This window comes from Microseira sp. BLCC-F43 (genome assembly GCF_041929235.1).
Taxonomy (GTDB): Bacteria; Cyanobacteriota; Cyanobacteriia; order Cyanobacteriales; family Aerosakkonemataceae; genus Microseira.
The window spans coordinates 54468-112138 of sequence record NZ_JBHFNP010000234.1 but is presented as its reverse complement, the minus strand read 5'-3'; the positions used below and the strand labels follow the sequence as shown (position 1 = coordinate 112138).

Genomic DNA, 57671 nt, shown 5'->3' with positions numbered 1-57671 from the left:
GTCTCGGCTTTCCGACTGTAGCAAATGCTGCCAGTCTTGCGCCTGCTTTTGGGAATCAACTTCAGATTCAGAAGATTAGCGGTTCTTTTTTTGATAACAATCCCAGTAGAATTACGCAGATGGCGTTTGGGCCCGACAACCGTCTTTATGCCATCACGCAAGATCGAGGAGTGGAGAGCTTCGCCTACGATCTCAACAGTGGCATTTTGAGCGATCGCAAGACTGCAACAAATATCAGCGGTCTTGGCATCGGCTTCCTTGGCAATACAATGTATCTCAGTGCTTATGACAAAATTGTTCGCCTCAGCGATGACAACATCAACGGGATATGGGGTGAGTCAGGCGAAACCAATGTCAATCTAGTTGAAGGTATCCCCACAGGCGACCATGGGGCAGACCAAATTCAAATTCAGGGTAATACACTCTACGTCGGCATCGGAAACCGCACGATTGATGGCACCAATGTAATTTTTGCAGGCAGCGATTCCCTCGGTGAAACATCCTACGGTGGTACGATTTCTTGGATTCAAGATCTGACTCTAGTTCCCAGCATCCCGAATGCAGCTCAATTAAGAGATAACAACGGTAACCTGTTGAGTGGTTTGGATTTTCTTACCAATAGCACTCCCTATACTTCAACCGCAAAAGATAAACTAATTGTACATTCTTCAGGAGCGAGAAATCCCTATGGGATTGCCTTTGACCGCGACGGCAATTTATGGATGAGCAACAACTATAATCGAGCTAACTCTAATGGTGATGGAACCAGTACTCCCCGTCCCTATGATTCCCTTGATAACGACTTGAGCAATGACGTTTACGACCAGTTTTTTAAGGTGTCGCCACTAGCAGATTACGGCTATACCAATCCTAACTGGCGAAACAACCCGCAAGCTCTAGCCGCAGGTTTCTTTGCTCCGGAAAACCGGGTAACATCGACAACATTTGATAATCTTTTTACCGACTCATTTATTTTGCATGACCCGAAAAACCCCAAGGGTTTAGGACCATCCGCATCGGCTAATGGGTTTGATTTTTATAAGGGTAATAAACTACCGATACAGTTCCAGAACAAAGCCTTTATTACCCGCTTTAATAAAGGCCCGATAGTAGAAACAGATGGAGAAAATTCCCTCAGTTACGGGGATGTTGTCTTAGTCGATCCCAGTACAGGGGATGTTAGTTTAGTTGCGGATGGATTCCAGAATCCCCTAGATATTCTTGCAGACTCAGAAGGATTGCTCGTCGCGGATTATAGTGGGGGAATTTATCGCATCAAAAGCGCCTCCAGTTCTACCCAACCCGTCCCCGAAGCTTCTACTGTATTAGGCTTATTAACAGCTGCTGCTTGTGGTGCGATCGCCAAACCTGTCCGCCGGACAATCGCCAAGGGTCAAGCCAAGTCAGCATAAAACTGAGAAAGTAGGTAACGCACAAGCGTCCCTACTTTAAATCATCAATGCGGATGGCGAGACTCGAACTCGCAAGCCAAAGGCACACGCCCCTCAAACGTGCGCGTATACCAATTCCGCCACATCCGCGTTTGTCAGGAGTCAGATATTCATCTTAACTCACACTCGCCCAGCTTAACAAGACCCAAGGATCAGAAAAGTTGCTAACTTCTTCCGAAAGCCCCATTCAGCCATGATACGATTAACAGCCGAACACAAAAAGCTGCTTCGCCTAAAGCGGCTTGCGTTCGGCGTAGCCGTCGCGTAGCGAATCGCCGTTCGCAACCTGCCTCGCGTTGCTCGTCGTGGTTCCTCTATCTAACTTCGTGCTGCTGCTGTTGTCAAAAGCTGGAAAATGCGCTTCTCTAAAATTCTAATTGCCAACCGGGGAGAAATTGCCCTCCGCATCCTCCGCACCTGTGAAGAAATGGGAATCGCGACGGTTGCGGTTCACTCTACCATTGACCGCCACGCCCTCCACGTCCAGCTAGCCGACGAAGCCGTGTGCATCGGCGAACCCGTAAGCAGTAAAAGTTATCTCAATATCCCCAATATCATCGCCGCAGCTTTGACGCGCAATGTCGGGGCAATTCACCCAGGCTACGGTTTTTTGGCAGAAAATGCCAAATTTGCCGAAATTTGCGCCGATCACCAGATTGTTTTTATCGGACCTTCCCCAGAAGCCATCCGGTCAATGGGTGATAAATCAACTGCTAAAGAAACTATGCAGCGAGTTGGCGTCCCTACCGTACCTGGAAGCCTCGGGTTGCTAACCGACGAGAAAGAAGCACTTTCCCTGGCGCGTCAAATTGGTTATCCGGTAATGATTAAAGCCACTGCTGGCGGCGGCGGACGGGGGATGCGCTTGGTGCGCGAAGCGAGTGAATTCCTCAAACTCTTCCAAGCAGCGCAGGGAGAAGCAGAAGCAGCTTTTGGCAATCCAGGGGTTTATCTGGAAAAATTTATCGAGCGTCCGCGCCATATTGAATTTCAAATTTTAGCCGATTCCTATGGCAATGTTATCCATTTGGGCGAACGGGACTGTTCGATTCAAAGACGCCACCAAAAGCTATTAGAAGAAGCCCCCAGTCCCGCACTTTCGCCCCAATTGCGCGAAAAAATGGGAACAGCAGCGGTGATGGCGGCTAAATCAATTAACTATGTCGGCGCGGGTACGGTTGAGTTTCTCCTTGACCAATCGGGTAACTTTTATTTCATGGAAATGAACACCCGAATACAAGTCGAGCATCCCGTTACAGAAATGATTACAGGTCTTGATTTGGTTGCGGAACAAATTCGGGTAGCGCAAGGTGAAAGACTCAGCTTAACTCAAGACCAGGTAATGCTACGGGGTCATGCGATTGAATGCCGAATTAATGCCGAAGATCCAGATCATAATTTTCGACCTTCCCCAGGGCGGATCAGCGGTTACTTGCCTCCCGGCGGTAATGGGGTACGGATGGATTCCCACGTTTATACAGACTATGAAATTCCACCCTATTATGATTCTTTAATTGGTAAGTTAATCGTTTGGGGGCCAGATCGTCAAACGGCGATTAGGAGAATGAAACGCGCCCTGCGGGAGTTTGCCATCACTGGTGTGCCAACTACGATTGGATTTCATCAAAAAATCCTGGAAAATCCGGCATTCTTGCAGGGCGATGTTTACACCAATTTTGTCGAGGGGATGATGAATAAGGGGTAATGGGTAATCGGTAATGGGTGAGGAATTGCCCATTACCGATTACCCATTACCCCTTACCAATTACCCAACCGATGCCATCATCGTTATCAGTCCTTGCTGTCCTAAGAGAATTTCCCGCAGCAGGCTGAAGATGCCAACCCAGATAATGGGGGTAATGTCTACGCCGCCTAATGGCGGTACGATCTTTCTGGTTATTGCTAAAAAGGGTTCGGTAGGCCAACCAATCAGGTTAAAGGGGAAGCGATTGAGATTGACTTGGGGATACCAGGTAAGTACAATCCGGAAAATGAACAGCAGGGTCATTAGCCCTAACACGATACCCAAAGTCCAGCTGGTGATGGTTGCTGTTGTCATGGCGGTTTAATCTAAGGTCTGGCATTCACTAGCAGCGATTGTCTTGTCAAGATGCCAACACCAGGAATTTCTCCCAGGTTTGGGCAAAACTACCGCTTTCACTACAATTTTAAGATTTGTATCCCCCCAAAGCGTTTTTTCGACTCAACTTTCACGAGTTTTCCGTAGCTGCAATGGCTTCTCAAGGTGCGATCGCAAGGGTAAAATGAGAGGACAGTATCGTTTTGTTACAAAGAGGTCCAGAATTTATGACTCCTTCCTTAGCTAACTTTTTTTACAGTCTGCTCGCCGGTTTGGTGGTCGTCGTCATCCCAGTAGTAGTCGGGCTGGTCTTTATCAGCCAGAAAGATAAAATTCAGCGATCCTAAGACGCACCCGTCTCTCAAGTGTGATAGACGAGCAAAAAAGCTTCTGGCTTTAAAGCAACAGAAAAACAATGACGAGGACGCCTACACGCCGTTGGAACGGCAGACAAGCGTCCATTTTTGAATATAGACAAAAGCGGCTCTTGATTTAAAACTAAGCGTGTCAAGCTAAAGTGGAAATGTGGAACACCGACTCGCTGCCATAACACTCATGCACGGAGAAACAAAATGCTCAATCTGGGCTTGTCTTTTGTCAGCTTTCTAGGAATCGCACTAGCGATCGCTGGTGTAGGTCTATATTTTCTCAGATCGATACGCCCGGAACTAGCGAGAGATCAGGATATCTTCTTTGCCGCAATTAGTTTAGTGTGCGGCTTGATACTTCTATTTCAGGGATGGCGCTTAGATCCAATTCTGGCGTTTAGTCAGTACTTGTTGGCAGGATCGGCGGTATATTTTGCGGTGGAAAACCTTCGCCTGCGGGGCGTCACCACCGAGCAAGCAAAGCGGAATACACCGATTGTAGATAGGGGACGCACCGTCAGCCGAGAATACAACGTTTATCAGGAAGCCGAACTCGACGAAATCGGGGCGGTAGAGGATGAGGAGTACGAAGCTCGTCCTAGAATTCGAGGCAGCAGGGAGGCGCGCGCCTCCCGCAATGGAACGTATGAGGAGGAACCCCGTCGTCGTCCATCGGGGCGATTATCAAGTGCCGATAGAGAAAAACAAGCGTCAGCAGAGCGCCCCAGACGTCGTTCCCGGACAGAAACACGGACGCTAGAACCAACAGATGAGTGGGGAACACCAGAAGAGAATATATCTTATGAGGACAGACCCCCTCGCCGTAGCAGAACTCGTCCCCCCCGCGAGGAAGAAAACAGCGAACCCGAAACTACCTCGTCGCGCCCCAGGCGGCGTCGTTCTGAAGAGTCTGCATCCAGACGCAATCGAGAAGATGTAGAAGCAACGCCAACAGACTACGTTGATTACCAGCCAATTAAATCCAGCAATGAAGAAGATAATTCCGGGAATTTTGACTACTAGACTTTAAACAGCTGGGTATTGTTTGACTAGAGGCTGTTTTTTTGCCTGATACTAACGCAAGCTCATACCGACGAGCAACCGGCTTTGATTGGCAACGGTTGCTTTTTAGCATTTTTAGGGAACTGCAACGATGGCGCAAAACCGGCAAGCATACTTAGCGCTCGCGGCTAAAATTAATATTTTTATCAATTACAAGGCTCAAAACCTTGTTTTCAACATTCATAAAAGGATTAGACAGCCACATGGGAAAAAGTAAAAATAAAGGTGAAGCTAAATCATATTTGCTCTATTCAAACCCGTCAACACTTATATCCAAATCTCAGGATGAATACTAAACTTTTACCAATCGCGGCTTCAGGAGTCCTAGCTACCAGTAGTCTTATAGGTTCTGCTGGAATGGGAGCGATCGCTCTAACCAGCCAACTGTTACTCGATGCGGCTCCAGTCTCTGCCCAAGCTGTTGACGAACAAACGAATATTCGCGTCTATCGACAAGCGAGTGCAGCGGTTGTGTCGATTAATACAGGTAGGGGGACGGGCAGCGGTAGTATTATCAGCCCGGATGGCCTGGTTTTAACCAATGCCCACGTCGTCGGCAACGCCCGCCGTCCCATTACTCTAACCTTGGCAGATGGCAGGCAAGTGCCAGCCGATATTGTGGCCTTTGGTAACAACAATCTAGACCTAGCCGTTCTGAGAATTCGCGGGGCTAGCAATCTGCCCACCATGCGACTGGCGCGTCCGGGTTCGGTACAAGTGGGTCAGCGAGCGTTTGCAATTGGCAATCCCTTTGGTCAGTTTGCCGGTACGTTCACCGTCGGGATCGTCAGCCGCATTGACCGACAACGGGGCTTGATTCAAACCGATGCTGCAATCAATCCCGGCAATTCTGGTGGCCCATTGCTCAACAGCCAAGGAGAATTAATTGGGGTCAATACTGCCATTTTTACCAACGGTTCGACTCCCGGTAACATCGGCATCGGGTTTGCGATTAACATCGACCGGGTGCAGCCTTTCCTCACAGCGGTGCGTCAGGGAAGGGCACCCCGCGTCGCCCAAACACAACCGCAACGATCAAATGTGGTGCCTCAGCAATCTCAAAGGCTGGTACTCAACGGTTCCCCAATCTCTGGCTCTCTGGGTAGGGGAGACAATGTGTTACCGGCAGATAACAGCTTCTTCGACTTTTACACGTTTGAGGGGAGAGCGGGTCAGCGCGTCTCGATTGAGATGAGCAGCCAGGAAATTGAGCCTTATTTAATTTTGCTGGGTCCCGATGGCAGGGAACTCGCACAAGTGGGTGATGGCGGTGGCGGCGGCAACGCCAGGATTGCTGCGATTTTGCCCCAAAACGGCACTTATATGTTACTGGCAAACTCGCGGGAACCTGGAGAAACTGGAGCTTACCTGTTACGCGCCGTGGCTAGTAGCGTCGGTCGCCGACTGCAACTGAGGTAAGATGCCTGCATTTTGGAGCTATTGCCGAGCTGGGGTTTGTAGTGGTTGAAGCGATCGTATGAGCGATCGCACCACATCAGTCCCAGCTGCTGGTTCCCACATGCTATTAACGTAAGTTGCTAGTTATATCGAGCGGTACTGGTAATCGGTAATGCGTCATGGGTAATTGTACTGACGGCAAAAGCCTGTTACTCCAATTACCAATTACCAATTACCCATTACCGCTGTCACAACTATTAACTAGCAACTTGAGTTATTAACAAAGATTTCAAACAGCAAATTTTTGATTCAGCATTAATTCCTAAACGTTAAGGAGGGGAAAGCTATATATAGCAGATTAGGCGAAATAAGTCAATATGTTAGAGGAAAAGTCGCACCGCACCCGAAGAACGAAAAGGAAACTACTGAGTCTAGCAGTATCGGGAATTTTGACGACGGTCGCTACAATTGGCGTGACAGGGATTAACGAGATTGCTTTCTCAAACCCTAGCTGGGTTTATTCCAACCGTGCCGTAGCTCAAGAAGACATCGGCGAAGAATTATATCGCAAGACAAGTTTGGCGGTAGTCCGCATAGAGACTGCTGACGCCACTGGTAGCGGCTTCATTATCACCCCAGACGGTAAAGTAGTAACGAATGCTCACGTTGTAGGGAATGCCGCTACAGTGATTGTTACCCTGCTAGATAAGAGTAAGTTAATAGCAGATGTCATTTCCGTTGGAGAAGCTGATGGTACAGACTTAGCCCTCCTACAAATTCGGGGACAAAAGAATTTGCCAACGATTCGCTTTGGTAGTATAGACTCAGTCAGGGTGGGACAGCCAGTGTTTGCGATTGGCTATCCCTTTGATCTTGGCAAGTCCCTGACTAGAGGTATTATTAGCCGCATCGACAGAAAAAATGGAGAAATCCAAACCGATGCAGCACTCAATCCCGGCAATTCTGGGGGACCGCTGTTGAACAGTCAGGGGGAAGCGATCGCAGTCAACACCAGTATTCGGCGTGATAGTGTGGGGGTTAATTTTGCCATTGCCGTAGATACGGTGCAATCTTTCTTAAAAGAACCACCTCCGAAGCAATGGGCTTGTATTGGTCAGCAGGAACCTCAACAACTTGTGCTGAACGGCGCAATTGTCAGTGGGAGGCTGAGTAGCGGTGACAACATTTTGCGTAAGGATCAAAGCCTTTGCGATGCATACAGCTTTGTAGGAAAGGCTTCTCAGTGGGTCAGAATTGACATGGTAAGCCTGGAATTTGACCCCTATTTGATTCTGCTCGACCCGAATGGCGTACAGCTATCCTCGGATCAAGGTGGCAGTGACCCTTATGCCGAAATAGGGATCCAACTGCAATCGGATGGCACTTACAGGGTAATTGCTAACTCTCACAGTGCAGGGGAATCAGGAGTTTATAACCTACGGGGCGAGAGCCTGATTTTATGGAAAACCGGCGAACTTCGCTCAGGTGAATATAAGGATTTTTGGTTTTCAGGTCAAGCTGGACAGTCAGTGACGATTAGTTTGGAAAGTCGCGATCTTGATACGAGTTTGTCCCTGTTGGCTCCTGATGCTCAGTCCCTTGGCAGCAGCGACGAAAAGCTCAAAGTTAAATTACCTGCCACTGGCATATATATTATCAGAGTCAGCGCCTCTGATAACGAAGGCGAAGGTCAGTTCACCCTAGTAGTTCGCGAAAATGGGCTGACTCTGGCAGGTAGCTGAAATCTAGGGTTGAGGCTGAGACTGCTGCTCTAGATTTTGCACCGATTCGATCAGATCGCGTACCGCATCAACCCCTTGTGAAGGCTCAAATCCCAGCGGGAATTTGCCCCGAACTAGCATTCGTAACCCTAAAGGCCCCAGACTAATTAATCCCTTGAGATCGCGGAACGAATTAGCCACCACCTGCAAGCCAAACCGACGTTCGTCAATCCAACCCCCATCTTTAACCAAATCGATTAATACCTTACGGTGGCGAATTGAGCGACTCGCCTGGGAATCCTGGCGATGGAGAATTTCGCTTTTAATTTTACCGATTTGATCCATTGGGGCGACCTCCATCGGACAAACCGCATTGCAGTAATAACAGCGAGTGCAACCCCAAACTCCCGCAGTCCCTTGGTTATATTTTTCTAAACGAGGTGAGGTTTGGGCATCGCGAGAGTCTGCTACCATCCGATATGCCTTAGCCAGCGCATGGGGGCCAACAAAATCGGGATTCACCTCGCGAGCATTGCACTCGGAATAACAAGCACCGCATAAAATACAATTACCCGTTTGATCCAACTTGGCTCTTTCTTGGGGAGTTTGGAGAAACTCGCGCTCTGGAACTTGCCTAGCACCCGTAGATACATAAGGATCGACCGCCTCCAAGTTATCCCAAAAGCTACTCATATCGACCACCAGATCCTTAATCACTGGCATGTTGCCCATCGGTGCGACAGTAATTTCGGGTAGGGTTTCACCTGGAGTTGAATTTGACGCGGCTAGCAACTGTTGCAATCTTTGCATTTCGCTGCCAACATTTTCCTTACATGCCAAAGCCGAACGACCGTTAATCCGCATCGCGCAACTACCGCAGATGGTATTGCGGCAATTTTTGCGAAATGCTAAACTTCCATCTTGCTCCCACTTAATCCGATTGAGGCAATCCAGGATTGTATTGCCTGGATCGACATCCAGGGTATAAGTTTGAATCCAAGGCTCGCTGTTTTGACTCTGCCGTAAAATCTTAAAAAAAACTTGCATTTTCTGGAACCTTTGTCTCGAAATCTAAACCTGCCCTGCTCTTAAGTGTCGCTCAAAGCCAGCGGGTCGTTTCAACATGGGTGGCGGGATCTGGTGACGACAAAACTATCACCACTTCCAGTTTAAGGCCGAACATCGCTACAAAAGCTAAGGACAGCGCCGTTTTCCCGGTTGACGCTCCCTGTTGCGAGGGACTCGTTTTAAGCTATCTGTACTTAATTTGCTGAGTTTTAAGTAGGGAGATAGGCTGATTAGGCTGGTGGGGATATCTTAACTTTTCCGGGCATCTTTAAAGCTGGGGAAGATCCCGCAGCGGGGGAAGATGGGAAAAAATTCTGCTTCATCTCCCTAACATCCCTCATCTGTTGCACCGAAAAGTCAGATTCCCCATCACCTTTACGCCCCATCATCTTACCTGGGAGGGGGAATCACCCCTTATTCCCCTGTAGCGAGATGAAAAAGATCAATCGATCAAATGCCAGCAAATATCCTGTAAGATAGATTTCTCCATCAGCCAAGTCGCTCACATCTGGCAACCCTAAGGTCAGTACCGATCAAAAAATGGCTGGAGCCATACAACGGTGCGATCGCTTGTACAACCCCTGGTAGACATTTCTTTAAAAATTCTGTAGCAGAGCGATCTTTTTTGTGGTAAGTACCCCGGCGACCCTTGTGTGTTGATTGCCAGATTGGCCTTGGATGTACTTCCGGAAATTGCCCTGGGTAATCCAGCTTTTTAGTCACGGTGAAAATTCTCAAAAACACTTGTCAAAAATAGCAGATTTAACGATATATTCTTTATAAGGCCCATCTGGGCATGTGCGACTTTATTAAGTTACCTAAAACTGGATATTTCCAAAAACGATGAGTGAATCAACACCGACTGCATTAACAGGAAAGGCTCTGCTTCAAAAAGTAAAAGAACTCTCCCACTTGCCCCGCCGCGAAACAGCAAAGCGCTGCGGGTACTACACCGTAACCAAAAACAGCCAGACACGAGTCAATCTGACCGATTTTTATGATGCCGTTCTGGCAGCAAGAGGCATTCCTCTCAGTCCAGAAGGACCAAAAGATGGTCGCGGTCGCGAACCGACCTACCGCGTAAGCGTCCATAAAAATGGTCAGATTGTTATCGGTTCAACCTACACCGAGGCAATGGGATTAAAGCCTGGTGATGAATTTGAAATCAAGCTGGGCTACAAGCACATCCACCTGATTCAGGTTGACAGCGATAAAAGCTCTACCAACGGTAAAGTAGTAGACGACTCTGACGAAGACTCTGACGAAGAAGAAGAATAAAATTCGCCAGCCTTGGTTTATATAGCGTGGGAATTCGAGTAATTCTGTCACGGCAAGCTGGTTTGAGCGACCAAGAATCCCCCTGAGTTGTCTGGGGGAGTGTCAACTCAATTGACTGACACCAAGCTAGAGAGGGCAATCGGATGCCTTTTTCGCCCATGCTTGCTGTCAACGAAATCAAAGCTGTTGCGGCTGTTGCGATGACCTTGTTTGACCGGGCAGCTAGTTCGCTTTTGTTGTTTTTTACCCAGGCGCACCCAATGTTGCGGGTAGTATGTTTTTTCATAGCCTGGGTAGGGTGCTGGTTACCGATAGCGATCGCAATTGCGCTGGCGATTAATTGGCACCCGCCAAAGCCATTGGCAGCAGAGCAAAAGCTGCCTTTATTGGCTTCGCTTTACCTGATAGCGCCCATATTATTGTGGGGAATTGCTGGGGTAGAGGGGGGATCTTTTTCAACTTACGGCTTGCCGCCAAACCCTGTTGTTTTAGTTTCTTTAGGGTTGGGGTTCGGCTTAGCCGTAATCAGCTTGGTCGTTATATTTGGCATAGAATGGGCGCTGGGCTGGATTAGTTGGCAGCAGTCAAACTGGCGGCAACTGAAATCGGTTTGGTTGCCGACTTTATTGCTGGGATTGTGGATTGGTGGCACCGAGGAATTAATTTTTCGGGGCTTCCTTTTGAACTCACTAATGGGGGGCGGGTTTAAAGAAGCCTCTGCTGTTTCCGCAGAGATGCTGGTTAAACCCACAGCTACACTTTGGGTGGCAGCAGCAATTTCCAGTCTGATTTTTGCTGTTCTGCATCTGGTTTGGGAAATTCGAGAAACCTTGCCCCAAATACCAGGATTGTGGCTCATGGGAATGGTACTGGTATTAGCGAGGTTGTGTGAGGTCGGGGATCTAGGTTTAGCTTGGGGACTCCACGCAGGTTGGATATGGGGACTCGCTAGTATTGAGGCGGCTGGGTTGATAAAATACACTGGTAACGCATCTGTTTGGATAACAGGTTTGGCAGGGAAACCTTTAGCGGGTGCAGTGGGTATTTTGTGTTTGTTGGGAACCGCAGCGGTTGTGTGGATAATGGAATTGAATCTACTCGCTTCGGTGTCCGAAAAATTTTATTGAACCGCCAAGAAGCCAAGAACGCCAAGGAAGAAGAGAGAAGAAGTAGTAATATTTTACTGGGAAGGGAGTAAAATCTAAAACCGCTTGGCGGTTAAAATTGTGACTGGATTGAGGGGGGAAAAGCGCGTTAGCTGCCCTACAGAAACGGATCTCGATAGTTGGACTTGCAGGAGGTGGTAATTCCAATTGCGATCGTTCGCCCATTTTACCGCCTCACTCAGATGTTCCACGGTTGCCAAGGCTAGTACAATCGATCCATCAGGAGCTAAGTTACCCCCACAAAAACTGAGAATTTTACTCAAATTGCCGCCGCTACCGCCAATAAAAATGCGGTCGGGGGCGGGTAAGCGGTATAAAATTTCTGGGGCGCTTCCGTGGATAGAAATAATATTTTTCACTTGAAAGCGCTGACAGTTTTTCTCGATCAGGGCGGTACCGGCGGCGGTTTTTTCTATGGCATAAACTCGGGAAGTTGGAAATAAGCGGGCAATTTCAATCGAAACCGATCCCGTACCTGCCCCAATATCCCAGATAGTTTGTTTGTCTGCGAGGGATAATTCTCCCAAAACTAACGTGCGGACTTCCCGTTTGGTGATCAATCCTGGGCGATCGCTAAAACTCAAAAAGCTGCCATCGGGTAACCCCAGCATCGGTAGAGATGCTAAATTGGGTAAGGGCAAAATGTCCTCTTCTTGATCGCTCAGAGACTCTCGACGCAGTAAAACTACCACATTCAGCGGGGCAAAGGTTTGATTTAATACCTCTGATATCGATAAACACCTGACGCGCTCCTCGTTACCGCCCAAATTTTCGCACACCCAGAAATCGTAGTAAATCGATAGATCTAAAACTTCCAGCAGGCGAGCGATCGCATTGGGAGTGCGGGTATCGTCGGTTAATACGGCAATCTTGCCCGCACCCTGCTGTAGCGCTTGCGTCAACTCGTCAAAAGAACGTCCGTGGGCGCTAACAAATCGGGCATCTTGCCAAGGTACCTTAATGCGGTTAAACGCCAATTGAACCGAACTGAGATGGGGATGAAACACCAACTCTTCTGGGGGTAATTGCAACAGCAGCAGACGCCCCAAACCAAAAAACAGCGGATCGCCAGAGACTAATACTACAATGCTGCAGGTGTTGCCGGTTTCTATGCGGCGGCGAATTTCCCGAATCGCCGGGGTAAAATCGTTCAGAACGATGCGTCTAGCGGGGTGATGGGGGAAATAGTCCAGGTGGCGATCGCTCCCCACCAATAGCGTCGCCTGTAATACCAGGTGCTGCACCTCTGCAGTCAGTCCAGCAGCGCCATCCAAGCCAATTCCAACTACATGTACCGTCATAATTTGATCGTGGCTAATGGCTAATGCCTAATGGCTAATAGTAAAAAGCTTTGATTTCCAACTCGTAGTTAACGAGCTGCACAATTAGCAATTAGCGATTAGCAATTAGCAATTAGCCATTAACCATTAGCGTTTTCCCAAGCCAGAACTATTAAACCATTAAGGATGGCAGATGCAACGGGAGAACCGCCTTTGCGCCCTGCAACGCGAATTTGGGGTACTGGAGTTTGCGCCAGGACTGCTTTGGACTCGACCACGGAAACAAAGCCAACGGGTGCGCCAATTACCAAAGCCGGTGATACGGGTGCCAACTTCAACTCAGTACACAGCGCCAGCAGAGCCGTAGGCGCATTGCCGAAGACAAAAATTGCTTGGGGGAATTTCTGCCAGCATTCGAGTAATCCGGTTTCGGTGCGAGTTTTGCCGGTAAGTGCAACGCCTGCTGCATCAACGGCACAGATGACGGGGTTGTTAAAGGTTTTGGCGACCATACCGGCAACCCCTTTTTCAACCATTGCCACATCTGTAACAATAGGCACGCCTTGCTGGAGGGCAGTTATTGCTGCTGGGATCGCTCCTGGACTGAACCGAATCAGGTGCTTAAACTCGAAGTCAGCCGTACTGTGAATCACTCGCCGGACAATCGCGTACTCGGCTGGACTAAAGTTATGTTCGCCGATTTCTTGGTCGATGATGGCAAAACTTTGTTCCAGAATTGGGTGATTGAGAGAACTCATGAAAATTTTGGATTTTAGAGTTTCGATTTTAGATTATGTGGACTTACGCTCATATTCCCGGTTTGTACGAAAAATCGTTTGTTTGGAAGAGATCGACGGTCTAAACCGGGTTTCTGGCCTGCAATTCCCCCAATCTAAAATCTAAAATTCTAATACAGGCCAGTCAGGTTCGCGATAGTAGCGAGTCATATCGTCAAACTTGCGAAGTTCGGCGCGGTGTACCAAGATTTCTTGGGGATTATCGAGCCATTGGAGGTTCAAATCGGAAAAAAGATTGCTGAGGCGATCGCTATCGAGATTGGAAGGGATATCGCCAAAATAGCCAAGGGTGACGTGGGCGGTGAAGCCGTACTGCTGTTCGATCCCCAAAGCGATTAAATCGGGAGTTTGATAGAGCGCCCGACGTAATTTTACAATGCGATCGTAAGATTGCTCGTCCGCTGGCACAAGACTTACCCCCAAGGCTCTGGGCATGACGATTAGTCCCAACAGCTGCCATCGAATCGGGTTTCCACCGCTGACCAAAGGCTGGGACTGTTTTAAGATTTGGTCGATAGTATGGCGCAGATGCGGTTCAAAATCAGGTTTTTCCCCTGTAGCGTGACGGTAAGCATCGTCCCAAATCAAATCGGCTAAAGTGAGATGAAAGCTAGATGGAGGCAGGGGAACGATTAACCCAGGGTCAATCTGCTGCGCGATTTGCTCTTGACAAGCCTTCAAATTTGTATAAAAATCCTCGTTTTTTGACTCATCTTCCCAAGGCGGGGTAATCAATGTATACCCAGGAAAAGGTACAGCTTGCCTGCCACCCTCTGGACGCGGTTCAAACTTTGAAGATTCCTGAACGTGCTGTACTTGGAACCTATAAGTTTCCGGCTGCGTCATCCTGGCGACTCGGTTTAAGTAAGTTGGATAGTTATCGTCCACCCTAGATTGCCTCGCGTGCTAACTTGATTTTAAAGTTGGGCGCTATGGAAATGCCGTTTATTTTTAGAAGCTGTTTTTCTGCAAAACTGGGAAGCCGATGCAAAAAAATGCCCAAATCTTATACGAATCACAGTTTAGCAAAGAAGAACGAGGTTTTGAATCCTTACGGACTATGGCAATTTACTTTTACTGGGGGGAAGATGATTTTGCGCTGCACAAAGCGGTTGACAAATTGCGCGAATCGGTTATCGATCCCCAATGGGCTAGCTTTAACTATGACAAAATTGCGGCGGAGCGACCAGAGGGGGTAATTGAGGGTTTAAATCAAGCCATGACGCCCCCGTTTGGAGCTCAAAGGCGTTTGGTTTGGTTGTGCGATACGACGGTATGTCAGCAGTGTTCCGAAGCGCTGTTGGCCCAATTAGATAGCACATTCTCTGCCCTACCCGACACATCCGTCGTTTTGCTGACGACGCGCAATAAACCGGATGGTCGGCTTAAATCTACCAAACTGCTGCAAAAACATGCGGAAATTAAAGAGTTTTCCTTAATTCCGCCCTGGAAAGAAGACCTACTTGCCCAGCAGGTAAAGCAAGCGGCGTTCGATCTGGGGGTGAAGCTGACGCCAGAAGGGATCGATCTGTTGGTGGACGCAGTGGGGAACGATACGCGACTGCAAGATAGCGAACTGAGAAAGTTGCAGCTTTACGCCGATAGTACCCAAAAAACTTTAAGTGCGGAGGTTGTTGCCGCCTTGGTAACGGCGAATACTCAAAATAGCTTCAAACTAGCAGACGCGATTCGCGAGGGGGATACAGGACGCGCATTAGCCTTAGTCGAGGATTTAATCGCGCGTAACGAACCACCCTTGGTAATTGCGGCTACAATTATCGGACGATTTCGCACTTGGTTGTGGGTGAAGCTGATGACAGCAGAGGGAATTCGGGATGAAATGGCGATCGCAAAAGCCGCCGAAGTGCCGAACCCCAAGCGCGTCTACATCCTGTTAAAGGAAGTCCAGTCTATCAGCTTGCACCAACTCCAGAAAACCTTGCCCATCCTGCTAGACTTAGAAGTCAGCCTCAAGCAGGGATCGGCAGCAAAAACCACCCTAATTGCCAAAGTTATCGAACTTTGCCAAATTTTGAGGACTGTCCGTCGTCCGTAGTCAATAGTTACGAAAAAAACCACCAACTACTGTCTGGCGAGTTGAGATCAACTTAGGAGTTACGCGCAAGTTCCCGGTTTCTCTAAAAAATCGTTGGTTTGGCAACCAGAGATCGAGGTCTCACCAAAGTTTCTTTTCTCGTCGTGGGTAAGTCCTGCAACTGTCGATTTGGGCATTGATGGTTGTTGACATCCTCTGGGAGCTGAAGGTACGGAGATTCCTACCATTCAAGAGAGTAAGGGCGGGTTGACGGTTGAGCGCAAACTGCTACTACTGTAGTCTGACACTTGCTTCCACGTGGGTTTAGAGTCTCGGATAGCCCACCCGCGACTTATGTATGGTTGAAAAATGCCACAAATTTTTGACTTATGCCTCGAAGTGTAGATTATAAACTATTGACTGTTTGGCTTCCCTATTTTGTTTCAGGCTCGGTTTCACACCGCCGTCGGTAGTATATCGACTGCAAAACTAGGTGGGTCGTTGACCACTACCCATAATACAATAAAGCCGTCGTAGAACGACGGGGCTTGTATGCCAAATTTTTGGTCAAAGTGCGCCCCTACACCACTGACTACTGATAACTCAGGAACTTTACTCCCCTAAAATAGTTCAAAAAATACAGCCAGTTGATATGGTTGTTATCCCTCTCGAACCATTATGTCCAATAATTGCCGTCCTATTGCTCGACCCATGTTGAATCGGATACTATCCCAATCTCTGATTGTGGGAGTTCTCTCCACCTGGGGTTTGCTTTCCGGGGTGACTGTTGAGTGGTCTTTGAGTTCCCCTAGTTTTGCCTTTCGTTCCAGCGCCTTGGCGCAAAGCGAGGATGAGATCGATCGCTACGTTCAAGCAGCTAGAGAGATTGAGTCCAGTCGTCAACGCGCCTATAACGAAATTAAGGGAATCATTGGCGGAGAAGTTCCCTCGTTTGTTTGTAACCAAAGACCTGGAAGCCTCGACGCCCTGCCCGCCGGACGCGCCCGCGATATTGCCGCTCGCTACTGCGACGAGGCTGAGAACATTGTTAAAAAGAATGGTTTAACCAATGAAAGCTTCAATGCGATTACGCGCAGGCGGCAATCCGACCCGGCGCTGGAACGACGAATCCAAGATGCCCTAAATCGCCGTTAACCAAGCGAGGAAATCTCCGGCAAAGTGTTCAGTCTTGCGCAAAATTGCAGATAGCTTTTCGCTTGGCATGAATGTTTTTCATGTGTTTCTTTACCGTGTTGAGGGTGATGAACAGTTCATCCGCAATTTCTTTATATGAGTAATTGGCTCGATAAAGTAACCACACCTCGGCTTCGCGGGGAGTTAAGCCGTATTTGTGGACATCGGTAGTCACCATCCTTTGGAGCGACTGATATCGATCTTCTAACGTCACCAACAGGCAAGGACGCTTGATTTGTTCTAATTTAAGCCACCGCACGCGAACGCGAAATGCGACGGAATCGCCTTTGGTAATTTCCGACTCAATTATCATTTTTTGAGTCGGAAATAAGTCGCGACTTTCGATTAATGACTGGCAAACATGCCAAATTTCTTCTGGAATCGAGTTAGCTTGTGAATTTCCTGGATGCAGTTGCTCGCAAATCCTTGTGGCACACTGATTGGCATGAAGGCATTCCCCATGTTCTGTCAGAATCAAAATGCCGTCAATAAAGCCTTCCAAAACGGCTTGCAACAGGGAAATAGGCTTCAAATTAGTACTAGCAGCGTCTTCTAACTGTTGGGTTTGAATACTGGGTTGTTTTGGCACAAGCCTAAGGGCTTCGTTACTGTAGGTGGAATACATGAATTACCTGCTTGATTTATAAACCGTTATCGTTCATGGGTCTTGGGTATTGGCTCTTTGCACCCCTATTACCTACTACCAATTACCCATTGGCTATTACCGATTGATTTTGAGAATGCACCCCAGTAGTATTACTGATATTTCAGTCATAATGTATCTAAATCCATTGCAAATCACCCGGATGCGTGAATATGCGGATGTTATGACACTAAGTCATCTGACTGGAAAATAGCCCTTACTCGCTTGAATTCTGGACTTTTGAACCAGGCGATCGCAACCAATCGGGAAACTGTCACTCTCAATACTACAAGGGATACCTATGCCCCTCATACCGTTTTCCCTTCAATCTCTAACAGATCCGCCTAAATCCCCCTTAAAAAGGGGGACTTTAACTTCTTCGGTTCCCCCCTCACATCCCCCTGTTCCCTTAAAAAGGGGGATGTGAGGGGGATCGCTTTTTTTCTCCGGGGTTAGGGGAGATCGGATCTGTAGCATCAAGACGGGAAAATGATATAACCCTCGACGGCGTGGAGAGGGCGGTAATCCTGCCCCCTTCCCTTGCAGGATACTCGTGGCGATTGAAGAGGACGCAAAGACGCTAAGGACACGGTGACGCGGGGACACCCCATGATAGGAGTCAGGGGATTCCAGTAAGGAAGAATTTTCTGATTCTCCACGCATAAATTCGGGGGTTTGCGACCAGGTGCAAAATCGAAAAGGCTAATTGCTAATTGCTAATTGCTTAGATTCTTTCCTAGCAAATCAATTCCCCAAGGGGGGGCAGGGGGGGATCGCAGCCTATAATCTAGTTTGATCAAGGAGTCGATATTATGTCTCAAATATCGCGTCGTCGCTTTTGCCAATTTGCCGGAACGACTCTCGCCACTCTCGGTTTGAGCCAGTTAAACCCGATCCCCAAAGCGGAGCGTTACGGTAAAGTTTTAGCCCAAAGTACTCGCCGTAAACTTGCTTTATTAGTGGGGATTAATCAATATCCATTTTTACCTTTAAGGGGTTGTATCACTGATGTAGAGATGCAACGTCATCTGCTCATCTATCGATTTGGATTTAATCCCAAAGATATTTATATTATCAGGGATAGGCAGGCAACTCGTCAAGATATTTTAGCAGCGTTTGAAGAACATTTAATTAAGCAAGCTAAACCAGGAGATGTGGCAGTATTTCACTATTCTGGTCATCGTTCTCAGGTTCGCGATCCTTATCCAATTATGACTGATTCATGGGTGGATGGGAATAATTTAAACGGGACAGTGCCAGTTGATAGTACTTTACCGCCAGGATATCCCAAAGTTGGTGGTGCAGTGAGAGATATTATGGGGCATACTTTATTTTTGTTGATGTCGGCGATAAAGACAGAAAATTTTACGGCAGTTATTGATAGTTGTTTTTCTGGGAGTGCGACCAGACCAGAGTTTAAAGAAAGAGTGCGGGATGGTGGGCCTAAGCTAGAAATTTCGCCTTGAGAAAAGTCTTACCAGGAACAGTGGCTGGCTCGCTTAAATATGACTCCTGAAGAATTTGTCAAGGGCTATAAAACTAGGGTTGCTAAGCGAGTCGTACTAGCAGCGACAAACCGGAATCAAACTGCCAAAGATATGCCGATTAATGGCTTTGATGCAGGCATTTTTAGTTACCTTTTAATTCAGTATCTTTGGGAACAGACTTGTACGCCAGATCGGGCGATCGCATATACCAATCAACAAATTCCTGAGATGTGGGAGCAAAATCCTACCTATGAAGTCAAAGTCGGCAGCGGCTACGGTCAGCAACCGATTTATTTGCTCAATCCTACCAGTCCCCCTGCCAATGCTGTGATTACTGAAATTAAGGGAAATCAAGCTACTTTGTGGTTAGGAGGATTAAACCGCAGAGGTTTAGCAAATTCATCTCCGGGTAGGTTGTTTACTGTTGTTAGTCCGCCGGAAAATTTAGGGAGTAAAGTGACTCTACAGTCGCGTCGGGGTAGAGTTGGCATTGCAACTATCACAGGGAATATTAAACCTGGAACGCTTTGGCGTTTGGGTGATTAATTTTGGGTTGTTAGACCTCGCGTATTAGTTCATAGTGCGCCAGTTCATAGCCCGCCAGGGAATCAATTCCCTAGATCATAGCGAAAGTCCACGCTCGCGTGGACTAATATGAAGAGTCCGATCCCATATCTTCTGAACGTATTGCCTTCAGTCCGTTTTAACGGACTTTAGCTAAAAGCCCTTGGAATTTATTCCCTGGCGGTTCGACGGGATAGCTATCAACTGAACTATATTTAACAATTTTGCTATAATTAATCCCAAAAATACCAAGAGAGGTTGTTATGTATACGCTAAAAATTCAGAAGATGGGCGATTCTCTAGTAATTACTTTGCCTGAAGAAGTTTTAAAACAGCTTAATGTCAGTGAAGGAGATAGTTTGTTTCTGACAGAAACTCCTGAAGGGATGCAACTAACGACTGGCAATCCGGAGTTTGAAAAAGCGATGAAGGCTTACAAGATAATTAGCGAAAAATATAAAAATGCTTTGCGGGAGTTAGCCAAATGAGCGAACCGCTTTGGATATCTGAAGATATTGCGAAAGCTATCCATGCGGCTCAAATTGCTCAACATGGAGGAAGTCCGGAAATTAGAGAGCGAAATTTGCTTTCGGCTAGTTTAGCTAGACCTCGACATCTATTTACTTACGAGCAATCGAGTCTTTTTGAACTAGCGGCAGCTTATGGGTATGGTTTAGCCAAAAATCATCCATTTATAGACGGAAATAAAAGAACTGCTTTTGCGGTGATGGCAACTTTTTTGCTGGTAAATGGCTATTTACTTGAGGTTGCTGAGATGGAAGTGGTGGGAATTATGGAACGGTTGGCAACTGACCAAGAAAATCAAGATTCTCAGGCTCAATGGTTAGAGGTAAATTCCGCGAACTTAACCGATTGACTTTGACTGGATAAGGATGTCAGCACTATGAGCGCAACGACTCAGGAAAAATTAACTTTTGACCAATTTATGGAAGCTTGTCCAGAGAGCGGTATCTACGAACTGATTAATGGAGAAATTGTAGAAGTGAGAGCAACCAGAAACCATGAAGATGTAGCTGATTTAATCTACAAAAATTTTGCTCGAGAGATTGACCGCTTGGAACTCAATTACGTTGTCAAGCGTACTGCCGTTATTAAAACTCTGACAAGTGCGGGTGAAGAACAAGGTAGAAATCCGGATGTCAGCGCGATCGATCGCAGGGTCTGGCGTTCAAATCGCTCGGATTACAATGCTCTAGAAGTCCCGATTCAGTTAGCTGTAGAGGTGACTTCAACTAATTGGGATGATGATTATGTGGATAAGTTGGATGAGTATCAGCGTTTAGGAATTCCTGAATACTGGATTGTAGATTATTTAGCTATTGCTTCAAGAGAATATCTGGGAAATCCTAAAGTTCCTACTGTCTTTGTTTTTCTGCTTGATGAAAATGGTCAGTATCAACGGCATCAATTTAGAGGGGCTGACCGAATTATCTCGCGCAGGTTTCCAGAACTAGCGCTGACAGCAGAGCAGATGTTTATGGCCCAAAAAGAAAGGCAGAGGGCAGGAGGCAGGAGGAAGAAGGGAAGAAGTTGGTTGAGTGGAGCAAAGTTAAAGCTTCTGCACGACTATTCACCTCCTGCCTCCTTAAGTTTTTTTGTCGAACTGCATAATTTCCACCTCTGGGCATATATCTTGCATTAGTAATTCCATCAGAGGCAAGAGAGCGCAGGTGCAGCGATGACTCAACAACCGAAAAGAGATGCGATTGAGCAGAAGTTGCCCGTTTTATCATCTCGGAGGCAGAAGGCAAGAGGAAAGAAGTTGGTTGAGTAAAGCAAAGTTAAAGCTTCTGCAAGACCATTCACCTCCTGCCTCCTGCCTTCTTCAATCGCTCTATTGCTCGGTTTTCTCTTGGTATCAGAGTCTGTCCCTGCTACGCCGAGGCGCATGGGTGCAAGCATTGCCCAACAACCAGGTACTACCGGGCAAGAAGCAACTCGCGCTGCTGCAAGACGAGCTTTTCAGGAGGGATTGCAACTATTCCAGCAAGGAACAGCAGAATCTCTGCGACAGGCAATTGCAAAATTGGAAGAGGCACTGCGGCTTTATCAGACGGTGGGCGACAAGCAATGGGAAGCAACTACCCTGAATAACATCGGTGCAATCTACTCAGATTTGGGAGAGAAACAGAAAGCGCTCGACTACTACAACCAATCCCTGCCCCTTTCTCGTGACACAGGCAACCAGGTAGGGGAAGTCTTTACTCTCAATAACATCGGTCTAGTCTACGACAATTTAGGAGAGAAACAGAGAGCAATCGACTACTACAACCAATCCCTGCCCCTTTTTCGTGCCATCGGCAACAAGGTAGGAGAAGCTCTTGTCCTCAATAACATCGGTGCAATCTACTCAGATTTGGGAGAGAAACAGAAAGCGCTCGACTACTTCAATCAATCCCTGCCCCTTTCTCGTGCCACAGGCAACCAGGTAGGGGAAGTCTTTACTCTCAATAACATCGGTCTAGTCTACGACAATTTAGGAGAGAAACAGAGAGCAATCGACAACTACAACCAATCCCTGCTTCTTGTTCGTGTCGTGGGCAACAAAGCTGGGGAAGCAGCTACCCTCAATAACATCGCCTACGTTGAACGCGACAGAGGCAATTTCAACGCTGCCCTAACAAATATCGAAGCAGCCATCAAAATAATCGAACAACTCCGCACCAAAATTATCAGCCAAGACCTCCGCGCCTCCTACTTTGCCACAGTCCAAAACTATTACAAATTTTACATCGACCTGCTAATGCAATTGCACAAAACCAACCCCACCAAAGGTTACGACGCACTAGCATTGCACATATCAGAACGCGCCAGAGCCAGAAGTTTTTTAGAACTGCTAGCCGAATCAGGCGCCAACATTCGTCAAGGAGTAGATCCCCAATTACTCGCCCAAGAACGCAGTCTACTCCAACAACTCAACGCCGCCGAATCCACCCGCCTACAACCCCGTCAAGGCACCGAAGCCGACTTAAAAGCACTCGAACAAAAAATTGAAACCCTCAGCAACCAACTGCAAGAATTAGCAGCGCAAATTAAACAGAAAAGTCCCCGCTATGCTGCCCTAAAATACCCCTCACCCCTCACTTTGCCACAAATTCAACAACAGGTACTCGATAACGACACCATCTTATTACAATATTCTCTCGGGACCGCAGCTATTTATGGGCAGTAACAAAAACCGGCATTGCCAGTTATGAATTGCCCAAACGGGCAGAGATTGAAGCCGCAGTCCAAACCTATTTAAAGCAAATTAAATCAAAATCCCCCGTTCCTGAAACCGGAACTCAATTAAGCCAAATGTTACTCGCACCCGTAGCCAATCAACTGGGCAATAAACGCTTGTTAATTGTCGGTGACGGAGTATTGCAATTAATCCCCTTTGCTGCCTTACCTTTAGGCCAAAATCCTTTAATCGCTCAAAACGAAATTGTCACCCTGCCTTCAGCATCCAGCATCGCCATACTGCGCCAGCAAGTGCAAGGACGCACCCTCGCCCCGAAAGCGATCGCAGCGATCGCCGCGCCAGTCTTTGAAAAAGACGACCCCCGCCTTCAGAACATCGCACAAACACAGGCAGAAACCAATAATCTCAATAGTATGGCACTGACGCGATCGCTCTTAGATTTTGGTTTTGGTCGTTCTTTTGGTCGCTTACCCCAAACTCGCCAAGACGCCGATGCAATTCTCGCTTTATTTCCCAAAAACGAACAAAAGTCTGCATTCGATTTCCCAGCTAATCTCGCCACTGCAAACAGCCCCGATCTCGCCCAATATCGCATTATTCATATCGCCACTCATCGACTGTTAAATGAAACTCGCCCCGAATTATCAGGATTGGTATTTTCATTGTTCTATCCACAAGGCAAACAACAAGAATGCTTCCTGATGATGAGGAATATTTTCAACGATTTACCTGTGGAATTGGTAGTTTTAATTGCTGGCGATACCCGATTAGCAGGAGTGACAACAGATGAAACAAAGAAAACATTGAAAGAAGCTAAACCAGGAGTTGGTATCGGTGGTTTAACCAGAGGCTTTATGTATGCAGGAGCAAAGCGAGTCGTAGTTTCTTTGTGGAGCGTCAGCACGGTATAAACCTCAGAATTGATGCAAATTTTTTTCCAAAAAAATGCTACAATCTGGTTTAAATACCGTGGCAGCGATGCGAGCAGCACAGTTAGAAATGCTCAAATATGAACAATGGAAATCGCCTTATTATTGGGCATCTTTTGTGGTTCAGGGTGAGTGGCGATAATCATCGCAACGAAGCTATAAAATTTTTCATAAAAACCCGGTTGTTTGGTCTAATATCATGTGGGTTTAATTGCTCACGCTCAGAAGTTACGCATCGATCCCCCCCAACCCCCAATGCCTTGGGGGGCTGGGGGGGATCGGGAGTTAGCTTGTTATTGGCGATAGCTGAAATCGAAAAACGTCAGCAGGAAATTTTGTATTAGGTGTGACGGATAGGCAAGCTGCGAAATCAGAATGACCCTCTGTTATATCTGTCATCATATTTACTTTAGGACTTACGCAAACACCACAGTTTATACGCAAAATCGTCGCGCAAGGAACTAGAGATACACGGCAGAAACAAAGGTGATAGGATCGTCGTGCGTAAGTCCCGTAATTGCTAAAATTTACATTAGATGTGTACGGGATACAAAAAGCGATTAACTATGACACTCAAAGAATTAGAAAAACAACTCCTCGCTTTAACGCCAGCCGAAAAAGCACAGGCAGTTCAACTATTAGTCCAAAGTTTAAGTAACACTTGGCAAGGAATCGAAAAAACTCCCGGCGTGTGCGGTGGTGATGCCCGGATTGCCGGAACTCGCATCCCTGTTTGGGTACTGGTGAACGCTCGTCGTATCGGTTATAGCGAAGCCGATCTCTTGGAAAGTTATCCGACTCTATCTGCTGCTGACTTAGGGAATGCCTGGGCTTATGCTGAAGCATATACTGATGAGATTGAAATAGCAATACGAGAAAATGAGGAAGCTTAAACAGTGGCACGTCTATATGCAGATGAACAATTTCCACTACCAGTCGTGCAATTACTACGCCCTTTAGGTCACGATGTCCTAACAGTGCAGGAGGCAGGAAATGCAGGACTAAGAATTCCCGATGAAGAAGTGCTAGCTTTTGCCGTGAGAAATGAGCGAGCAGTCTTAACACTTAATCGGCAAGATTACATCCGGTTGCATCGATTACAACCCGACCACGCTGGCATAATTGTCTGTTCAAACGATCGCAACTGGGAAAGACTAGCAACAAGAATCAATCAAGCTATTTCTACTCTTGAAACTTTGAGCGGCAATCTTATTCGAGTCAACCGTCCCCAGATATAAACGGCAAACTCGCCCTCCCCCCTCTCCCCTCTTCCTCTGCGTCCTCTGCGTCCTCTGCGGTTCAAATTCTTCCAGATCCCTCGCTCCCTGCCAAAAAATGTAACAACATGTAAAGTATAATCAGAAATCGGAAAACGCTTGTCACGAGTAGGGGAAGAGCAATCGAATGCGAGTTGCGATCGCTGGCGGGGGTCTAGCAGGACTCTCCTGTGCAAAATATCTCACCGATGCGGGCCATACTCCCATCGTCCTAGAAAGCCGGGACGTATTGGGCGGTTTAGTAGCAGCATGGAAAGACGAAGACGGCGACTGGTACGAAACTGGACTGCACATATTTTTCGGGGCGTACCCCAACATGTTGCAGCTGTTCTGCGAACTCGGCATCGAAGATCGGTTGCAGTGGAAAGAGCATACCATGATCTTCAACCAACCCGACAACCCCGGTACTTACTCCCGGTTCGACTTCCCCGACATCCCAGCACCGTTTAACGGCGTCACCGCGATTCTGGGTAACAACGATATGCTGACCTGGCAGGAAAAAATTCGCTTCGGACTCGGTTTGATTCCGGCGATGATTAAAGGTCAGAAATACGTTGAGGAAATGGACAAATACTCCTTTTCGGAGTGGATGCAAAAACAAAACATCCCCCCAAGGGTAGAAAAAGAAGTCTTTATCGCCATGTCCAAGGCGCTCAACTTTATCGGCCCCCAAGAAATTTCTGCCACAATTATCCTCACTGCCCTCAACCGCTTCCTCCAGGAAAAAAACGGCTCGAAAATGGCCTTCCTGGATGGTTCTCCCACCGAAAGACTTTGCCAACCATTGGTAGATTACATCACCAAGCGTGGCGGGGAAGTCCGCATGAATTCTACCCTCAAAGAAATTGTGCTAAACGAAGACGGCACCGTAAAGCATTTTCTGATTCGAGGACTCAACGGCGCAGCGGATGAAATTTTAACCGCCGATGCTTACGTTTCCGCCATGTCGGTGGATGTGGTTAAAGTGATGCTGCCCAAACCTTGGAAACAAATGGAATATTTCCAAAAGTTGGATGGTTTGGAAGGCGTCCCCGTAATCAACCTGCACCTGTGGTTTGACCGCAAGCTGACGGATATAGACCATCTGCTATTTTCCCGCTCTCCCTTGCTCAGCGTCTACGCCGACATGAGCAACACCTGCAAAGAATATTCCCACCCCGACCGTTCGATGCTGGAACTGGTGCTGGCACCGGCTAAAGATTGGATTAACAAATCCGAGGCAGAAATCGTCGATGCCACGATGGCAGAGTTGAAAAAACTCTTCCCCAACCATTTTTGTGGCGAAAATCCTGGTAAATTACTAAAATCCCGCGTGGTGAAAACGCCGCGCTCGGTTTATACGGCGACGCCAGGACGCCAGCAGTACCGTCCTTCCCAAACAACTCCCATCGGGAATTTCTATCTTGCGGGTAGTTACACCATGCAACGTTACTTGGGGAGTATGGAAGGGGCCGTACTTTCTGGTAAGCTGACAGCGCAGGCGATCGCTGAAGCTGTTGCCAAAACAGCCCAAAAGGAACCAAAAATCCCGACAACCTCCCAGCCTGCGACCAATGCTGCAACTGTCTAACTCCCCCCCCCGCATGAGAACGCTGGCCTCTCTGGAGCAATCTTACGAACTGTGCCGTCAGATTACCGCCTACTACGCCAAGACGTTTTATTTAGCCACTTGGCTACTACCAGCCCCTAAGCGTCGGGCTATTTGGGCAATTTATGCTTGGTGTCGTTCGACAGATGAACTGGTAGATGGCCCCCAGTCCGGTGCCACGACTCCCGAAACCCTGGACCGCTGGGAAAAACAGCTAGAATCGGTGTTTTCAGGTCATCCAGTAGATGACCAGGATGTTGCTTTGGTAAATACCCTGGAACGCTTCCCGATGGAGATTCAACCGTTTCGGGATATGATCGCGGGACAGCGGATGGATTTGTACCGCAGTCGATACGAAACGTTTGAGGAACTCAATCTTTACTGTTATCGGGTAGCTGGTACTGTGGGTTTGATGTCCACCGCCGTGCTGGGTGTGGATAAATCGAATTACACCGCACCCTGGAATTGCTGGCGGGATATTTATATTCCCACTGAGGAAGCGGTCGTATTAGGCATCGCCAAGCAGTTAACCAATATCCTGCGCGATGTGGGCGAAGATGCCCGTAGGGGTCGCATTTACCTGCCCTTAGAAGAATTAGCGCTATTTAACTATACCGAGCAAGATCTATTTAAGGGGGTAGTTGATGAACGATGGCGCGAGTTAATGCGGTTCCAAATTCAACGAGCGCGTAAATACTTTACTAAGGCAGAAAAAGGCATCAGCGCCCTGATTCCCGATGCCCGTTTACCCGTCTGGGCAGCTTTGATGCAATACCAGAAAATATTGGATGCCATTGAGCGCAACGGGTATGATGTGTTCCGAAATAGAGCCTACGTTTCTACCCCGCGCAAGCTGCTAAGTTTACCCATTGCCGCTATGCGCGCGCAAGTTCTGTGACATACGCCCACACTGTTTTCAGGTACAGTGTGGGCTGCCAACAACCCGATGATGGTAATTGCTAATTGGTAATTGGTAATTGGATTGATGGCTCAGTCTACTCTTGAAGTCATCACCTTTGTTTCTTCGGCGTCAGAAACAAAGGTGATGCGTCGATTTCTCGCTGTCAAACGCACGATTTTTCAGAGAAACCGGCTTTCTTTAGCGTCAAACCCACGATTTTTCAGAGAAACCGGCTTTCTTTGCCAGGGATGTAACTAGCAACTTGAGTTAATACTTTTGGTACAAAAGTCCTTGCTTCAAGAATCATATCATGTCCGGTCGATTACCCTTAATGGGTTGTAGGGAACATCCGAGATATTTTGGCAGATACAAATAACTTAAAGATGCCGTGCCCCTACATGGGGGGTATCTGTGCGGCAACCTGGTGAGATTTTATTACGGGTGATTCAACGGACATGATATCAACCGAGGGAATGAGTTGCTTATCCAACTACTTGTTGCTTCAAGTATTCAAACTGTCTCCCGATCTCTCGCCGACTATCCGCTGTGAGTAAATAGCGGTAAACAAACCACACCGAGTAGCAAATACCGATGAGTTCAAAGGTAGAACCTAATAGCGGTATATCGTTGAGCGCGTCCAGGATGCCGATAATTAGCCGCAGGGCGACGAGCGCTGCCAAAATTAGACCAATATTGGTAATAGAGCCTTGGTTTTGCTGAAAGAACCTACCCAAATAATCGGGTAGTTGCCCTAAGAAATCTTTGATTTGCTGACTTATACGCTGCCATTGATAGCCAGCTGGCGATTGAGTTGCAGGAGGTAGAAGAGCGACGGCGTTTGCTTCGGATGACTCTAACAACCTTTCTTCTGACTTGGTATCGACTTCGGAGTATTGCGATTGGGCGTCCATAGTTTTAGTTCTTAGCCTTTTTTATCAAGCTAACGAGTTACAGCCCCAATTAAATCAATCTTTAGCTAGAAATCAAAAACCTTTCGCATATTCCCATCAGGCGATACGCGCGCCATCGCCAACGCTACTGCTGGAGTCCGCCACACCCACGCGCTGACTTTCTCCCTTGTCCTCCCCCTTGTCACCCCACTTTTGGTATAAAATACTATAATTACCTTAACACCTTCTGAAATCCAACAACTCAAAGCTTGTGTTTACGACCGCAGTTCAAGCGCCACACCTCACCCACACCCCCGACCTACCCTACGACCTATTTGAGGCGATCCAAGAGCTTAAAAAAAAGCTAAACGCCGTAATCTTGGCTCACTATTACCAAAACCCAGATATTCAAGATATTGCAGACTTTATCGGCGATTCTCTAGAGCTTTCGCGCAAAGCTGCCAACACAGATGCCGATGTCATCGTCTTTGCAGGGGTTCACTTTATGGCGGAAACCGCCAAAATACTCAACCCGGATAAACTGGTACTTTTACCAGATTTAAACGCGGGTTGTTCCCTAGCAGATACTTGTCCCGCCGACGAATTTGCTGCATTTAAAGCCGCGCATCCCAATCATCTGGTAATCTCATATATCAACTGCTCGGCTGCGGTTAAAGCCATGAGCGATATTATCTGCACCAGTTCCAACGCGGTGAAAATTGTCCGCCAGATACCAGAAAATCAACCGATTATTTTTGGTCCAGATCGAAATTTGGGTCGGTATGTAATCGAACAAACAGGACGAGACATGGTACTGTGGCAGGGAGCTTGTATTGTACATGAAAACTTCTCCGAAAAGAAGATTGTCCAGTTAAAAATCGCACACCCGGAAGCGGAAATAATTGCACACCCAGAATGCGAACCCCCTGTATTGCGTCACGCTGACTACATCGGTTCCACAGCTGCTTTGCTAAAGTACATTCAAGCGAGTGCTAGTCAAGCTTTTATTGTGGCGACCGAACCTGGTATTATTCACCAAATGGAAAAACGGGAACCCCACAAACGCTTCATTCCGGCGCCTCCGACGAATAGCTGTGCTTGTAACGAGTGTCCTTACATGCGGTTAAATACCTTGGAAAAGCTTTATTTTGCCATGAAAAATCGCGCACCAGAGATTACTTTACCAGAAGATATCCAGGAAGCGGCACTGCGACCGATTCAACGGATGTTGGAAATGAGCGCCTGAAGAATTTGAGATTTTAGATTTTAGATTTTAGATTGGGATAAAAACACCCATCTAAAATCTAAAATCAACAATATGAGTAGAGAACGCCTGATTGTTTTTACCCGCTATCCAGAACCAGGAAAAGCCAAAACGCGACTAATTCCAGTTTTGGGTGCTGAAGGTGCTGCCAACTTACATCGCCAGATGACTGAATATACAATTAGCCAGGTAAGACAACTGCAAACTGACCGTGTTGTCTCAATAGAAGTGTATTTTACAGGGAGCGAAGCAGCCGCTTGCCAAAACTGGCTAGGCTCGGATCTAATTTATCACCCCCAAGGGGAAGGCGATCTAGGTTTGAGGATGGCAAAAGCATTTGAAGCCGCTTTCAGCAGCGGTATCGATTCTGCTATTATTATCGGTACGGATTGCCCCAGCCTGAAGGCAGAGTTAATCGCAGAAGCGTTTCAAAAGCTTGACCAAAACGATTTAGTACTTGGTCCAGCAACCGATGGGGGTTATTATCTAATTGGCTTGCGTCGGTTAATTCCCGAACTGTTTGTAGGAATTAATTGGGGGAACTCTGAGGTATTTCAAAAAACAGTACAAATTGCCAATAATTTAAAATTAGCTGTCGCTTACCTAACTTTCCTTTCCGATATTGACCGTCCGGAAGATTTGGAAATTTTAGATTTTAGATTTTAGATTTAAGATTTGGGAGTGGGAAAGAAGGGCGAGCCAACAATTAAACCAATAATAATGATATAAGATGAACGGAGAAACAATTTCTATAATTATTCCTGTTTTAAATGAAGCCAGCACAATTAACAAAACCTTAGCTAGTCTTAAAAAAGCCTCAAATATAGAAATTATTGTCGTAGATGGGGGAAGTGAGGACGAAACCGTTGCGATTGCTCAATCCTGCGGCATAAAAGTATTATCTTCACCCCCAGGACGTGCAACGCAAATGAACCGGGGTGCTGCTGCTGCAACGGGGGATATTTTGCTATTTCTGCACGGAGATACCCGGTTACCAAATAATTTCGATACAATGGTTCGTCAAGCCTTATCTGGATTTCCAGGTACGCACCTGGGAACGAGTCAAAATACCATCGCCGGTGCGTTTGAATTAAACATTGATAGCGACATGCCTTCGCTGCGCCTAATAGAAAAAATGGTAAACTTGCGCTCGCGCTATTTACAAATGCCTTATGGCGACCAAGCTATCTTTTTAAAAGCCTCAGTATTTCACGAAATCGGAGGTTTTCCCGACCTGCCAATTATGGAAGATTTTGAATTCGTCCGCCGCCTCCAACCTTTAGGAAAAATACAGATTGTACCCGCTCCCGTGCTAACATCAGGACGACGATGGCAGAAACTGGGCATCTTAAAAACAACTCTAATTAACCAATTAATTATCATTGGCTATTTTCTAGGAATTCCTCCAGATCAACTGGATCGTTGGTATAGAATCAAACACAAAAGTTATTAGTAAAGACTTTAATCCCTTTCCTTTCTTCTTCCTTGGCGTCCAGTGCGTCTACCCTACGGGAAGTCGCTGCGCGTCTATGGCGGTTCAATAAACTGCTATAATACATGCAATTAGTGGCGTAAAATTGATTATGGTACAAGCTCCTGCAAGAACCGCAACAGACTTAGCCGCTCTAGCGATAGCTATAATTGAGAAAGCTGGATGCGAATACGGAGATGTGAGAATTTGCACGTATCATACACAAAATTTAACAGCGCGAGATCGCTCCCTATCCAACTTATCAGATCAAGTCAGTTCCGGGTTTGCCATCCGAGTATTGCTAGACGGCGCGTGGGGATTCGCCGCCAGTCCCCATAAAACCCCCGCCGAAGTTGAACGCATCGTTGATTTAGCAGTAGAAATCGCCAAAGCAAGTCGCCTCACCCAGCAAAAAAAAGTACAGTTAGTACCAGTAGACGCTTATCAAGATACCTACATCACCCCCATCGAAATTGACCCCTTTACAGTCCCAATTACCGAAAAAGCAGAATTACTCTTAAATATCAACGAAAAACTGCTCAGTTATGGCGATAAAGGCATCAAAAAAGCTTATTCCTACCTGCAATTTACCCGCGAAGATAAACTATTTGCCTCCACAGTAGGGTCGGTGATTCACCAAACAATATATCGCAGCTTGCCCGGATTTGGTTGTACGGCGATCGCCAACGGAGACGCCCAAAGTCGCAACTACGAACGTCCACCCTTAAATCTAGGCTACGAACATATTAATCCCGCCGACTTATTGGCTCAAATAGACCGAGTTGCAGAAGAAGCAATCGAAAAAGTAAACGCACCAGAAGGAGCATCCGGAATCAAAACAACGTTAATTTTAAAACCAACAAACCTATGGCTAACTATCCACGAATCCGTAGGACATCCAACAGAATTAGACCGAGTATACGGTTATGAAGCTAACTTTGCCGGGACAAGTTTTGCCACAACAGACAAATTGAACAAACTGCAATATGGCGCAGCTTGGATCAATTTTAAATGCGATCGCACCCAACCAGGCTACCGCAGTACCGTCGCCTACGACGACGAAGGCGTCCCCGCACAAACTTGGTACATTGTCAAAGACGGCATCTTAGTCGATTATCTCACCGACCGCGAAACAGCTTACCGCCTCGGAAGACCCAGCAGCAACGGATGCGCCTACGCCGATAGTTGGTCAAGCACACCAATGGTACGCATTCCCAACTTAGGATTAGAACCAGGAAAAGAAGGCGATTCCCACACCGCCACATTAGAAGAAATGATCGCCGACACCGAAGAAGGCATTTTAATCGACGGTACAGGCAGTTTTTCCATCGATCAGCAGCGGCGCAATTTCCAATTCGGCGGCGATGCCTTTTGGAAAGTAGAAAAAGGCAAAATAGTCGGAATGCTAAAAGATGTCACCTATCACTCAATGACCACCGATTTTTGGAATAGCGTCGATGCAATTGGACCCGCCAGCGAACTGCAAAAATACGGAACCAATATGTGCGGAAAAGGAGAACCAATGCAAGTCGCACAAATGACCCACGCCTGCGTACCCGCGCGCATCCGCAACATTCAAATAGGAAACGCATCATAAGCGATTTTAGATTGAATAACCCAGAGTAACTTACCATCCTCTCATCTTCTCTTTCCTCTGGGTTCTCTGCGTCCTCTGTGGTTCGTTCTACTCCCTTCTTGCCGGAAGAATTTCTATTGAATTAACCACGAAGACGCGAAGTCCACGAAGGAAGAAGGAAGAAGAAAGAAGGAAAAAATAGATAATCTTCTAGCGGTAAGGGAGTAAAATTTATTCAATATGGAGAAAAATCCCCAACTCTAAAATCGTAAATCCTGCCAAATTACAGACTCGTCGCAACAACTACCACCTGAAAATGACTTTAGCCAAAGAACCAACCATACTGCAAGAAGATCGAGCAATCGCCTTAGTAGAAGAAACAATCAAAAAATCTTCTGCCGAAGGCGTATTTGTTAGCTTAAGTAGCAGCGAAGAATCCCTCAGTCGCTATTCAGAAAACCAGATTACTCAAAACATTACTCGCACCAAATTTAACCTCACCGTCACCAGTTACTTTGGTAGGCGCAGTGCATCCGCATCTACAACAGAGTTGGATACCGATGCGATCGCGCAAACAATCCAACGCTCCCAAGACTTAGCTAAAATTGCCCCAGAAGATCCCGAATGGGTACCGTTACTCGACCCTCAAACCTACGACCAACGTACCCCCGCCTTCGATCTTCCCACCGCCACCTGTTCCCCCTTAAAACGAGGAGAAATAATTCAGCGCGTCTGTGATTCCAGCGCCAAATCAGGCGTCGAAGCTTCCGGTACTCTCAGCACAGAAGCAGGATTATTTGTCTTGGGTAATTCCCAAGGATTGAGAGCTTATAATCGAACAACAGAAGCGAATTTCGGTTTAACCATCCGCGTAGAAAACGGTTCCAGTTGGAGCGAACGAACCGCTTGGGGAATCGACCAATTACCAGTAGAATCGATCGCAGAAGAACTAATAGACCGCGCCTTCGCCGCGCGCCATCCCCGCGACATCAAACCAGGGATTTATCCAGTCATTTTTAATAGCGCCGCCTTTGCCGAATTACTCGCTTGGGTAATTGGGAATTTAGATGCACGCGCCGCCGATGAAGGTCGTTCCTTCATGTCTCGTACCGACGGCGGGGGAAATCGTTTAGGCGAAGCAATGTTTAGTCCCCTCGTGCAAGTTTATCGCGCTCCGGCGCATCCTTTACTGCAAACAAGTCCTTGCTTTAGCGACGGATTAAGCAATAACTATTTGGAAATAATTAAAGATGGCAATCCTAATATTTTATCATACAGTCGCTACTGGGCGCAAAAACAAGGGAAATCGCCGACGGGATATTTCTCCCCGATTGTCATGAACGGTTCAGACCAAAGTTTAACCGATTTAATTGCTCAAACCGAACGAGCAATTTTAGTCAATCGAGTTTGGTACACAAATTACGTCAATCCCAAAACATTGGAAATTACAGGTATGACGCGGGACGGCACATTTTGGATTGAAGATGGGAAGATTGCTTACCCGATTAAAAACTTGCGCTTTAACCAAAAACTACCCGAAATGATGCGAGATATTGACCTGCTGACTACTGTAGAGAGATATAGTAGTAGCGTCGTACCGGGAGCAAGAGTAAAAGCGTTTAATTTTAGCAGCGTCAGCGATAGCGTTTAAACTGCTTCCACTCTGTTAGAGGACTTAGGCACACCCATCCGGGTTTCTATGAAAAATCTTCGCTTTGGAACTAAAGATATACCCAGAAACAAAGGTGATAGGTTTGTCGTGCGTAAGTCCTGTGTTATTCACAGGCAATTTATTTATGATAACTTGGAACTACCGTGTCTTTCAGGAAGCAAACGGCGATCGCATCATTCGCGAAGTCTTTTATGCAGAAGCAGGATCTATTGTTGCCTGCACAGAAAACGCCGTCGAACCAAAAGGGCGATTCTCCTTCGGAGACGCTACGCGAACGCTTGAAGAATTAGCCAGAGATATTGAATCATTTAAGCAAGCATTGATGCTCCCCACTTTAACCCTAGCTGATATTCCCGCCAACCAGATGAAACCAAATCGCTCTCAAAAGCAAAATAACAATATTTCCCATAAGCAACTTATAGCTGAACTTGGATTAGACCTCCCATCTGACGACATTATTGGAGGGTAAAAAACAATGTTTTGCCCAATGCAACTGGATTGTAAAACAATGACTGGGGTGATTTATAATTGCCCCAACTTGTCTGAATGCTTGCAGAATTCCACCCTAGACAGACTGGAAGCAATGCGGCTTTATTTTCTCAATCAAGGGATTCCTCCTGAAGATATCAAAATAAATGGGCAATCTTCACCGATGCGTCCATATTTTCACAGACGCTTTGCTTGCAACACCGATTATCAAAGCAGAGATATGATTATTTTCGGTAATCCGGTGGAATGGGACGAGGATCTAAACGATATCAAACCTTTCTATCAATTGAGTCTCGCTCAATTGCAACAAATAATAGAGCAAGGATTTGCCGATCCAGCAGCACAACAAAATAATTCACCAACGATTCAAGCATTCTTAGAATTTGCTCAAGCACAAGCTAGCAAAGGATTTCAATTCGCATTTGAAGGCTACGCTATTAGTCCTTTTCGCGACGATTATCGCGTCAGCGTTGAAGGTATTATCTATCGGGGAAATTACCCCTATCAGATGCTTGTGGAATTTTATGAGTTTGTCGGAGAACCAGATGAAATTGACGTTCAGTCGCACTATCTGCGCGCCTGGTGGGATTAAGAAACCCGGTTGCTCAAAGAAACCGGGTTTCTGTCGCGGGGACTTACGCAAAAAACCCGGTTTCTAGGAAAAATCGTCGCTTTGGAATCAGAGATATGCCTCCCAACGCTTGCGCGAACGCAGCAAGAAACCGGGTTTCTGTCGCCCAGATGTTAAATCTGTGACAGCGGTACTCCCAACCACCCGCTAAAGTTTTGTTCCTGAACTTGGGAAGGCTTTTCTACGGCTACCAGTTTATAACTATTAGGATGGGGAGGTGCAAGGGTAACTGATAGAGTCCGCAACTCATCTTGATGAAAAAGGGTCAGCTCGATTATATTACCAGGTTGGTAATCTTTTAAGCGATCGCTCAACCCCTCCGCCGTCACCCGAATTCCATCTATCGCCAGCAACTCATCTCCCGCATCTACACCCGCTAGCTGCGCCGGGGAACCTGCTTCCACAAACTTAATAAACTCGCGTCCGTTTTCTGCCTTCGCCGTCAAACCGAGGTGAGGCGGGTTATCCTCTTCAAATTCTGCTTTTAGCTGCAAACCAAAGGGTTCCAGGTACTCATCAAACGGAAGCTCATCCGTTCCATCAATATACCGCGCAAAAAAGTCATCTAAATTTATCCCAGCTACAGACTCGATGACTTGCTTTAGCTGTTCTGGAGTATAACCGATTTCCTCTTGCCCAAACTGCTGCCACATTTGGCGCATCACATCGTCAAGCGATCGCTTATTTCCCCACCTTTCTCGAATCGACAAATCTAGCAAAAACGAAACCAATTCCCCTTTCAAATAATAGGAAATCTGGTTATTATCGCTATTAGCATCCTGGCGATAAAACTTAATCCACGCATCAAAACTCGACTCGCTTACCGGCTGAACTTTGCGTCCTGGCTTCGTTTGCAATAGCGTAATTTCCTTGCTTAAATCCTTCAAATACGCCTTCACATCGTAAATTCCAGATCGATAAGGAAGCAACAAATCGTAGTAACTTGTCGTCCCTTCACCAAACCATAAAGAACGCGTATAATTTTCCCTATCGTAATCAAAACTCTCCAATGCTTTAGGACGAATGCGCTTGATATTCCACAAATGGAAAAATTCGTGCGCCAGCAATTGCACAAAGCCTTTGTACTTATCCTTAGAGCGAAAACTGAAGCGCGAGTAAATTAACGAACAACATTCCTTGTGTTCCAAACCCCCATAACTAGACCCAGATAGATGCAGCAAAAATACATAGCGATTGTAAGGCAAACCGCCAAACAAATCCGCCTCTACCTGAATAATTTTTTTGGCATCCTGAATCATCCTGTCTACTTGATAATTTCCTTCACCCCAAATAGCCATTTCGTGGGATTTTCCTAATACTTCAAACTCACATAACTTATGGCAACCAATTTCAAACGGACTATCGACTAAAGTGTCAAAATCTTTAGCAAAGAACGTATTAACCTGACCCTGTACCGCAGGTAAAGCCGTCGTCACTCGCCAATCTGGTTTTGGTGGTGCGATCGCGACTTGCATCGGTTGTTGCTCGAACCCTGGCAGATAAAAGAATAAAGCCGCACCGTTAAAATAGCCGTGAGTGCCATCCAAGTGATTGGTTCGCACCGACAATTCATTTGCGAAAATGCGGTATTTTACCACAATATCAGCAACATTTGCCGTTTCAACTTGCCAATGATTTTTGCCTTGCTTGCGCCAATTTAACGAACGCCCTTCCCCATCGGCAGCAGAAAAATCCTGTAAATGCTTGGCATATTCTCGCACCAGATAAGAGCCGGGAGTCCAAACCGGCAGTTTTAAATCGAGAACAGACCCCTGCCAATCCGTTACTTGCAAAGTCACCTCAAACAAATGGGACTCTGGCTCTGGCATCGCGACTTGGTATTGAATAGTGGGTGCAGTGTTTTGCCAAGTGCCGGGATGAAGCGTTGTTGCTTGTGTCATTTTTCCTTAGTCATTGGACTGATGCAATTGCCCATTTTAGCTCCCAGATTTAATTTTAATCTAAAATCTCAAATCTCTAATCTAAAATTGTTATACTTTTCCAGCAAGATGGTTGAGCTGTTTCATATTTACCAGATGAATAATTTGACGTGGCGGGTCAATTCTGAGCCAACCTTTGCTGTGTAATTTTTCCATAATTTTGATTGTTTCCTCTACACCGATTCCCGTAACTTGTGCTAAATCCTTAAAAGGAATGTTATAAATTTCAGTACTGTTTCCATTCACCTGACCATAGTTTTCTCCCAAGGAAACCAGGGTATTGGCTAACTTAACCGCCGGAGGCTGCTGGCGCAGTTGAATGCGGATGTTAGTTTGGCGCAGTCGCCGTACCATCAATTGCAACATGCGGTGGTGTAGCTGGGGGTCTTTAAACAACGTTTGAATAAATCGCTGAGCGGAAATGCTGAGCAAATTCACCTCTGATAAAGCCACCACATCGGTAGAACGTGGAGATTCATCTAGAACTGCCATTTCTCCAAAAAAATCACCCCGTCCCAAAATTGCCAGCGTCGCCGCCTCCTCACCGGCGGTGCGTCGGACTTTGACCCAGCCAGATACTACGAAGTAAACTGCGTTACCCCAAGAGTCTTCCATTAAAACCGCTCTGCCTGCTGGATATTCGTGTTCGACGGCAACAGACAGCAGCCATTCCACGGTCTCTGGATTAGCAGCATTGAAGAGGGGGAAAAGTTCGCTAAAATCTTCAGTCTGCATGAAAGATCTATAGAAGAATCAACCAAAATGGGCAGCGGTGGCATCTTCTCCATTGTTGGAGCAAAGATTAGCTTCTACCATCCTAGTCCAGCTTGTATTCCTGCCATGACAAAATATAGCGGTAAGTTATATCCATTCCTTTAGCATAGGTTTGGGATCGTTGCCTTTGCCCAAAGGCTTCAAGTGGAAGCATACAACCCGACATCATATCACCATTAGGCGACATCGGTAGCGCCTGTTTGGGGTGCTCAACTTGTGGTGGAATCGTCGAGGGGTCCGCTGGTAGTAATCTGCTTCATTGCTTCTAATTGTTGTTCGATGTTTTTAACTAGCTGACTGAGCGCTGGTAGCGCTTCTAGTTGTCCGCCTGTGAAGCTGGGATTTCTAGAAGTGCGATCGCGAATTTCATACACCTTACGCTGGAGTTGCTGAGCGATGTTGAGGGCGTCGCGACTGATATGTTCGATCTGTTGCTGTTGGTAGAACTTTAACGCAGCGCCTCGCAAAACTTGCAGCGTTGCTTCTTCTCCGTGAGTTGCAGGCATGACGCGCAATCGCAGCAACAAACGGTTTTTTTGATAGAGTCTTTCGATCTCCATCTGTTTCGGTTTGTCTACCGTAATCAGGGACATGTGGGTTAAGCGCTTCAACTCATTGATTACCCCTTGGAAAACACCGGGGTCGAGTCCTTGGAGTACCGACTGTAAAACGCCGTTCTGACTCCAGAGAATGCTACCTCGGTCTGGATGTCGCTCAAAATAAAGTCGCCCAATTCCTCCCATGAGGATTCGTCCCAGCAGTTCGTGGAGCAATTGTTGCGGCGGTAGGGTTGCCAAAACTTCCACTGGACTGGATAGGTGCTGTGGCTGAATTTCTAAAACGGGCGGGTTCGAGGCGCCCGATGGGACTGGGACGGGGTGTGGCGGGGTTGCCAAAAAAGGCTTTTCTTTTACTTGAGGAGGCGGCGCCACAGGCAAAGATTCGATTGCAGGAGGGGTCGTCATTTTTGGTGGTAGGTGTTCTGGGGGCAGTTCTGATTCTTCTAACTCATCTGGACTGTAGACGATCAGCGTCGTGCGATCGTGCCTGCCACTTTGTTGCTCTTGCTTTTGGGAACTCTCCACCGTTCCACGTGCTGGTGTTTGATGGTTGAATTGCTTGTGTTGCCCGGTATGGTTTAAGTAAGCCGTTAACGCGGCTTGATGTTTTTCCGCTGTAATTGGCTGCGGCATGAGAGAGCAATTCATGTATGCCAAAATGCGCCGAACGTAATCCAAGGCAGCGCTATCTTCTTGATTAACCATGCCCAGGTTTAGTTGGGTGCCCTTGAGGGACAAAGGCAAGACTTGATGATACAGGCAGGCTTCAAATGGCAGGATACTGTCAATTAATTGAAACATTTGTTCCGAATCTGCCTGAACCATAGATTTGCCTTGAGGAAAAGAAGATGCGTGCCGCTCGTTAGCGCGTTCGGGCTTAACTGGGTTAGTGGGTGAGAGCGCCATGATAAAATTTTTCACCATCTAGCATCCCCTCGCCTACCAAAGTTCTGTAGTGAGGGGGTTGGGTCAATCAGCAGAGCGTTCATCAAACCCGATTGCGGTCGTTTATCGCTCCTGCATCTAGGTTCGATGGTTTTACCAGCCCAATTGGCAGTAGCAATGCACGCCTAAGGACGCTAGCGCTACATTATCCTGTTTTTGATCCCACTTGTATTATGCGTCCGTTTTACCTTTGTACCTCGCAGGTTTTTAGCCAACTTTAAGTTTTTGGTAATCACCCGTACAAAGAAAGCTTAAGAATTAATCGTTTAGTCCAGCCACCGATCCCAAGGCTTTCTTTGGGGCAGTTGAGAGGTTTTTACGTATCCAGCCTGATGCCTCTGCCATTGCAGAGGAGAATTACTTGTGACTTGGTTATCCGTCGCCAACTTCGTACTGACTTAAGTACCCCTGTTTGGCCGAGTATCTACCAATTCTATTTTGGCTAACTTTTGGTAACTTTGTACAGTGTCGCGCCTCTACTCTTTTCCCTTTTCCGTGCCCGAGCGCTCTCACCCCTCCCTTAAATAGCGATGGTCACTCGTGGTTTTTAGAAAATTTTAACAGTTTCAGCCAGAAAGTACTCAGGTATTTGCACCCTTAACGCTCAAAATAATATCTATTTTTGATTGGTTTGTCTATGATACATTCAAGAGTCTAAACCAATCTTTTTTTATCAGTATATTTCCCTGTGAGAGCTTTTTACTTCCACAAGTTTGGCGCTAAATTACTGAGGAGTTTGCCCCGATGGGCGAAGAAATAGCGGTATTTGTCTGCGCTAGCCCTAAGAGGCATTCCGCAGGTCAAGAGCTGCTAGGTAAAGCTTACTCCATTCGCCCATAACTTGATTGCTTTTCATCTTCAAGGCTTGTGCGATCGCATCGAAGCTGTTCCCAGCTTTTCCCAGTTCCAGTATTTGCTGCTGCACTGGGGTGAGCTTTTCCCAGTAATCCTGCCACTGGTGTGGCGTTAACCCCAGGTCATGTTCCCTCAGCGAAGTTTCTAGCCAAGTAGCGACTAATTCGGGCTGGATTTTGAGCGCAAACACGCGGATGGCGTGGTAGCTAATTTTCTCGCGCAGTCGGTAAACTTCCTTAACCGGCTTGTTTAAAGCGCGGGCGATCGCTTCTTGGGATTTGCCTTGCAGGTAAAGGTGCAGCCATCTAACTGCATCTGGTCCGAGTTGTTCCTCCAAATAGGTTTCAAATTTCTCTTTGACTTGATTGCGCGCCGCCTGTTGTTCTTCTTGGGCTTGGGCTTCAAGATACTGGGCGATCGCTTGGGTATCGAGCAAGCTCACCGGGTTATCTGTATCATCCGGCACAACCTCTTCCGAAACCAACCGCACCAGGTCGCCCCCCGGTACTTGGGTAATGCCGCCGCGCCCAGAACGACGCAGGTAGTTAACAAAACGATAAAGGATTAAAGGTTGGTTGCGAATTGGTCGGAGACAATATTCTTCAGTCGCCGCCAGCAGCAGCGCGTTCCAGAGGCTGGAGTTTTTGGTACATTGGGCGATCCAGGCGACTTGCTCCTGGAGGTAGCGATCGCTATTGAGCAATTCTTGGATTACTTCTTGCAAAACATCGACTACGGCACGCTGGCGATCGCGACTGAGGGCAACCCAAGTCCTAATTTTATTCCGCAACATCACCAAACTGCCCAGGCGAGTCATCAGATTGCGATAAGCTCTGTCTGGATTCACTCCCAAGTATCTCTGCCGTAAAATGCGGTAACGATAGTCCATCGCTTGCCAAGCAATTTCTAACTCGCTCTTAGTCAATGAGTCATACCGCGCTAAATCTTTTCCCAACAGCCAGCGAATAATACTCTCGCGTGTTGCTGGGCTTTCATTTGGACAGTCTGCCACAAGGCGATCGCGCCATTTTTGTGCTATTTCTTCAGCTAGTGTCATCAATTTGTCCTCCTGAACCCCCTACTAAAAGAGTGTGCCCCAGAACGTATATCAAATCACTCACCCATCAGGGTTAGCACCAGGAATTTATGGAGGGACGAGGGCAAGATAGGTAGCAGGTGAGCAGGTGAGAATGTATATTCAAATTCCCCTTTTGCACCTTTTGCCCCTCTGCACAAGAGCCCCTTTTGCCCCTTTTGCACCTTTTGCCCCCGATCTCCCTCATCCTTTGTGCAAACCCCTGCTAATTGAATATACGTCTGACCCGATTGCACTTATGCAGCATGGAGCAATAGGCGCTGTTAAATAAATCATCTACTTCATATCCCATCTCCCATGCCCCAAATTAGGTGTTTGAGATCACAATAAATTCACGAGTCAACTCACGCGCCTTCTATGTGACATTTTGTTAATTTGAAGCTAGTGTTCCCAAAATAGTTATCACCTTGCCTCTTGTGAAATTATGCCTCCACAGCCAATCAAGACGCACCTGCCAAGACCCAGGCAAGAGCCAGATATAATTCTCAACCAGCCGCAGTGGGCGCGAGCTAGCTTCGACCCGTCCGGGAGACTTTCCACGTGCAACGCCAGATTTTCTCAGCTTTGGGGACTTTCCCCCGATTGGCTGCTGTTGGCGCCCCATTGGCAAGAGGTATTTTCCCATTTGGTAAGGCAGGGCTATTGGCATGAGGAGCTATTGACACAAATCGTCACAGCACTAGACTTGACGGAAATAGAAACCGTTTCGTTCTGCATCCAGCAAAACAACGGCTCCTGCTATGAAGTTTACGTCGGGGTTACCGCCTTAGGAGGACGCCAGTTTGATTTTTGGGATATCAGCGGCTATCTGCGCCCGCAAGTAAATAGTAACCCAGAGGTTCGCCGCCTCACCTTTTTGTTGGGACTGATGGAACGGCTACAACCTGCTTCTGATTTGCGAGAAATCGGGCAGTTTGCGCTCTCGTACCTGGTAGAGGCAATGGGTGCAGCGTTTGGCGATGTCAAGGTGATCGGCGGGACTGGATCGGATCGCACTGCTGGGATGTTAATTAACCACATCTCTGGTCAATTTATAGCCACCCACGGCGAAATTGCGGTAGGGGAAATGCAGGCGGTGCTGAAACAGGGTATCCCCTACGGTCAAGGGTTGCTCTGGGAAGTGGTGGAAACGGGAAAACCGCTGTTTGTGGAAGATTATTATAACCATCCCAAAGCACTGGGGGGATTTCGCCATCCTGGGATTGGTCAATTGGGTATCTTTCCCATCCCCAGCGCTGACGGTAGGATTATTGGCGTGTTGACCCTGGAATGCCGCACCCACATGAAACTGCAAGAAGCACCCCAGCAAGATATGCTGATGGCGGCTTGCCGCATGTTGGGGGTGGCGATCGAACGCGCCCAAGCAGAAGAGCGTTTGCGCCAGATTAACGAGGATTTAGAGCGAGCTTCCCAGCTAAAATCCGAGTTTCTCGCCTCGATGTCCCACGAACTCCGCACGCCGCTTCACAGCATTCTGGGATTTTCCGATTTGTTGAGCAGGCAAATTGGGGGGAGTTTGAGCGATCGCCAACTCGGCTATGTCCAGATTATCGAAAAAAGCGGTCACCACTTGTTGCAGTTGATTAACGACATTCTGGATTTGTCGAAAATCGAAGCGGGTAAGGTAGAACTCGAACTCGCCCCCGTCTCGATTCAACATCTGTGTACCGAATGCTTGAAAATGATTCAGCCCCGTGCTGATAAAAAGCAACTGGCACTTTCGTTTGAAATCGATTACCGCCTACAGCAGGTCGTTTTGGACTTTCGTCGAGTTTGCCAGATGTTGATTAATTTACTCTCCAATGCGGTCAAGTTTACCCCCGAGGGTGGGTCTATCAAGCTCAGCGGTCGCATGGCTGATGGCGCCCAGTTGCTAAAACAATATCGCCCCGACCGCTCTTTGATCAATCCTAAAACTCCTTACCTGTGTCTAGAAGTCAAAGACTCTGGTATCGGCATTCCTCAAAATAAGTGGCACTTGCTGTTTAGGTCGTTCCAGCAGATCGATGCCTCGTTAACCAGAAGTCACGAAGGCACTGGGTTAGGATTGGCGTTAACCAAGCGATTGGCAGAACTCCACGGCGGTAATGTCTCCCTGGAATCTGAAGAAAACCAAGGCAGTAGTTTCCGCATTTGGTTACCGATGACCGAGATGCAAAAGCCGCCCGTTATCGGCACTCAGTGGTCAGGGGATGCGGGTAAACCACTATTGACCCAAGACAACAGACTGACCGCTCATAAACGGGTTTTGGTGGTAGAAGATCAGCCCTATAACCAACAACTCCTGACTGAGGTATTACAGTTAGAAGGTTACGGAGTTGAGCTGGTCTGCGACGGGCGCGCCATGCTGGAGCGCATTGGCTCGCCGCTGGTATCGCCGCAATCCCTGCCAAACTTGATTTTGATCGATATCCAACTCCCAGGGGTAGATGGTTTTGAACTGATCCGTCAGATCAAGGCTCACCCTTTGTGGCAGAAGATCCCCGCCATCGCCGTCACCGCCATGGCAATGGCAGGCGATCGCGATCGCACTCTCGCCGCCGGTGCCGACGCCTACGTCAGCAAACCCTTAAATATCGAGCAATTGCTCACTGCTATCCGTTCTTTTTCCGTAACTAAGGGATAAAGATGAGGAACTTGACAACTCTCCGCCGTAGAACGACGGAGATTCTTCCTTCACTCAACATGGCCTCTAAAAGCAGTGCCAATAGAAGGTCTTACACGTTGTCCAGAAGCAGTAGCGAGATGCCCTCCCGCCAAAATTCGTAAAGCTTCATCTCTAATATTTTGCGCCGCGTTGATATCCCTGTCGTGGGTTGTTTTGCAACTCGGACACTCCCAACTACGGATATCTAAACTCAGACTATCGAGCTGATGCAAGCAGTTATTACAAGTTTTAGAACTCGGGAAAAATCGCTCTACTTCGATGTAAATTTTCCCTGACCATTCAGCCTTATACTTTAGCATGGTGCAGAACTGTCCCCATCCAGCATCGCTAATACTTTTAGCTAGGCTGTGGTTTTTAACCATGTTCTTGACAGCAAGATTCTCTACAGCGATGACTTGGTTTTCGTCAACTAATTTACGACTTAGTTTGTGTAAAAAATCTTCGCGACATCTCGTAATTTTACTATGAACTCTAGCCACTCTGATTCGGGCTTTATGTCTGTTGACAGAACCTTTTTGTTTGCGACTGAGTTGTTTTTGTTGTCTAGCTAATCTCTCCTCATATCTACGGTAATATTTCGGGTTGCCGTGCTTAGTTCCATCGGAAGTAATTGCATAGTGGGTCAATCCCATATCTATGCCTATTGCTTTACCTCCTCCCTTCTCCCCCCTTAATAGGTAGGGTTGGGGGGATGGCTGAGATTTCCCGTCATCATACAGACAAGCAGCGTAGTACTGTCCAGATGCTGTTAACGATACGGTTACTGACTTGAGCTTACCTTCTGGCATTCGAGACACTTTGCAGTAAACTTTACCCAGTTTCGGCAAAGTCAAGTTATCACCCTCTAGTTTGATTCCTTGCGGAAATTTGATAGATTGCTTCTGTCCTTTCTTCTTGAAATTAGGATATTTAGCTCTTTTTTCAAAGAAGTTTAGGAAGGCACTAGACAGATCTAATGCTACTTGCTGCAAGCATTGCGATGGCGGTTCGGTCAACCATTCACGCTCTTTTTTCAAGGATGGCAAGAGGTTGATCATGTCATTACGACTCAATCCTTTACCAGTTGCCTTGTAGGTTTCGCAAGTTTTGTTAAGCGCAAAATTGTAAAACCACCTAGCACAGCCAAACGACTTAGCCAGCAATACCGCTTGCCCGTCGGTTGGATAGATTCTGTACTTATAGGCTTTTAACACAACGCTTACCAAACCACCAACACTATGGTAGACTAAATCGGGCTAAATGTAAAGTCCCCCTAAAAGGGGGAGGTTTTAAACCCATTCTTTTGATAAGGAACATAAGGAAGAATTCTTCGCCATCTTCATTCCCCGCGTCTGGGCGTCCTCCCCTCCCCGCGTCCTCTTCCCCATCTTTCAGGGATGCCGTAAAAATTAATACCAATTTTTTGCGTTGATTCCCTATAGGGGCACACTTTCACGGCAATCGCCTCTGTTTCTCAATCGCATCTCTCCCACAGGTCTGATTCTGATTGGGATAAATTTGTGTTTTAATGATTATTGGGATAATTGTTGCGTTTTGTAAAAAACTTTAATCACCCAGCCAAAAGGTATAATTCCACACAGTCAACATGGCGATCGAAGAGGATGAAGCGGGTGCATCTACTTTTAGCGGCTGGGCGATTAACTCTCGCAGGAGTAGTTCCACTACCATATAAAAAGTGCGTGGTTAGTGCCATTGACTGCTGCCGGATAAAGGTAGAAAAATTCATCTGCCGCTTAAATTGAGAGTCAGACTTATGCAAGACAACCCGCCGCGCATTCTACTCGTGGACGACGAGCCTGATAATTTCTACCTATTGGAAGAACTATTAAAGTCACAAGGGTATGACACCCTGACGGCTGCTTCGGGAACCGAAGCGCTAGCGATCGCCAGAAACGAGCTTCCCGACATGATTTTACTAGATGTGATGATGCCCGGGCTAGATGGGTTTGAGGTTTGTCAGCAACTGCGGATGGATGGGGGACTGCAAACAGTGCCGGTCATATTTTTGACAGCGCTGCAGGACGATACATCCCGGATGCGAGGATTGGAGTTACTCGGAGACGACTATTTAACCAAGCCGATTAACCATAAATTGCTGTTAACGAAAATGGCTAGCCTTTTGCGACTGCAACAGATGCGTTCGCGTAGCGTGCCGTCACAGGTAAACGAACAAACCAAAACTCAGCTATCAGAGAGTGGAAATATTAATCAAATCCTAGCGGAAAAATTGCGGCTATTTGTCCCGGAGCAATTCTTACGCCGCATTGCGCCCAGAGGTTTAGAATCGATTCAGTTAGGAAACGTTAAAGAAGAAGAAATCGCGGTTCTATTCTGCGATATTCGCGGTTTTACCGGCATTTCTGAATCTCAATCAGCGGGAGAAACTTTTAAATGGCTGAATGGTTTCTTTACCCAAATGAATGTTTGCATTAATCCCAATAACGGTTTTATCGATAAATATCTCGGCGACGCCCTCATGGCAATTTTCGATCGCGCGGGGCTAAAGGCGCAAGATGCTTTAACTGCGGCGGTAATGATGCAACAAAGCGTGAAGGAATTTAATAGCAATCTGGTCGAATACAATCTAACTCAACCGATTAAAATTGGGATTGGAATTGACATGGGGATTGCTGCTATCGGTGCTTTGGGTGCGGAGGGACGTCTGGACTCGACCGCGATTGGGGATGTGGTGAATACGGCGGCGCGACTGCAAGAGTTAACCAAGCATTACGGCTGTGGCATTATTGTCTCCAAGGCAACAATCGCTCGCTTAGATCGACCAGAGTTATTTTACCTGCGCTGGATCGACCGCGTGACGCCTCGCGGGAAGCAGCAGGCGCAAGACATCTATGAAGTGCAAGGAATTGCAACGCAGCGCGCGATCGCTGAACCTATCTTAGAGCCTGGAGTGCAAGCTTGGCAGGCGGGAACCATTTAGCTTTTACTTGCTAAAAGGCCAACCAGATCGCCGATCGTAGTTGGAAGCGATCGCCAATAACAACCCAGCTAGTATAAACATTGGCAATGGCGGCGACAAGTGTTTCGCCCACTCCAACAGTTGTCCCAACACAAACAACAATAACACACTAGCCAGCCAGAGTTTCACCTTCATACCTCCTCTCGGCGCCCAAGCGCCTACTACGAACGATAGTTTAGATTTTATCTCCTGTCCGGTTGGTAGGTTTCGAGTGGTAGAGTGTTACAAGGGAAAGTTTCGCTCTACTGGAGATTTTTACATGGACGTTACAGTTTCACCCGTCAAACTGAAATATGCGATCGCTCAATCTGTTGAAGTCGATGGTGTCAATATTGCTTATACCTATGTCAAAGTTAAAGTTCAAAATTTAGCAGCACCCAAAACTGTAGACATTCTTTATAAAGATGCAGCAGGATCGTGGCTAACCGCACCTATAGATTTAGCATCCAATTATGGAGATTATGACGTTTTTGAAGCGATTAACGCTCCTTATGCCCCCGAATTTGCCATCAGATATACCGTAGATGGAGTTGACTACTGGGATAGTAACTACGGCGCTAATTATAAATTAGTCAGTAACAAGGATAATATCATAGGGGCTAATGTAATTCTCAATAAAGCTACAGTTAAAACCCATATATCAGGGGCTTTTTGGCTGGAAGGAGAAATTTACGTCAAGAAGATTTGTTATAATAAGAGAATAGGTATAATATTTTCAGGAGATGATGGTAAATCATGGTCAGAAACAAACGCCACCTACCAAGGGGTAGAAATAGAAGGAGCATATGACACCATCTTTAATTCTGCAATAGAAGTCTGGAAATTTAAAACACCGGCTCAAAATTATCCGGTTGAACCAGATTACTTTAGGTTGGCTGTTTATTATAAAAATGATGAAACGGGCGAAGCGTATTGGGATAATAATTTTGGGCAGGATTATAAAGTAAGCAAAGTGGACGGTTCGACAATTGAATAATTAACTCAAGTTGCTAGTTATCTCTCGAAGATCGGCTAATGGCTAATGGCTAATGGCTAATGGCTAATGTCAGTAAAAATCATATATTAGCAATTAGCAATTAGCAAGCTTGCAACGCCGAAGCGTTAATTAAAAAAACCCGGTTTTTTAGAAAAACCGGGTTTCTGACGATTGCTAAAAGTTAAAATAGGTTGTAACTGCGTCTTTTGGGAGATTGATTCCGTGGGACAAGTAACGCCTGAAGTCGAGCAGCGAGTTCAACAATTAAGGCAGAAACTCCAGGAAGCTAGCTATGCTTACTACGTCCTGGATGCTCCGATTATGGAGGATACTGTTTACGATCGCTTGTATCGGGAACTGCAAGAGTTAGAAACCCAGTATCCCCAACTGATTTCGTTAGATAGTCCGACTCAGCGCGTGGGAGAAAGACCGGCAACCGGGTTTACCTCGGTGCGGCACAATATTCCCCTGTACAGTTTGGAAAATGCCTTCAACATCCAAGAATTTACCGCTTGGGAGTCACGCTGGCGGCGTCAAGCAACTGAAATTGATGCGTTTGAATATGTCTGCGAACTGAAAATAGACGGAAATGCGCTTGCTTTAACTTATGAAAATGGCGTTTTAGTGCGCGGTGCAACGCGGGGAGATGGAATTACTGGGGAAGATATTACCCAAAATGTCAAAACAATTCGCGCAATTCCACTGCGACTGAATATGAAAACGCCGCCGCCAGTTATAGAAGTGCGGGGAGAAGCGTTTTTGCCCATAGAAGTATTTGAACAAATTAATCAGGAACGACAGCAAGCAGGAGAACAACTATTTGCTAACCCTCGCAACGCGGCGGCGGGGACGTTACGGCAGTTAGATTCTAGAATTGTGGCGCAAAGAAAGTTGGATTTCTTTGCTTATACTTTGCATCTTCCTGAAGAGGGACAAGAAAATCCAAAATCTCAATGGGAATCTTTAGAATTCCTGCAACAAATGGGTTTTCGAGTTAATCCGAATCGAAAAGTTTGTACCTCGTTAGAGGAAGTGCGAGATTATTACAATTACTGGGATACTGAACGACGGAATTTGCCCTACATGACAGATGGGGTAGTAGTAAAAATAAATTCCTTCGCGCTTCAAGAAAGATTGGGATTTACGCAAAGGTTTCCCCGGTGGGCAATTGCGTTAAAATATCCGGCCCAAGAAGCACCTACCCGCGTTGAATCTATTACCGTACAAGTGGGAAGGACGGGGGCGCTGACGCCGGTGGCAGAATTAAATCCCGTACAATTAGCGGGGACGACGGTGTCGCGGGCGACGCTGCATAATTCTTCGCGCATCCAAGAACTAGATTTGCACATCGGCGATACGGTCATCGTTCGCAAAGCAGGGGAAATTATTCCCGAAGTCGTGCGGGTATTGCCAGAATTGCGCCCCCAAGAAGCCCAACGCTTCCAAATGCCTAGCAATTGTCCCGTCTGCGGACAACCTGTAATTCGCCCCCCAGGCGAGGCGGTAACGCGCTGCATCAATACTTCTTGCGAGGCGATTTTAAAAGGTTCGCTGATTCATTGGGCAAGTCGCGATGCTTTAGATATTAACGGCATGGGGGAAAAATTAGTCCAGCAGTTAGTGGATAAAAAAGTAGTGCAGTCGGTGGCAGATTTGTACGATTTAACCGTTGAACAGCTAACATCTTTAGACCGGATGGGTAAGAAGTCTGCTGAGAAATTGGTCGATGCAATCGCATCCTCTAAATCCCAACCTTGGGCGCGGGTACTCTACAGTTTGGGCATTCGTCACGTTGGTAGCGTCAATGCTCAAACTTTAACCGAGCAATTTCGTTCCGTTGACCAATTGGCGAAAGCATCGGCAGCTGCTATTGAAGGAGTTTACGGCATTGGTCCGGAAATTGCTCAATCTGTCTACCAATGGTTTACATTACCGGCAAATCAAACTTTAATTCAACGCCTCAAAGCTGCTGGGTTACAACTTGCTACTGGGGATAGGCAAGATGTCAATACCGCAAAAGAGGGAGATTTACCTTTAAGTGGGAAAACTTTTGTGATTACGGGAACTTTGCCAACTTTGAAGCGGGATGAGGCGAAGGAGTTAATTCAAAAGGCGGGTGGGAAGGTGACTAATTCGGTTAGTGCTAAAACAGATTATTTAGTGGTTGGGGAAGATGCGGGTTCTAAACTGGAAAAGGCACAAGCTTTGGGAATCTCCCAGTTGGATGAAGCGCAGTTGTTGGAAATGTTGAATAATTGAACCGCCAAGACGCAGAGGACGCCAAGAAGAGGAGGAAGAGGTTTTCAGTAGTTGTGCTTAAAGAAACCTGGTTTTTATGAAAAATCGTTGCTTTGTCAACGAGAGATATAGGTCGAAACCCGGTTTCTGAATTCGACATTAAAATCTGCCATCCAAAATCTACAATCTAAAATCAATTAATGCTGCATCAAAGTTCTGGTAAATGGCGTTTAGGTTTATCCCTATCGCTGGTAACTGTATTCTTGTGGGGTCTTCTACCTATTGCCCTATCGGTGACGCTGCAAGCGCTTGATGTGTATACGGTCACCTGGTTTCGCTTTCTAGTTTCATTTGGAATATTAGCCGTTTATTTAGCAGGAAGGAAGCAATTACCACCGCTTGACAAATTGCGTTCGATGCCCTTTGGTTTGCTAGCGATCGCTACGATCTTTCTAGCTTTAAATTACATCCTTTATCTACAAGGATTAGCGCTGACAGCACCCGCTAATGCCCAAGTTCTGATTCAACTAGCTCCTGTTTTAATGGGGTTGGGAGGTTTGGTAATTTTTAAGGAACGTTATACGCTCCGTCAATGGGTGGGAGTGAGTGTATTAACCCTGGGATTTGTTCTGTTTTTCAACGAAAGATTAAGCAATTTGATTGCAGCTAAAGGACAATATTTGCTCGGAAGCGGGATTATTGCAATCGCAGCAGCAGTGTGGGCAATATATGCTTTGGCGCAAAAGCAATTACTGCAAAAATTACCTTCTTCTAATATCATGCTGCTAATTTATGGGGGCTGCGCGTTATTGTTTAGCCCGTTTGCTCAGCCCCAATCGCTATTAACAATGAGTCCGCTACATTGGGGAATGCTGCTTTTTTGCGCTTTGAATACCGTACTAGCTTACGGATCTTTTGCGGAAGCTTTGGAACATTGGGAAGCTTCGCGGGTGAGTGCAGTATTGGCTTTGGCTCCGATTGTAACTTTAATATCGGTGTGGGCTGTAGGGTGGCTAATGCCGAATTTAATTGCACGGGAAGCTATCACAATATTGGGAGTGTTTGGGGCGGTTTTGGTGGTAGGTGGATCGATAGCGATCGCTTTGGGGAAAAAATCGGTAAATCGTTGAATTACAACCAGGGGTAGTAGCACGGCATCAACAATATTTTTCACCCGCGCCAACGTGGTTGATGCCTGATCTGCGTTGGCAGTAGTAGCACGGCATCAACAATATGTTTCCTCAGCGCTTTGGTGGTGGATGCCCTGCCCCTACCACAATCGATATACACAATATTTTTCACTCCTGCTTTGGTGGTGGATGCCCTGCCCCTACCACAATCGATATACACAATATTTTTCACTCCTGCTTTGGTGGTGGATGCCGTGCTACTACCACAATCGATATACACAATATTTTTCCTCAGAGCTTTGGTGGTGGATGCCCTGCCCCTACCACAATCGATATACACAATATTTTTTTCACCCGCGTCAACGTGGTTGATGCCTGATCTGCGTTGGCAGCAGGGGTACGGCATCAACAATATGTTTGATCGGCGCTTTGGTGGTGGATGCCGTGCTACTACCACAATCGATATACACAATATTTTTCACTCGTGCTTTGGTGGTGGATGCCTTGCCCCTACCACAATCGATATACACAATATGTTTGATCAGCGCTTTGGTGGTGGATGCCGTGCTACTACCACAATCGCTGCAATTACCGAAACCTAGACGATTTGGCAAACGTCAGCCAGGATAGAAATAGGTTGCTGCCCTCCACATTCGCAAATTCAAAGTTAACCGATAAACCGCGTTTGTATGGCTGAGTTTGCTGTAAAATCCACTAAGCCGCGTCAGAGCAAGCATCCCACCAGCAAGCTACTCCACTGGATGGGCATATTGACGGGAGTTTGGCTCTTGCCTGCAATTGTCCCAACTCCTCCTGCCTTTGCCGCAGAGCGAATACAAATTACGTTTGAAATATTTGAACGCTCGATTTCGATTAACTCCCTGGAACTCTACGCTAGGCAAGGCAGAATAAACGACGACTTAGCCACCTACGTCCAGCATCTCCCCGAGGAACAAAAGGCTAAGTTGCGCCAGATTCTGGTAACGCGCCTGCCAATTAGTCCGGTAGCGGTTTCCCAGTTTCTTTATACGCCCCAAGCGGAGTACTTGCTAGAGCGGTTAGGACAAGTGATTCAAACCGAAGCAGGGGTATCGGGTTCCCGTGCGATTCGGGCGGCTTTAATTAAGGCAGCAGCTGATAGAAATGGCTTGACGCTGCTAAACTTTCTGCGGAAGTTTCCCACTCCCAGCATCCGCATCGATTTGGTACGCAGCCTCCAAATCGCCGATGAACTATCAAAAATAGTAGAGCAAAACAATAAAGCGATCGCTGCCGTTACCTCTGCCTCTGTTGCCGAAGCAGCAGGGGATTCTCAGTTTACTTTTTCCCCACTGCCAGATTTACGACGCCGCGGCGCGTTTACCTGGCGCAAGCAAACGCTTAGGCTCAACGATATCAACCGCAATCGCGTTTTTGACGCAGATGTTTACCTGCCTATCTCCCCCATATGGCAGTCGCGTCAAACGCCTGCGCCGGTAATTGTCATCTCTCACGGCGTGGGTTCCGATCGTACCAGCTTTCTCTATTTAGCCCAGCAACTCGCTTCTTACGGGTTTGTCGTCGCCGTACCCGAACATCCGGGTAGCAATGCCCAACAATTACAAAACTTACTTGCTGGTAGAGCCTTACAAGCGATTAAACCCGATGAATTTATCAATCGACCAAAGGATGTAAAATTTTTGCTCGACGAACTCGAACGCCGCTCCCAATCCGACCTCACGTTTCAAGGTAAGATGAACTTGCAACAAGTTGGAGTCATCGGTCAGTCTTTTGGCGGCTACACGGCGCTGGCACTGGCGGGTGCTACTTTAGACTTCGGACAACTGCAAAAAAACTGTCAAAACCTCGATCGCTCGTGGAATTTGTCCTTGTTGCTCCAGTGCGAGGTGCTGAAATTAACTCCCGCTCAGACTAATTTGCGCGATGAGAGAATTAAAGCAGCGATCGCCATCAATCCCCTATCCAGCAGCGTCTTTGGCCCTGCTGGAATCGGTCAGATCAAAATTCCCGTTGCGATCGTCGCGGGTAGCGCCGATACGGTTACACCCGCCTTGGAAGAACAAATACAACCGTTTACCTGGCTCACGACTCCAGACAAATATCTCGTGACAATCGAAAATGCCACTCACTTTTCTACCCTAGAAGAATCAGGACCAGGCGGTGGCGTTTGGCCCGTTCCCTTACCGTTTGGCCCCGAACCTGCCACAGCGCGTCGCTATATAGGCGCTCTCAGCGTGGCATTATTTCACACTTATCTCAACGAAAGCTCCGACTACCGTCCTTACTTAAGTGCGGGATACACTAGATTTATCAGTCGGGAAGCGCTTAAACTCAGTCTCGTGCAATCTTTCTCAGATGCTCAGCTGACAGCAGCACTTCAGAGAGAGGGAACAGGCAGAGGAGCAGAGAGGCACGAGAGCAGGTGATCTCTGGATCAGAAGAGCTCTGGAGCAGAGGAGAATTAGCAATTAGCAATTAGCAATTAGCAATTACCAATTACCAATTACCAATCCAAACCGTGCAAGGTTTTCTTAACTTAAACAAACCATTTGGAATTACTTCTCACGACTGCGTTGCTAAGGTGCGACGACTCCTGCGCCTGAAGCGGGTAGGACATGGGGGAACTTTAGACCCCGCTGCAACTGGCGTTTTACCTATCGCTGTGGGAAAGGCGACGCGGTTATTGCAGTATCTCAGAACGGATAAAGCTTATCGCGCCACGATTCGATTGGGGGTAACAACGACAACAGATGATTTAGAAGGCGAAATTATCACTTCTAGATCGGTAACTGGGTTGAGTTTAGATCGAGTAAAAGCAGCACTTGGGCAATTTGAAGGAATTATTCAGCAAGTACCGCCGATTTACAGTGCGATTCAAGTACAGGGTAAACGCTTGTACGATCTAGCACGGGCGGGTGAAACGGTAGAGGTGCCAGCGCGTACTGTGGAAGTTTATCGGATAGAAGTATTGGATTGGCGTTTGGGGGAATTTCCTGAATTGGATGTAGCGATCGCTTGCGGTAGCGGTACTTATATTAGAGCGATCGCTCGCGATCTGGGCGTAGTCCTCCAAACTGGGGGAACCCTCGCCGCCCTCGAGCGTACTTTAAGCAGCGGTTTCAACTTATCCGATAGCGTCACCTTCGATCAATTGGAAACCCAGATCGACCAAGGCACCTTTCACCCCATCCCTCCAGATCAAGGATTAAAGCATTTAGCATCCGTTACCCTATCGGCAAAAGATGCTCAAGTTTGGTGCAACGGACAGCGTCTTTTTTGCCATGACGAAATGGGAAACAAAACAGAGAATCAAACCATCTCGCAGAGCGCACCTACAAATCCGCCCCCCACTCCAGCTAAAATTTTGTTAAGGATTTATGGGGAGGGGGAGCGTTTTTTAGGTATTGGTCAGTTAATTGAACAACAAGATCGGAAGATGCTCATTCCCCAAATCGTGTTTGATTCACTCCCATCTTGACTTTTCAGGCATCGATTGACGGGGGTCGAGGGCACCAACCTTTTAGGACACGCCTATTCTTACCCAATTTTTAACTTTATTTCTTAAGTAATTTTTCTGGGGAATCCGATCGTATTCTAAGGCAACGATCGATGATTTAGCATCGCTTGAAGTGGTTTCAAACCATGCTTGCTCCAGCTCGTTCTCCGTGAAGGTATAGCCAAGAGTCGCCCCAAAACTGACTATTTTAGTTTTGTTCCAATGCCAAGACCCGAAAAGACCCTGACTACCACACTGATTAAAGTATTTTTCGTAAAGGTCTTTATCCGATGCCAAAACTTCGTAGAATACTCTGACTTGTTCCATTGACATAATCTCGCACTCCTCTTGGAGCGAGCGCCTAAACAGGGCGCTCGCGATTGCTAATCAAGTGATATTTGTTTAAAAAACTGCGATCTTATTTCTAGTATAACCTTTCAAAATCGTCAAATCTATCTTAAAAATTGTTTTTTAGCAACAGGAAACCGATTGGTTCCCACTTCTACTAAAGAAAAAACAGAGGGTTTTCTACGCGATCCTCACCCCTGATTGCTTTACTCAATGGCCAGATTCGATTCACAATGAGTCAACAACAGGAGCGATACATTGCGAAGCAACACACTTCGCAAACGTTTCAACCTTTGTGTCCGACTTTAACTCACCGCTCAACAGAGGGCCGCTCAACTATATGACACAACCGCAAGTGGCACCCACAGGTGCTTGGAAATCACCGATTACCTCGGATTTAATTGTCTCGGAAACAATTGGATTGGGTGCAGCCAGACTCGATGGTCAGTATATTTACTGGGTGGAAATGCGACCGACTGAAGGTGGACGCAACGTCATTGTACGACGTACCCCAGATGGCAAAATATCCGATGTCACGCCTTCTGGTTTCAACGTGCGTACCCGCGTCCACGAGTATGGTGGTGGTAGTTTTGTCATTGCAGATGGCATAATTTATTTTTCTAACTTTGCCGATCAACGCCTTTACAAACAATCTCTTAATACAGAACCCGAACCCATTACACCCCCTTCAGACGGAAATTTGCGCTATGCCGATAGCATTATCGACCGTCAGCGAGAACGCCTAATTTGTGTCAGAGAAGACCATAGCGGTGACTCTCACGAACCAGTCAACACTTTAGTCAGTATTAATCTCAAAAATAGTGCAGACATCCAAGTGCTAGTTAAAGGTAACGATTTTTACTCATCGCCCCGCCTTTCGCCGGATGGTGATAAACTGGCATGGCTGTGCTGGAACCATCCAAATATGCCCTGGGATGGTACTCAATTATGGGTAGCCCAAGTCCAAGAAGATGGTTCTTTAGCTGAACCAAAGCTTGTTGCCGGTGGCGATAACGAGTCTATATTTCAGCCAGAATGGTCGCCCAATGGGGTACTGCATTTTGTCAGCGATCGCACCAACTGGTGGAACCTCTACCGCTTTTCACCCCCCTTATTAACGGGGGAAGGGGGGATCGAACCTCTGTGTAATATGGCAGCTGAATTTGGTCAACCCCAATGGGTTTTCGGCATGTCCAACTATACATTTGAGTCGGAAAATTCCATCATTTGCACCTATACTCAAAATGGCATTTGGCATCTCGCCCGTCTCGACACTTCCAACGGTAAATTAGTACAAATAGATACTCCATACACAGATATTTCTTCCCCCCACGCTGCTGCGGGTCGGTTAGTATTCTCTGCTGGATCCGCTACAGAACCAAATTCTGTAGTTTTGATGGATTTAGCAACAGGAGAAATGCAGGTGCTGCGCCGCGCCACTGAAGTAGCAATTGATAGCGGTTATCTTTCCTTGCCGCAACCTATTGAATTTCCCACCGAAAATGGACTGACGGCACATGCTTTTTTCTATCCACCCAAAAACCGCGACTACATTGCACCAGAAGCAGAAAAACCGCCGTTGTTGGTGAAAAGTCACGGTGGTCCAACTTCTGCGACTTCGAGTAGTTTTAACTTAAAAATTCAATATTGGACGAGTCGCGGCTTTGCCGTTTTGGATGTAAATTATGGTGGCAGTACCGGCTATGGGCGAGAATATCGGCAGCGCTTGGATGGTAATTGGGGCATTGTGGATGTAGACGACTGCGTCAACGGTGCTAAGTATCTGGCAGAAAAAGGTTTGGTAGATGGGAACCGGATGGCGATCGCAGGTGGTAGCGCCGGTGGTTATACTACCCTGTGCGCCCTCACTTTCCGCGATACATTTAAAGCAGGTGCGAGTTACTACGGAGTCAGCGATTTAGAAGCTTTGGCAAAAGATACCCACAAGTTTGAATCCCGGTATCTCGATCGGTTAATCGGCGCTTATCCAGAACGGCAAGATATTTACATCGAGCGATCGCCCGTTCATTATACCGAACGCCTCTCCTGTCCGGTGATTTTCTTCCAAGGGTTGGAAGATAAAGTCGTTCCCCCCAATCAGGCGGAAATGATGGTAGAAGTACTCAAGAAGAAAGGTTTGCCCGTCGCCTATGTCCCCTTCGAGGGCGAACAACACGGTTTCC

At 47.0% G+C, this 57671-nt stretch carries 53 protein-coding genes and 1 tRNA gene (2 of these 54 cut by a window edge); 38 read left to right on the top strand and 16 right to left on the bottom strand.

The features are described from left to right. A protein-coding gene (locus ACE1CM_RS31690; RefSeq protein WP_374882848.1) for a PQQ-dependent sugar dehydrogenase crosses the window boundary here: on the top strand, positions 1-1412 show its 3' portion. Its footprint begins 55 nt before the window's first position; 1412 of the gene's 1467 nt are visible here — the last part of the coding sequence; its start codon lies beyond the left edge, outside the window; its stop codon occupies positions 1410-1412. Positions 1413-1460: 48 nt separating this feature from the next. Here the strand turns inward: ACE1CM_RS31690 and ACE1CM_RS31685 are convergent. Then, positions 1461-1541, bottom strand: a tRNA-Leu gene (locus ACE1CM_RS31685). Positions 1542-1806: 265 nt separating this feature from the next. On the opposite strand from ACE1CM_RS31685, the gene accC reads away from it, so the two are divergent. Next, the gene (gene accC / locus ACE1CM_RS31680; RefSeq protein WP_374882847.1) at positions 1807-3156 is read left to right on the top strand and encodes an acetyl-CoA carboxylase biotin carboxylase subunit; all 1350 of its coding nucleotides are present in this window, start codon (positions 1807-1809) and stop codon (positions 3154-3156) included. Positions 3157-3216: 60 nt separating this feature from the next. Here accC and ACE1CM_RS31675 read toward each other — a convergent pair whose 3' ends face one another. Then, positions 3217-3510 (bottom strand): YggT family protein, encoded by a 294-nt coding sequence (locus ACE1CM_RS31675; protein WP_226579186.1) that lies wholly within the window; start codon positions 3508-3510, stop codon positions 3217-3219. Positions 3511-3758: 248 nt separating this feature from the next. Here ACE1CM_RS31675 and psbX point away from each other — a divergent pair, with 248 nt between their 5' ends. The 4 genes from psbX (at position 3759) to ACE1CM_RS31655 (ending at position 8101) form a co-directional block, all read left to right on the top strand. Beyond that, positions 3759-3878, top strand: coding sequence for a photosystem II reaction center protein PsbX (gene psbX / locus ACE1CM_RS31670; RefSeq protein WP_374882846.1), 120 nt, complete (start codon positions 3759-3761; stop codon positions 3876-3878). Positions 3879-4103: 225 nt separating this feature from the next. Next, positions 4104-4922, top strand: coding sequence for a Ycf66 family protein (locus ACE1CM_RS31665; RefSeq protein ID WP_374882845.1), 819 nt, complete (start codon positions 4104-4106; stop codon positions 4920-4922). A gap of 324 nt (positions 4923-5246) precedes the next feature. Continuing rightward, positions 5247-6380, top strand: a complete 1134-nt coding sequence (locus ACE1CM_RS31660; RefSeq protein ID WP_374882844.1) for a S1C family serine protease — start codon at positions 5247-5249, stop codon at positions 6378-6380. Positions 6381-6736: 356 nt separating this feature from the next. Next, positions 6737-8101, top strand: a complete 1365-nt coding sequence (locus ACE1CM_RS31655; RefSeq protein WP_374882843.1) for a trypsin-like peptidase domain-containing protein — start codon at positions 6737-6739, stop codon at positions 8099-8101. A 3-nt stretch (positions 8102-8104) separates the two neighbouring features. Here ACE1CM_RS31655 and ACE1CM_RS31650 read toward each other — a convergent pair whose 3' ends face one another. Then, positions 8105-9127: a succinate dehydrogenase/fumarate reductase iron-sulfur subunit gene (locus ACE1CM_RS31650; RefSeq protein ID WP_374882842.1), complete on the bottom strand. Its 1023-nt coding sequence runs from the start codon at positions 9125-9127 to the stop codon at positions 8105-8107. 864 nt (positions 9128-9991) lie between these two features. Between ACE1CM_RS31650 and ACE1CM_RS31645 the strand changes: the two genes are divergently transcribed. Together ACE1CM_RS31645 and ACE1CM_RS31640 are read left to right on the top strand one after the other, a co-directional pair. Then, complete coding sequence (locus tag ACE1CM_RS31645; RefSeq protein ID WP_374882841.1) at positions 9992-10426, top strand: AbrB family transcriptional regulator; 435 nt, start codon at positions 9992-9994, stop codon at positions 10424-10426. 143 nt (positions 10427-10569) lie between these two features. Continuing rightward, positions 10570-11553 carry a type II CAAX prenyl endopeptidase Rce1 family protein gene (locus tag ACE1CM_RS31640; RefSeq protein ID WP_374882840.1) on the top strand — a complete coding sequence of 328 codons (984 nt, stop codon included), beginning with the start codon at positions 10570-10572 and terminating at the stop codon, positions 11551-11553. Positions 11554-11627: 74 nt separating this feature from the next. Here ACE1CM_RS31640 and cbiE read toward each other — a convergent pair whose 3' ends face one another. The 3 genes from cbiE to ACE1CM_RS31625 all read right to left on the bottom strand — a co-directional run bounded on the left by cbiE (position 11628) and on the right by ACE1CM_RS31625 (position 14557). Next, a complete protein-coding gene (cbiE, locus tag ACE1CM_RS31635; protein WP_374882839.1) occupies positions 11628-12893 on the bottom strand; it encodes a precorrin-6y C5,15-methyltransferase (decarboxylating) subunit CbiE in 1266 nt (421 codons plus the stop codon). 119 nt (positions 12894-13012) lie between these two features. Next, a complete protein-coding gene (locus ACE1CM_RS31630) occupies positions 13013-13630 on the bottom strand; it encodes a cobalt-precorrin-8X methylmutase (RefSeq protein WP_374882838.1) in 618 nt (205 codons plus the stop codon). Positions 13631-13771: 141 nt separating this feature from the next. Continuing rightward, a complete protein-coding gene (locus tag ACE1CM_RS31625) occupies positions 13772-14557 on the bottom strand; it encodes a DUF1868 domain-containing protein (protein ID WP_374882837.1) in 786 nt (261 codons plus the stop codon). Positions 14558-14729: 172 nt separating this feature from the next. Between ACE1CM_RS31625 and holA the strand changes: the two genes are divergently transcribed. Both holA and ACE1CM_RS31615 read left to right on the top strand, forming a co-directional pair. After that, a complete protein-coding gene (gene holA, locus ACE1CM_RS31620; protein WP_374882865.1) occupies positions 14730-15725 on the top strand; it encodes a DNA polymerase III subunit delta in 996 nt (331 codons plus the stop codon). Positions 15726-16382: 657 nt separating this feature from the next. After that, positions 16383-16859 (top strand): DUF4168 domain-containing protein, encoded by a 477-nt coding sequence (locus ACE1CM_RS31615; RefSeq protein ID WP_374882836.1) that lies wholly within the window; start codon positions 16383-16385, stop codon positions 16857-16859. Positions 16860-16887: 28 nt separating this feature from the next. Here the strand turns inward: ACE1CM_RS31615 and ACE1CM_RS31610 are convergent, their stop codons facing one another. Continuing rightward, positions 16888-17523, bottom strand: a complete 636-nt coding sequence (locus ACE1CM_RS31610; RefSeq protein WP_374882835.1) for a helix-turn-helix transcriptional regulator — start codon at positions 17521-17523, stop codon at positions 16888-16890. 830 nt (positions 17524-18353) lie between these two features. Here ACE1CM_RS31610 and ACE1CM_RS31605 point away from each other — a divergent pair. The 12 genes from ACE1CM_RS31605 (at position 18354) to crtB (ending at position 27489) form a co-directional block, all read left to right on the top strand. Further along, the gene (locus tag ACE1CM_RS31605; protein ID WP_374882834.1) at positions 18354-19007 is read left to right on the top strand and encodes a caspase family protein; all 654 of its coding nucleotides are present in this window, start codon (positions 18354-18356) and stop codon (positions 19005-19007) included. A gap of 39 nt (positions 19008-19046) precedes the next feature. After that, the gene (locus ACE1CM_RS31600) at positions 19047-19574 is read left to right on the top strand and encodes a hypothetical protein (RefSeq protein WP_374882833.1); all 528 of its coding nucleotides are present in this window, start codon (positions 19047-19049) and stop codon (positions 19572-19574) included. A gap of 281 nt (positions 19575-19855) precedes the next feature. Then, positions 19856-20080 (top strand): AbrB/MazE/SpoVT family DNA-binding domain-containing protein, encoded by a 225-nt coding sequence (locus ACE1CM_RS31595; RefSeq protein WP_374882832.1) that lies wholly within the window; start codon positions 19856-19858, stop codon positions 20078-20080. Further along, positions 20077-20469 carry a type II toxin-antitoxin system death-on-curing family toxin gene (locus tag ACE1CM_RS31590; protein ID WP_374882831.1) on the top strand — a complete coding sequence of 131 codons (393 nt, stop codon included), beginning with the start codon at positions 20077-20079 and terminating at the stop codon, positions 20467-20469. The genes ACE1CM_RS31595 and ACE1CM_RS31590 overlap by 4 nt, the downstream gene beginning before the upstream one ends. Positions 20470-20496: 27 nt before the next feature. Next, on the top strand, positions 20497-21255 hold the full coding sequence (locus ACE1CM_RS31585; RefSeq protein WP_374882830.1) for a Uma2 family endonuclease: 759 nt from the start codon (positions 20497-20499) through the stop codon (positions 21253-21255). 246 nt (positions 21256-21501) lie between these two features. After that, entirely contained in the window at positions 21502-22785 is a 1284-nt protein-coding gene (locus ACE1CM_RS31580) for a tetratricopeptide repeat protein (RefSeq protein WP_374882829.1), read from the top strand. A 26-nt stretch (positions 22786-22811) separates the two neighbouring features. Then, positions 22812-23708 (top strand): CHAT domain-containing protein, encoded by an 897-nt coding sequence (locus ACE1CM_RS31575; RefSeq protein ID WP_374882828.1) that lies wholly within the window; start codon positions 22812-22814, stop codon positions 23706-23708. Positions 23709-23742: 34 nt separating this feature from the next. Continuing rightward, complete coding sequence (locus tag ACE1CM_RS31570) at positions 23743-23868, top strand: CHAT domain-containing protein (protein WP_374882827.1); 126 nt, start codon at positions 23743-23745, stop codon at positions 23866-23868. A 424-nt stretch (positions 23869-24292) separates the two neighbouring features. Next, positions 24293-24619, top strand: a complete 327-nt coding sequence (locus tag ACE1CM_RS31565; RefSeq protein WP_374882826.1) for a DUF433 domain-containing protein — start codon at positions 24293-24295, stop codon at positions 24617-24619. Positions 24620-24622: 3 nt separating this feature from the next. Further along, a complete protein-coding gene (locus tag ACE1CM_RS31560; protein ID WP_374882825.1) occupies positions 24623-24964 on the top strand; it encodes a DUF5615 family PIN-like protein in 342 nt (113 codons plus the stop codon). Positions 24965-25130: 166 nt separating this feature from the next. After that, a complete protein-coding gene (gene pds, locus ACE1CM_RS31555; protein WP_374882824.1) occupies positions 25131-26573 on the top strand; it encodes a 15-cis-phytoene desaturase in 1443 nt (480 codons plus the stop codon). Then, entirely contained in the window at positions 26557-27489 is a 933-nt protein-coding gene (crtB, locus tag ACE1CM_RS31550; RefSeq protein WP_374882823.1) for a 15-cis-phytoene synthase CrtB, read from the top strand. The genes pds and crtB overlap by 17 nt, the downstream gene beginning before the upstream one ends. A gap of 485 nt (positions 27490-27974) precedes the next feature. Here the strand turns inward: crtB and ACE1CM_RS31545 are convergent, their stop codons facing one another. Next, positions 27975-28403, bottom strand: coding sequence for a CAAD domain-containing protein (locus ACE1CM_RS31545; RefSeq protein WP_374882822.1), 429 nt, complete (start codon positions 28401-28403; stop codon positions 27975-27977). A gap of 250 nt (positions 28404-28653) precedes the next feature. Between ACE1CM_RS31545 and nadA the strand changes: the two genes are divergently transcribed. The 7 genes from nadA to ACE1CM_RS31510 all read left to right on the top strand — a co-directional run bounded on the left by nadA (position 28654) and on the right by ACE1CM_RS31510 (position 35446). Continuing rightward, entirely contained in the window at positions 28654-29628 is a 975-nt protein-coding gene (gene nadA, locus ACE1CM_RS31540) for a quinolinate synthase NadA (protein ID WP_374882821.1), read from the top strand. A gap of 72 nt (positions 29629-29700) precedes the next feature. Then, the gene (locus tag ACE1CM_RS31535) at positions 29701-30312 is read left to right on the top strand and encodes a TIGR04282 family arsenosugar biosynthesis glycosyltransferase (protein ID WP_374882820.1); all 612 of its coding nucleotides are present in this window, start codon (positions 29701-29703) and stop codon (positions 30310-30312) included. Positions 30313-30376: 64 nt separating this feature from the next. Continuing rightward, a complete protein-coding gene (locus ACE1CM_RS31530) occupies positions 30377-31099 on the top strand; it encodes a TIGR04283 family arsenosugar biosynthesis glycosyltransferase (protein WP_374882819.1) in 723 nt (240 codons plus the stop codon). A 130-nt stretch (positions 31100-31229) separates the two neighbouring features. Further along, entirely contained in the window at positions 31230-32714 is a 1485-nt protein-coding gene (locus ACE1CM_RS31525; RefSeq protein ID WP_374882818.1) for a TldD/PmbA family protein, read from the top strand. 295 nt (positions 32715-33009) lie between these two features. Further along, complete coding sequence (locus ACE1CM_RS31520; RefSeq protein ID WP_374882817.1) at positions 33010-34344, top strand: TldD/PmbA family protein; 1335 nt, start codon at positions 33010-33012, stop codon at positions 34342-34344. Positions 34345-34489: 145 nt separating this feature from the next. Then, positions 34490-34834, top strand: coding sequence for a hypothetical protein (locus tag ACE1CM_RS31515; protein WP_374882816.1), 345 nt, complete (start codon positions 34490-34492; stop codon positions 34832-34834). Positions 34835-34873: 39 nt separating this feature from the next. Further along, the gene (locus tag ACE1CM_RS31510) at positions 34874-35446 is read left to right on the top strand and encodes a hypothetical protein (protein ID WP_374882815.1); all 573 of its coding nucleotides are present in this window, start codon (positions 34874-34876) and stop codon (positions 35444-35446) included. A 152-nt stretch (positions 35447-35598) separates the two neighbouring features. Here the strand turns inward: ACE1CM_RS31510 and ACE1CM_RS31505 are convergent, their stop codons facing one another. The 4 genes from ACE1CM_RS31505 to ACE1CM_RS31490 all read right to left on the bottom strand — a co-directional run bounded on the left by ACE1CM_RS31505 (position 35599) and on the right by ACE1CM_RS31490 (position 41616). Next, complete coding sequence (locus ACE1CM_RS31505; protein WP_374882814.1) at positions 35599-37386, bottom strand: M61 family metallopeptidase; 1788 nt, start codon at positions 37384-37386, stop codon at positions 35599-35601. Positions 37387-37476: 90 nt separating this feature from the next. Beyond that, positions 37477-38160 (bottom strand): Crp/Fnr family transcriptional regulator, encoded by a 684-nt coding sequence (locus ACE1CM_RS31500; protein ID WP_374882813.1) that lies wholly within the window; start codon positions 38158-38160, stop codon positions 37477-37479. Between the two features lie 248 nt (positions 38161-38408). Beyond that, positions 38409-39683: a hypothetical protein gene (locus ACE1CM_RS31495; RefSeq protein ID WP_374882812.1), complete on the bottom strand. Its 1275-nt coding sequence runs from the start codon at positions 39681-39683 to the stop codon at positions 38409-38411. A gap of 802 nt (positions 39684-40485) precedes the next feature. Next, entirely contained in the window at positions 40486-41616 is a 1131-nt protein-coding gene (locus tag ACE1CM_RS31490; protein WP_374882811.1) for a HetZ-related protein 2, read from the bottom strand. 463 nt (positions 41617-42079) lie between these two features. Here ACE1CM_RS31490 and ACE1CM_RS31485 point away from each other — a divergent pair, with 463 nt between their 5' ends. Then, positions 42080-44281 (top strand): ATP-binding protein, encoded by a 2202-nt coding sequence (locus ACE1CM_RS31485; protein ID WP_374882810.1) that lies wholly within the window; start codon positions 42080-42082, stop codon positions 44279-44281. Between the two features lie 50 nt (positions 44282-44331). Here the strand turns inward: ACE1CM_RS31485 and ACE1CM_RS31480 are convergent, their stop codons facing one another. Next, positions 44332-45516, bottom strand: coding sequence for an RNA-guided endonuclease TnpB family protein (locus ACE1CM_RS31480; RefSeq protein WP_374882809.1), 1185 nt, complete (start codon positions 45514-45516; stop codon positions 44332-44334). Positions 45517-45868: 352 nt separating this feature from the next. Continuing rightward, positions 45869-45991, bottom strand: coding sequence for a hypothetical protein (locus ACE1CM_RS31475; protein ID WP_374882808.1), 123 nt, complete (start codon positions 45989-45991; stop codon positions 45869-45871). An 85-nt stretch (positions 45992-46076) separates the two neighbouring features. Between ACE1CM_RS31475 and ACE1CM_RS31470 the strand changes: the two genes are divergently transcribed. After that, positions 46077-47261 carry a response regulator gene (locus ACE1CM_RS31470; RefSeq protein WP_374882807.1) on the top strand — a complete coding sequence of 395 codons (1185 nt, stop codon included), beginning with the start codon at positions 46077-46079 and terminating at the stop codon, positions 47259-47261. Between the two features lie 3 nt (positions 47262-47264). On the opposite strand, the gene ACE1CM_RS31465 is transcribed toward ACE1CM_RS31470, so the two are convergent. Further along, positions 47265-47429: a hypothetical protein gene (locus ACE1CM_RS31465; RefSeq protein WP_374882806.1), complete on the bottom strand. Its 165-nt coding sequence runs from the start codon at positions 47427-47429 to the stop codon at positions 47265-47267. 130 nt (positions 47430-47559) lie between these two features. Between ACE1CM_RS31465 and ACE1CM_RS31460 the strand changes: the two genes are divergently transcribed. The 6 genes from ACE1CM_RS31460 to truB all read left to right on the top strand — a co-directional run bounded on the left by ACE1CM_RS31460 (position 47560) and on the right by truB (position 55122). Beyond that, positions 47560-48276, top strand: a complete 717-nt coding sequence (locus ACE1CM_RS31460) for a hypothetical protein (protein WP_374882805.1) — start codon at positions 47560-47562, stop codon at positions 48274-48276. Between the two features lie 222 nt (positions 48277-48498). Then, on the top strand, positions 48499-50535 hold the full coding sequence (ligA, locus tag ACE1CM_RS31455; RefSeq protein ID WP_374882804.1) for an NAD-dependent DNA ligase LigA: 2037 nt from the start codon (positions 48499-48501) through the stop codon (positions 50533-50535). A 179-nt stretch (positions 50536-50714) separates the two neighbouring features. Continuing rightward, positions 50715-51644, top strand: a complete 930-nt coding sequence (locus ACE1CM_RS31450; protein ID WP_374882803.1) for a DMT family transporter — start codon at positions 50715-50717, stop codon at positions 51642-51644. A 119-nt stretch (positions 51645-51763) separates the two neighbouring features. Continuing rightward, a complete protein-coding gene (locus ACE1CM_RS31445; protein ID WP_374882802.1) occupies positions 51764-52246 on the top strand; it encodes a hypothetical protein in 483 nt (160 codons plus the stop codon). 87 nt (positions 52247-52333) lie between these two features. Next, the gene (locus ACE1CM_RS31440) at positions 52334-54070 is read left to right on the top strand and encodes an alpha/beta hydrolase (RefSeq protein WP_374882801.1); all 1737 of its coding nucleotides are present in this window, start codon (positions 52334-52336) and stop codon (positions 54068-54070) included. Positions 54071-54162: 92 nt separating this feature from the next. Next, positions 54163-55122, top strand: coding sequence for a tRNA pseudouridine(55) synthase TruB (gene truB, locus ACE1CM_RS31435; protein ID WP_374882800.1), 960 nt, complete (start codon positions 54163-54165; stop codon positions 55120-55122). 42 nt (positions 55123-55164) lie between these two features. On the opposite strand, the gene ACE1CM_RS31430 is transcribed toward truB, so the two are convergent. Next, the gene (locus ACE1CM_RS31430; RefSeq protein ID WP_374882799.1) at positions 55165-55473 is read right to left on the bottom strand and encodes a Nif11-like leader peptide family natural product precursor; all 309 of its coding nucleotides are present in this window, start codon (positions 55471-55473) and stop codon (positions 55165-55167) included. A 355-nt stretch (positions 55474-55828) separates the two neighbouring features. Between ACE1CM_RS31430 and ACE1CM_RS31425 the strand changes: the two genes are divergently transcribed. Continuing rightward, positions 55829-57671 carry the 5' portion of a prolyl oligopeptidase family serine peptidase gene (locus tag ACE1CM_RS31425; RefSeq protein WP_374882798.1) on the top strand. Its footprint extends 116 nt past the window's final position, so only the first 1843 of its 1959 coding nucleotides appear in the window; it begins with the start codon at positions 55829-55831; its stop codon lies off the right edge, out of view.

Excerpts from the sequence above, each read along its gene's own strand:
- ACE1CM_RS31460 (WP_374882805.1), top strand. The coding sequence starts at position 47,560 with ATGGACGTTACAGTTTCACCCGTCAAACTGAAATATGCGATCGCTCAA.
- ACE1CM_RS31580 (WP_374882829.1), top strand. The coding sequence starts at position 21,502 with ATGGGTGCAAGCATTGCCCAACAACCAGGTACTACCGGGCAAGAAGCA.
- ACE1CM_RS31585 (WP_374882830.1), top strand. The coding sequence starts at position 20,497 with ATGAGCGCAACGACTCAGGAAAAATTAACTTTTGACCAATTTATGGAA.
- ACE1CM_RS31630 (WP_374882838.1), bottom strand. The coding sequence starts at position 13,630 with ATGAGTTCTCTCAATCACCCAATTCTGGAACAAAGTTTTGCCATCATC.
- ACE1CM_RS31490 (WP_374882811.1), bottom strand. The coding sequence starts at position 41,616 with ATGACACTAGCTGAAGAAATAGCACAAAAATGGCGCGATCGCCTTGTG.
- ACE1CM_RS31440 (WP_374882801.1), top strand. The coding sequence starts at position 52,334 with ATGGCTGAGTTTGCTGTAAAATCCACTAAGCCGCGTCAGAGCAAGCAT.
- ACE1CM_RS31645 (WP_374882841.1), top strand. The coding sequence starts at position 9,992 with ATGAGTGAATCAACACCGACTGCATTAACAGGAAAGGCTCTGCTTCAA.
- holA (WP_374882865.1), top strand. The coding sequence starts at position 14,730 with ATGGCAATTTACTTTTACTGGGGGGAAGATGATTTTGCGCTGCACAAA.
- ACE1CM_RS31595 (WP_374882832.1), top strand. The coding sequence starts at position 19,856 with ATGTATACGCTAAAAATTCAGAAGATGGGCGATTCTCTAGTAATTACT.
- ACE1CM_RS31500 (WP_374882813.1), bottom strand. The coding sequence starts at position 38,160 with ATGCAGACTGAAGATTTTAGCGAACTTTTCCCCCTCTTCAATGCTGCT.
- ACE1CM_RS31535 (WP_374882820.1), top strand. The coding sequence starts at position 29,701 with ATGAGTAGAGAACGCCTGATTGTTTTTACCCGCTATCCAGAACCAGGA.
- ACE1CM_RS31615 (WP_374882836.1), top strand. The coding sequence starts at position 16,383 with ATGTCCAATAATTGCCGTCCTATTGCTCGACCCATGTTGAATCGGATA.
- pds (WP_374882824.1), top strand. The coding sequence starts at position 25,131 with ATGCGAGTTGCGATCGCTGGCGGGGGTCTAGCAGGACTCTCCTGTGCA.
- ACE1CM_RS31640 (WP_374882840.1), top strand. The coding sequence starts at position 10,570 with ATGCCTTTTTCGCCCATGCTTGCTGTCAACGAAATCAAAGCTGTTGCG.
- psbX (WP_374882846.1), top strand. The coding sequence starts at position 3,759 with ATGACTCCTTCCTTAGCTAACTTTTTTTACAGTCTGCTCGCCGGTTTG.
- ACE1CM_RS31515 (WP_374882816.1), top strand. The coding sequence starts at position 34,490 with ATGATAACTTGGAACTACCGTGTCTTTCAGGAAGCAAACGGCGATCGC.
- ACE1CM_RS31510 (WP_374882815.1), top strand. The coding sequence starts at position 34,874 with ATGACTGGGGTGATTTATAATTGCCCCAACTTGTCTGAATGCTTGCAG.
- ACE1CM_RS31525 (WP_374882818.1), top strand. The coding sequence starts at position 31,230 with ATGGTACAAGCTCCTGCAAGAACCGCAACAGACTTAGCCGCTCTAGCG.
- ACE1CM_RS31650 (WP_374882842.1), bottom strand. The coding sequence starts at position 9,127 with ATGCAAGTTTTTTTTAAGATTTTACGGCAGAGTCAAAACAGCGAGCCT.
- cbiE (WP_374882839.1), bottom strand. The coding sequence starts at position 12,893 with ATGACGGTACATGTAGTTGGAATTGGCTTGGATGGCGCTGCTGGACTG.
- ACE1CM_RS31675 (WP_226579186.1), bottom strand. The coding sequence starts at position 3,510 with ATGACAACAGCAACCATCACCAGCTGGACTTTGGGTATCGTGTTAGGG.
- ACE1CM_RS31590 (WP_374882831.1), top strand. The coding sequence starts at position 20,077 with ATGAGCGAACCGCTTTGGATATCTGAAGATATTGCGAAAGCTATCCAT.
- ACE1CM_RS31430 (WP_374882799.1), bottom strand. The coding sequence starts at position 55,473 with ATGTCAATGGAACAAGTCAGAGTATTCTACGAAGTTTTGGCATCGGAT.
- accC (WP_374882847.1), top strand. The coding sequence starts at position 1,807 with ATGCGCTTCTCTAAAATTCTAATTGCCAACCGGGGAGAAATTGCCCTC.
- ACE1CM_RS31570 (WP_374882827.1), top strand. The coding sequence starts at position 23,743 with ATGCTACAATCTGGTTTAAATACCGTGGCAGCGATGCGAGCAGCACAG.
- ACE1CM_RS31520 (WP_374882817.1), top strand. The coding sequence starts at position 33,010 with ATGACTTTAGCCAAAGAACCAACCATACTGCAAGAAGATCGAGCAATC.
- ACE1CM_RS31665 (WP_374882845.1), top strand. The coding sequence starts at position 4,104 with ATGCTCAATCTGGGCTTGTCTTTTGTCAGCTTTCTAGGAATCGCACTA.
- ACE1CM_RS31450 (WP_374882803.1), top strand. The coding sequence starts at position 50,715 with ATGCTGCATCAAAGTTCTGGTAAATGGCGTTTAGGTTTATCCCTATCG.
- ACE1CM_RS31470 (WP_374882807.1), top strand. The coding sequence starts at position 46,077 with ATGCAAGACAACCCGCCGCGCATTCTACTCGTGGACGACGAGCCTGAT.
- ACE1CM_RS31610 (WP_374882835.1), bottom strand. The coding sequence starts at position 17,523 with ATGTATTCCACCTACAGTAACGAAGCCCTTAGGCTTGTGCCAAAACAA.
- ACE1CM_RS31565 (WP_374882826.1), top strand. The coding sequence starts at position 24,293 with ATGACACTCAAAGAATTAGAAAAACAACTCCTCGCTTTAACGCCAGCC.
- ACE1CM_RS31505 (WP_374882814.1), bottom strand. The coding sequence starts at position 37,386 with ATGACACAAGCAACAACGCTTCATCCCGGCACTTGGCAAAACACTGCA.
- ACE1CM_RS31660 (WP_374882844.1), top strand. The coding sequence starts at position 5,247 with ATGAATACTAAACTTTTACCAATCGCGGCTTCAGGAGTCCTAGCTACC.
- ACE1CM_RS31495 (WP_374882812.1), bottom strand. The coding sequence starts at position 39,683 with ATGGTGAAAAATTTTATCATGGCGCTCTCACCCACTAACCCAGTTAAG.
- ACE1CM_RS31600 (WP_374882833.1), top strand. The coding sequence starts at position 19,047 with ATGACTCCTGAAGAATTTGTCAAGGGCTATAAAACTAGGGTTGCTAAG.
- crtB (WP_374882823.1), top strand. The coding sequence starts at position 26,557 with ATGCTGCAACTGTCTAACTCCCCCCCCCGCATGAGAACGCTGGCCTCT.
- ACE1CM_RS31605 (WP_374882834.1), top strand. The coding sequence starts at position 18,354 with ATGTCTCAAATATCGCGTCGTCGCTTTTGCCAATTTGCCGGAACGACT.
- ACE1CM_RS31485 (WP_374882810.1), top strand. The coding sequence starts at position 42,080 with ATGCCTCCACAGCCAATCAAGACGCACCTGCCAAGACCCAGGCAAGAG.
- ACE1CM_RS31655 (WP_374882843.1), top strand. The coding sequence starts at position 6,737 with ATGTTAGAGGAAAAGTCGCACCGCACCCGAAGAACGAAAAGGAAACTA.
- ACE1CM_RS31545 (WP_374882822.1), bottom strand. The coding sequence starts at position 28,403 with ATGGACGCCCAATCGCAATACTCCGAAGTCGATACCAAGTCAGAAGAA.
- ACE1CM_RS31530 (WP_374882819.1), top strand. The coding sequence starts at position 30,377 with ATGAACGGAGAAACAATTTCTATAATTATTCCTGTTTTAAATGAAGCC.
- ACE1CM_RS31475 (WP_374882808.1), bottom strand. The coding sequence starts at position 45,991 with ATGGTAGTGGAACTACTCCTGCGAGAGTTAATCGCCCAGCCGCTAAAA.